This is a genomic window from Paenibacillus sp. J22P59 (assembly GCF_059383895.1).
This window is the reverse complement of sequence record NZ_JBXENX010000012.1, coordinates 57,672-115,342: the sequence shown is the minus strand read 5'-3', so window position 1 is coordinate 115,342 and position 57,671 is coordinate 57,672. Positions and strand designations below refer to the sequence as shown.

Genomic DNA, 57,671 nt, shown 5'->3' with positions numbered 1-57,671 from the left:
GCTTTAGAATCTATGTGACAGCTAAAGATCCCGTAGACGTGGCAAAGACCTATAAAGGCTATAAGGTTGAGCAGGGTGAATTCAAAAGCTTGGAGGAGAAGGCGAAGGAGAATCGCAATATTGAAAAGCTCTACGGAGCACCGCATGTGTATTTCTGGGACAGAACGGTCATTTCAGAGGAAAATATACAATGGGCAAAGCTGAAAAGCAGCATGCCAGACAAGCTGAGAGTATGGATACAGCAATTATTAAATACGAAGGTGGAGGACGGAGCAGAGCTTTCAGCCGCTTTTGATGATTTGAATCAATTGGATTATGTAGATCAATACACGAAGAACAGAATCATTAAAGCCTTTAGTACTGTCATGCAGCTAGAAGCATTTTATAATTCGGAAATATTCACAGCTATAGATGAAGAAACTCAAGCACTATTAAGTAAGGGAATAGAGCAGCTCAATCCAGTTGAGCGAATAGGCTTGAATAAGCGGCTTCTCAAAAGCGTGCTGGGCGATTCCGTCGATCCCGTAGAGAAGTGGGCAGATGCCAATACGGTAGATGTGATCAAGGCTATGAAAAAGTCGGGGCTAGAATACCTATGGATCGGCTTGGATGATTGGCAGGAGGGATTCATTAAACCGGAGCTGGTAAAAGAAGCAGAGGAGCAAGGCTATCTGATCGGCACCTATGACTCCTATCATTCGATTCATGAACCGGGTAAAGAGAAGTGGGAAACCGCCAAGTTCACGGATACTTCCTTGTATGAAGAGGCGACTGTAACGGATAAAGAGGGGAACAAGATCGAAGGCTTCCAAGGTGAAGGACGAAAGCTGAATCCAACTCTTGCCCTGCCTAGTGTTCAAGAAAGAGTAGCTTCGATCTTAGATACGGGCTTGGCCTTCAACTCCTGGTTCTTAGATACAGATGGCACTGGCGAGATTTATGATGATTATTCACCAGAGCATATCACTACAGAGAAAGAAGACATTCAGGCTCGAATCAAGAGAATGGAATACCTGCAACAAGAATGGGGCATGGTCGTCGGCACGGAGGGCGGGAATGATTTTGCCAATTCAACTATAGCCTTCGCGCATGGAATAGAGACACCAGCATTCTCTTGGATGGATGAAGATATGAGCAAGAACAAAGAAAGTGAGTATTATGTGGGGAGATATTATTCCAGTACCGGCGGAGTTCCTGAGCTGTTCGCTAAGCAGATTCCTGTGAAGGATAAGTACAAGAAGCTATTTGTGGATTCGAAGTACACGATCCCATTGTACAAGCTTGTTTATAATGACTCCGTCATTACGACTTATTGGTGGGGCTGGGGAAGCTTGAAGCTAGAGGATGAGATTGCGAATCGAATGCTGTACGAGATTTTATATAATGTACCTCCGTTGTATCATCTGGATAAACACGAGTGGGAAAAGCATAAAGAAACGATCGTACGCCATTCCAAGGTATGGTCCAAGTTCAGCCGCAAAGCGATAAAGGAAGAAATGACTAATTTCACGATGTTATCAGAAGATCGTTCCGTTCAAATGACGGAATATGGAGACGCATTAAGCGTAATAGCCAATTTCTCAGATAATAGTGTTAACGTGCAAGGTGAGACGATACCAGGAAAGTCCTTATTAATTATAGATGGGGATAGTAAAACGGTATATACGCCTAAGAAGTGATCGACTATATTAGGATGTACAAGTTGCCCAAAAGAAAACTAACCAAGGGATGGGTCTGTCTCAAAAGTAGCTCCGCTCAGTTGAAGAGACAGCTCGATGAATAGAAATTTGGTGAGAATGTAAGGAATGGCGATGCTAGGGAGGTTATCCCTGCACCGCCATTCCTACTGTTTGGTCTATTGCTGTCTTCTTGAGCAAATTGTTGGCAAGCAAAAGCCATCCGGCCTCAAGGCTCACTTTCGGCAATCCTCGAAGCAATCCCGGGAATCCCCGGTTGTTCTTGATTTGTCCGAACACGCACTTCGGTTCAATCCTTATTCATGAAAGGTGTGTTCCTAGAGGTGTTCCAATCGCCGCTCTGAAAAAAAGGAAGGTGATTGGCCCAAAAGGCAGGCTCCCAAGCTAGAGAAGGAATGTCATGTACAATTTAATGAATACATTTGCTCTATCTCACTGCTTAGACAGGTAAAAAGGAGTAACAGTGAAGCTGTGTTCCCTAGTGGAGAACAACGGTTTCCGACTACGGCATATAGCTGACGTTATCTCCGATACGTCCCCAGATTATGCCTATTATTACGAAAAACGCTTCATAAAATAGGGAAGCTCTTCATATACACCATCTGTAGCGTAGGGCTCCTAGAAGTTTTTGAGTTTTTGAGGTTTTGGCTCTTTTACCTTTCCTTCACTTGCCCCGCTCCCCTCAGTCAGCGAGAAGCAATGTATAAGGCTAGCCTCATCGTTCAGGAGGCTAGCTTCCTGAGCAGTGGGATTTACCTCATATATGCTAGCTAGCCCCAGTATTTACCGAAATTATAGGTGGTTCTCCTCACACTTGTATGATTAAGCCTCATAGCGAATGACTTTCCTCTAGATCCAGGCTAGGTTGGTTGTCATTAAGCATCGCGATTAATCCGAAGACATGCCACAGCAATCCACCGCCTGCTGCTCAACCATGGAACGGCTCGAATTCAGATGTAGACATGGATGTAAACAGGTAAACTTCACTCAATTCGCTCTGTACGATGAGTCCTTGCCAAGCTCGACTCTCTTACGATCAGCCTTGGCTCGAATTGTACCCGTTCATAGAGCCCTTTTTTCTGTTCATGGATACGCTGGAGCAGCAGCTCGGTCGCTACTTTGGCGACTTCCGTTCCCATAATGGAGACGGAGCTGATCTTCGGAGTTGTAATCGTACATAATAGATTATTATCAATGCCAACGATAGCAATATCCTCTGGCACGCGAACGCCTAATTCCTTGAAACGGTTCAGCAGGCCGATTGCGACCATATCATTTCCTGCATAGATGGCATCTGGCATATGAGTGAGGCTCACAAAATAATCCGCTGCTCTAGTCCCGGTCTGGAGGGAGAAGTCATCGCCGAAATAGACAAGCGACCGATCCATTTGTTCGAGCGCATCCTCATAGGCAAAAAACCGTTCTTCAATGATTTCCTTCGGAGCGCCGGCATAGCCAATTCTCGTTCTTCCAATGCTGATCAAATGCTCCATGACTAGCTTGCCCTCTTGGGTGGAGAGGCTAACCATATCGGCTTTCACATCGGTATCCAGCTTCTTGCCGTAGTTGATGATGGAGATGGGAAGGCTGGCTTTATTAATTAAATCCTTGAGTGTCTTGGGGTAAGCAAGCGGTAAAATAATTAGTCCATCGACATGCAACTTCTTCATGTCCCGCAGCAGCTCTAGCTCTGATCTAATATTGCCGAGTGTATTAATCTGAACGACACGATAGCCATAATGCATCGCAGTCTGCTCGACCGAATAGGCAATCTCGGGAATGAAAGCATTGCGAATATCAGGCACGGCCAACGCAATTTGCTTGGTTTGGCGCAGCTTCAGGTTTTGTGCGAAGGAATTCGGAATAAAGCCCAGCTCCTCGACCGCCTCCAGAACCTTTGCCTTCGTCTTCGGGCTAATCCCGTCCATATTATTAATCGCTCTAGATACGGTAGCGATGCCGACACCGGCTCTCGCAGCTACATCCTCTATCGTTACTTTATCTTTTCCCAATCCCGGCACTTCCCCTAACCTGTATGAAATTGTTTCCACAATAGTATGTATATACGCTAGGTTAATTATAACATAGCTAGATTTATGCTGAACATAGTCGAGACTTACAACGGTAATGATTTGACAATTTGTCGATACTGTGACATTATAGATTTTAGGAAACGTTTCCGAAAACAATAATTTATTTCCGTAATTCTCAACCATTTTTATTCGTATTTCTATACTTCTAGGGAGATGACACATATGAAAGCATTGAGATGGCATGGACTAAAGGATCTACGTGTAGATAATATTGAAGAACCAATCGCTCTGCCAGGCAAAGTGAAAATTAAAGTCGAGTGGTGCGGGATTTGCGGCAGCGACTTGCATGAATATACAGCAGGACCGATCTTCATTCCGGAGGGTGCTCCGCATCCAATCACTGGCGAGAAAGCACCTATTGTTATGGGCCATGAATTTTCCGGACAAGTCGTCGAGGTTGGCGAAGGTGTAACTAGAGTACAGGTTGGAGATCGGGTCGTCGTAGAGCCGATCTATTCCTGCGGCACTTGCGATGCTTGCAAGGCAGGCTATTACAATCTATGCTCCACAATGGGCTTCCTTGGCCTCGCTGGAGGCGGCGGAGGTTTCTCCGAATATGTGGCTGCTGAAGAATATATGGTTCACAAAATTCCTGAGACAATCTCCTATGAACAAGGGGCACTTGTAGAGCCAGCGGCAGTTGCGCTCCATGCTGTTCGTCAGAGCAAGCTGAAAGTGGGCGACAAAGCGGTCGTATTCGGTGCAGGTCCAATCGGCTTGCTCGTGATCGAAGCGCTGAAAGCATCGGGCGCAGCAGAGATCTATGCGGTTGAGCTGTCTCCTGAGCGTAAGCAGAAGGCGACTGAGCTTGGCGCCATAGTGATTGATCCGAAGCAATATGATGTTGTAGCCGAGATCCACAAACGCACGAACGGTGGAGCGGATGTCGCCTATGAAGTTACGGGTGTCCCTCCAGTTCTTACGCAGGCTCTTAATTCGACGAAGGTTGGCGGCGAATTGATGATTGTGAGCATTTTTGAGCAAGAGGCTCCTATCAAACCGAATCATATCGTAATGATGGAACGTTCCGTCAAAGGCATTATCGGCTATCGCAACGTCTTCCCAGCTGTGATTAGCTTGATGGCGCAAGGCTATTTCTCCGCTGAGAAGCTGGTAACGAAACGGATTAAGCTGGATGAGGTAGTGGAGCAAGGCTTTGAAGCACTCTTGAAAGAGAAGAATCATGTCAAAATTCTTGTTAAAGCAGAATAACAACGTTGCCAATAAAGATGATGCATAACAAAAGAGCGAGGCCAGATGATGGCTTCGCTCTTTTTCTACTTCTCTTTGTTAATGGGACGCTCAGGTCTGGATACCCAATTGTCTCTGTTCATTCGTTTGACGCTATTGACGCGATTAAGTCCTGCCGCCGCTTCTGGCGATATCTTTTCTACTGGCTCTTGCTGCTTGGCAGCATTAGCTTCGGACAAGCTCTTAGCTTTATTTGCTGTCTTTGCGCTAGTCCCGCCATTATGCTTTCCCTTATTCCAAACGCTTTTCTTACTCATTTCAACACTCCGTTTCTATACTTTTGAACATACCACAGTAAGGGAAGTAAAGAAAGTCTGGATTCTGATTTGAATAGCTCTACCTGCGGTATAATGGAAAGAGAACATAAAAGGGCTGCTCGCGGGAGGGTAATAGATGGACAAAACGGTATTGGTCGTCGAGGATGAACGCAAGATCGCTAGGCTTTTGCAGATTGAGCTGGAAAGTGAAGGCTATCGGGTCCATCTGGCTAAGGATGGCATGGAAGGCTGGACAGCCTTTCAAGAGCAGGAGACAGACCTTATTCTATTAGATGTGATGCTGCCGGGCATGAGCGGAATTGAGCTGCTCAGACGAATTCGCTCTATCGATCAGGATATTCCTATTCTGCTGTTAACGGCTAAAAATTCAGTGGAGGATAAGGTATCAGGACTCGATCTTGGCGCCAATGACTATATTACGAAGCCCTTCGAAATTGAAGAGCTGCTCGCCAGAATACGCACTTCTCTTCGATTGTCTGCAAGGGCAGCACAGGATGACCAAACAGGAGAATGGCTAATTGTAGCAGACCTCAAGCTGAATAAAAATACCAGAGAGGTGGAGCGGGCGAACAAGCCGCTTCAGCTTACCCAGCGAGAATTCGATCTGCTTGCTTATTTGATGCGCAACAAGAAGCTTGTAGTGAACCGTGATCAGATTCTATCCGAGGTATGGGGATATGATTATGACGGCAATACGAATGTGGTTGATGTCTATATTCGCTATGTGCGTAAAAAAGTGGACGAAGGCTTCGAGACGGAGCTTATTCATACCATTAGAGGAATTGGTTATGTTCTGAGGGATACACAATGAAGCTAAGGACGAAGATTCATCTTTATTCCTCAGTCTTGTTCGCCGTGCTTCTGCTCATGGCGAATATTACGGTTTATTTTATTTTTTATTCCCTGACCATTGAACGTGAGCTGGATCAGATGGTGGCAGAGACACAGCAGGCCTCCGCAGCCATGCGTGAAGCCAATCATCAGGCGACAACGGCGGAGCTCCTTCGTGCGTATGTACCGCTGAACGGGATGATCCGAATTGTAAAAGAGAGGCATTCAGATACAGATAATTCTAATGGGCCGCTCGTCACCTCCTCTTCCGAAACGGAGCTGAGCGAGCAGCCAGCGGTCTTCTATGCGAAGCGGCAGGCAGAGCGAATCGAGATTGAAGGGAAAAGCTATGGATTCGTGTCGATTCCATTCATCGGACCGGATGGAATGGTTGCGAATGTACAGGCGACAAAAAGCATGGAGGAATTAATGGCACTGCTGGGTATCCTGCGAATCGTGCTCATCAGTGTAGCGGCGGCAGTTATGGTTCCGGCACTGATCTCAAGTGGAATTCTAGGCAGTCTCATTATGCGCCCGATAGCGGCGATGACTAGGACGATGCAGGAAATTGCCCGGAGCGGCAAATTTGTGAAGCTGAAGCAAGAGGGGCGTTCGAAGGATGAGCTAGTGGATATGGGCGAAACGTTCAATGAAATGATCGGACTGCTGGAGATTAGCTTCAGCAAGCAGGAGCAATTTGTATCAAATGCTTCACATGAGCTGAAGACGCCGCTCACAATCATTGAAAGTTATGCCAGCCTCTTGAAGCGCAGAGGTCAGCAGCGTCCTGAGCTCTTCATGGAATCGATAGAGGCCATTCATTCGGAGGCTGTTCGTATGAAGGTGATGACCGAGCAGCTGTTGCTGCTCGCAAGGCCTCATCGGCAATGGAGGATTAAGCTCGATACGATCGAGCTGCTGCCCATAGTAGAACAGGCGGCCAACAGCTTTGGCGATACGTATGACAGGGAACTGACTGTAGTACCTATCGGAGACAAGCCGTTAGTGGCTGTTACGGATGCAGATATGCTGAAGCAGCTATTATTTATATTGCTCGATAATGCAAGGAAATATAGCAAGGCTGAGATCACCGTTAAGGTTGGCATCAGCCTCGGCAATAGTGTAATTGAAGTGATAGATCATGGGATTGGCATTCCTAAGGATGAGCTTCCTCATGTATTCAATCGTTTTTACCGTGTCGATAAGGCAAGAAGCAAAGATAGCGAGCAGGAGGGCGGTGCTGGTCTGGGATTGTCTCTGGCAAAAGAAATTACGGAGGTAATTAGGGGGAGGCTTGTGCTGGACAGCCAAGAAGGAGAAGGGACCACTGCGACACTGTATCTTCCCCTCCCGCATCAGGCAACTTCTCTCAGTAAATTATAATGATCATAAGCTACACTCGATAGCGAAAGGGGTGATCTTATCCAGTTTCAAGCAAGCCGTAAATGGTGGGGGATAGCCGCAGCTCTTTTTGTACTTATGCTGATATCGGCTGTCGCTATAGCTCTGGTATTACGGAAGGACAATGAGCCTAATCTTTCCCTTCAAGAAGCCAAGCAGGAAGTTCTGAATCAATATGAAGGCGAAATCATAAGCGCTGAGTCCCAAGGACGTTACTATCTGATTCGACTGCAATCGGAAGCAAAGCAGTATGAATTGAGCGTAGATAAGGAGCATGCCGGCATTATGGAGATCCATAGCATTAATGGCGGTGATCCGAATATGCCGGGCGGAACGGCAAGCCCTCGCCCAACACCTGAGCCTGAGAAAAGCCCGCTTCCACCAGTCTCAACGGGTTCTCCAGATCAAGAGGCTGCCCCGAATCCGGCTGTCCTATTGAGTAAAGATGAAGCTGCGAAGCTTGCTCTTGATAAGGTGCCTGGTGTGGTTACGGATATTGACAGGGATCAGGTTCAGGATAAATGGTATTACTTTGTTGAGATTGATACTCCTGACGGGCGAGAGGCAGATGTTCAATTAAATGCAGCCTCCGGTGCGATTCATTCTGTTACTTGGGATGATGATGACAAGGATGATTAACTTAGCTTCTTTTTAATACGGGAATCCATATCTCACTTCTAAAGGTCGGTGATGAGACGTCCTTGTGCTCGTTCCATAAAATTTCCGGGCCTTCTGCTTGTTCATAATTGGAGGATGGAAACCATTCGGAATAGATGCGTCCCCATACATTTTGAAGGGTATCTGGGAAAGGTCCAACCGCTTCAAAAACGGCCCATAACGATGCGCGAACATCAAGCTGTGTGAGATCAGCAGGACAATCCATAGTAGTTGCGACACCTATATAATGATCAAGCTCCCCCTTTTCCTCCATTCTGCCTTCGGAGAAATTGGTGGAGGCGCTAAGCAATCCTAATGGTTCCACATTGGAGAGCATCTTTAAAGTATGGATACGCTCAGCATTCAGGCTTTTCCACATAGAAGCAATCTCGGGATTTACCCCATTGAACAGGATAGGCACTCTTTTGCTGATGCCTATAATACGAAATGCTTCTTTTTCTTCGATGCGATAATTCATTTGATCTCCGCCTTTAATAGATAATTGAAAGGTCATGCGCGAATAAGCTTTAAGCATTTGACTGTTATGCCTAGCTTCTGAAGGTATCACACCATGCATACTCTGGAATGCTCTTGTGAAGGAGTCCGGAGAGTTATAACCGTACTTGATGGCAACATCAATGATCCTGATATTACTGTTAATCAGCTCGAATGCGGCAAGAGTAAGACGTCTACGGCGAACGTACTCCGATAGTGTTATACCAGCTAGAAAAGAAAACATTCTTTTAAAGTGATATTCTGAACAAAAAGCTCTCCTCGCTGCTTCTTTAAAGTCGATTTCATCCGTAAGGTTATCTTCAATGTAGCTTAGGGCATCATTCATGTTCTCAAGCAAATTCATGTGCACACCTCCTCTAGAAATTAGAATATCAGCTATTGCAGATTATCATCCGACATTTCGTGCACCAATACATCGGTGATCCTAATAGGCGGGGGAATTTTAATGCATGCTGCTCGTTTATTTTCTTCAGACGTTAGGATTGATCCTGCTTCTCATCAAATTCTAATGAAGCTGTAATGTTGCTCACAGTTTACTGGGTTAGAGTATAAGTAAGCTCAGGCAAGCAGCTAATCAAAGGAGGAAGATAACGATGAACAAAAAAACATGGATGATGACGATTGCCATTGCGACAGCTATAGCGATTCCCGGATCGGCCTTCGCCGCCAATGCAATGGCGCCAAGCATTAGCAAGGAGAAAGCGAAGACGATTGCACTGGCTAAGGTGCCGAACAGCAAAGTTACGGATATTGAACTGGACCGCAAACATGGGAAGCTTGTCTATGAAGTAGAAGTAACGAAAAAGGGCAGCTTCGAAGAGACTGATGTATATATTGCCGCAGATTCGGGCAAAGTATTGTACACAGTAAATGACGATGCAGACGACAGAGATGATGACGATAACGAGCGGTTGCATAACGCATCCTCATCGACTGCTGCGGGCGCGAAGAAAGCAATTACGGAAGAACAGGCCGTTAAGCTTGCTTTGGCAGCAGTGAAAGGTCAACTGCTGAAGGTAGAGAGTGAAAAGGATGACGGCGTGCTTCAATACGAAGTGAAAATCAAGACAAGCGAGGGGACAGCCGAGGTAGAGCTTGCAGCGGCAGATGGCCGAATCCTCTCCATTGATTATGACGATAATGACAATGACTAGAATACAAAAGTAAGTATTAGATAGGGTGTAAAAGGCTTCCCGATTGCGGGGAGTCTTTTTTTGTGTGGAAAATAATATGAATAAAGGTTATTTTGCCCTGTATGTGGAATGAGTCTAGAGAACTAGGAAACGAAAACTATGACAAAGGATTGGAGCATTACTATGAATAAAAGATGCATGAAATGCAACGATGAGCTTATTCAAGTGGGCATTAAACTCGTGTGTATAGGTCATTACTGCGATTATGTGGAGATAGGCTCCGATAAAGCCTGGTTTGAACAGCTCGGTACAGATCTAGCTTTATGGAATCAATCCATTATTCATAAGGCTCCGCACATTATCGCTTATGAATATGACAAGCTGTATAAGCTTCTTCTATCGGGCTCAACTTATGGCGCACAGTTTCAAATAAAGGATATGTTTGAGGTTATTTTGAAATTTCCGATATTGCTCATTTTATCCGAAGTGTTAGCAACGAAAAAAAAGAAAAACCAATATAATGATCTTTTAGTTTTCTTAACGGGAAAACCGCTAAGCTTGGGTGATTGGCAGCAAGCAGCACAAGATATTCTTGCAAAGGAAAAGGACCGCAGCGATACGATTATAGAAATATTATTGGATATTTACAGCATTTATAATACCCATCAGATCGTCTTGTGGAGAAATGATCGAATAGGTCACGGTGCTTTGCAATTAAACGATAATCTTAAGTTTCAAAAAGATATTCGAGAGATGCTTCAATTGATCGCCAACCATTTTGATAAATGTGAGGCACACTATTTAGAAATAAGCTTGGCGCTTAAAAATGCGGGGAAGTATGAACCTATGATCGGAGCGGCCTATCTTCCTGCTTCTAATAGCGGCATACCTTATCTTAATAGGAGCAGCGCCTATATTTCATTAGCTCCATTCATTCAATTCATCGAACAAGGGGTTTACTTTTTCGATTCCTACAATAGCAAGAAACAGATGGCTGCTCTGCTTAATTATCCTGCTGGCGATAAACGCAAGCAAAAGCCAACTGCTTTTCGCGAGATTTATAATAGTGTCCAAAAGAAACAACAAGCCGCACATACCGAACAATCTGCGGAAGATAATCTATACCTTCGCTCAACTTCGGCAATGGTTAATCAATTGTTGGATTCAGAGAATCTTGAGCCCTTCGAATTTCTGGTACAGCAAGTTGAGGGAGTGATGAAGAAGCATGATAGAGGCATAATGTTCCTCCAGATGGAGGATGGGATGGGGAAGACCACATTTGCCAAAATGCTCGATCCTTTCGGCTTTGGTCGCAAGCTTCCAGATGCGATATGCAGATCGTATTATGTGAATGATACTTTTTCCTACCTGCCTTCGACATTTGTTGTAAAAGTATCAGATCTATTAAGACAGTTGGATCAGAATGGAGCTATGCTCGATGGACAAATCCCGGCTGTCGATATTCACTCAAGCTCGGTGAAGCAGCAATTTTCTCGATTACTAAATGAGCTTTGCTCGAAGCATCGCCAGTACTACTCCAAGCCCAAAACACTCCTTATTATTGATGGAATTGATGAGATCCCGAATCATGGCGGTGTTACTCTATTTGATCTGATTCCAACAGCGGAAATGCTCGATCAAGGAATCTATCTGCTGATTACTTGTCGTATGACGGACCAGCTATCTTATTTCACCAGACAGAAGATTGAGGCGATAGCATGGGATGAGCAAATTATAATAAGAAGAACAGATGAAAGCTATCAGGCGCTGTTGTCGAAATTTATAAGGTCCAGAATAAAGCCGACTCCTGCTGAGGAGGCAAGGCTAATAGATATTTGTGGAGGCAAATTGATTTATCTCCATATTCTTATTAAAGCTTATTTGGAATACGGATTTGCTGAGATTGATAAGATGCCGGTAATGGCGGAGCAGCATTTTCTAGCTATTCTGAATAAGCTTTACGGGGATAAATACTTCGCTCAATTGCTTAGGATGCTTATAGCTATAACCCTCTCGCCTATGAGCCTGCCGATTAAGCTGCTATCGCGGATGTGCGGAGAAGAGAAGATTAGCTTTAAGTTTCTCTGTTTCCTGAATGAGTTAAGGCCTGTTATAGATTTTGAACGATCTGCCAAGGGAAATCAGGTAAGCGTCCACCGCATTGAAGTCACACAGTTCATCTCGGAGCATTATAAGGAGCCCTCGGATGAGCTGATCTCTGCTTGGCTGGAGGAGATAAAGAGCCTTTCCGCGGATAGGAAAGGACAAGCTTATGAAGAAGAGGATCTTTTGTATATCCTTACGCTATTGAATGTTGTAGTCGAATGTGCTCCGAGCAGGGTGGCGGAGGAGCTTCGCATATCCTATTCAGGGATTATCGAAAGCTTAATGGATAGCTTGGCTCAATATGATGGCTATTTAGATGAAGAGCTGCATCAGCGGTTCTATCTGCTCTACCGAAAAATAAATCCTGTAACAGAGAGGATATTGGAGGCGAAGGCTCCTTTTAATGCGGATATCTATTTAAGGCTAATGATTCTTATTAGTGATGGGCTGCTGAAAAATAATCTTTTGCAAGAGGCCATAGAGCATCTGGAAGAGGCAACGGATCTGCTAAATGCGCATAAGAAGAAGGTCAGTGCACTTACGAATTCCAATAGCTTGAACAGCTTGGCTGCTCTTTATTCCAAGACTGGCAATAAAGAAAAAGCAGAAAATTGCTTCCAACTATTAAACGAAGCCAATGAGCAGTTGGAGAAGGGGCTGCCCAAGGATAGAAGAGGAAAAATTGTTTCCTTTAAATCGAAGGCAGCGAATATATTACAACAGGTGGTTCATAACAAGAATAGGAATCGGCCAGACACTGCAAAAAGACTGCTGGACAGTTTATTGGATATGATTGCTGACTTAGAAAAGCAAGGCTATGACCCACATCTTTACTTTTCTGAGAAAATAACCGCTTATAAAAATTATGGTAATCTTCTCAAACGGACCCATCCAGAGGAAGCATTGGCCTATATGAACAAAGCGATAGCCTTGCTCCCTGCTATGTATGCTTATAATAAAAGAATGGCAAAACGTGCAGACAGTGATTTGCAAATGAACCTAGGGCAGGTTTACAGGCAGCTTGAGGGATGTGCAACAGAAGCAATGGCATGTTATGACCGTGCAATTGCAATTAATCTGGAAACGTTGGAGTCCGGTGGAGCGATTGAGCCTGAGGAACTGGTCAGCCTGTATAACAGCAAAGGGAATATTGAACGTGGTCGGAAGAATAATCTGAAGGCTATCGAGTATTATAGTCAAGCGATAGCGCATTATGAAGCTTATATGAAAAAGGGCATGCAGTTAAATAATATTCTATATGTCATTGCTTTAAGCTGCCGTCGTGATGCTTATCGAGCTATTGGTGAATTCGAGAAAGCAGAGGAGGATTTTTTCAAGGCAGGGAGAATCAGGTATGATAAGGAGATGGCCGCTCATATACTGAAGGGGAAGCTATAATTCATATAATGGCAAGGTCTATAACTATGCGAGTAGCGATAGATTAGAGTAATGCTTTTTTTCTTTTCTCAAAAAAAGAAAACTTTAACAAGACAAAAAATGATATAGTAAGTAAAGACATCAGGAAAACTGAATAGCGATGAGAAACAGGTGCCAATTATGCGATCGTAATTTTACATAACGCATAGATTGGTTAAAAGGGAAGTGGGTGACAATCCCACGCGGTCCCGCCGCTGTATAAGAGGAGTTCTTGCAAGATGCCACTGGGAAACTGGGAAGGCTGCGAGGATGATGATACTTGAGCCAGAATACCTGCCTGTTTTGAGACACCGGTAATTCTACGAAGGATAGGAGGGTGTTTTTTTAGTATGCTAATTTTAGCTGTACTTGCTAAGGAAACCTCTTAACTTTTCTAAGTTGAGAGGTTTTTTTGTGCGAATTTCTTTGCAAGTCCCTGCTTTTACATTTTGATGGAGAGAAAGGAAGATGATTAATATGAAGAAGATTAAAGTTATGACATGCCTGCTTATTGTAAGTTTGTTCTTATCTGTATTCTCGACTGCAGCCTATGCTACACCGACAGGCTATGTAACGATTACAGTAGAGAAATTCACTTTGGGTCAGGGTTATAGTACAGAGCCAATTCAAGTTCCTCTTTATTCTGGCGATAATGTGGCTGATCTATTGACACGCTTATTGGGAAGCGGCAATTATGATTATTCCGGAAGCACAAGCAGTGGCTTCTACTTATCGTTCATCAAAGACAATGATACAAGCAGCGTGAGCATTCCAGCTTATATTCTGACTCCGCTTATTAATGACTTTGGGGCTGTAGGAACAAAAGGCGATGCGGCATGGCTGGGCGAATTCGATTATAGCCCGATGGCAGGCTGGATGTATGCAGTCAATAATGTATTCCCAGCATACGGCATGTCCGATTATTTCCCGGTTGACGGTGACGTTATTCGTACACAATTCACTCTATATGGCTATGGTGCTGATCTTGGTGACGGCTACGGCGGAAGCTTGATTACTCCTGCCAACAAGGATGCATTGACCGCGGCAATTGGCGCGATTAACAGTGATCCAGCCAAGTCAACTATTCTTGCCGATACAGCAGTATTAGCGGCCTATAATGCTGCTTATACCGTGCTTAGCAACATGGAAAGCACACAATTAAGCGTGAATACTGCTTTGGCAGACCTGAATGATGCACTCGCCAATGCCATTGTATTGCGAGCGGCATAGGCGTCTGTTATTCGAGTATTACCCTGTTTAGATAGAGAAGCGATTAGCTTTACGATGGATAGAAAGATGTTTTATTAGTTTAGCTGTACATTCTATTAAAACCTCTTAGCTATTAAGTTGAGAGGTCTTTTTTTGTGGTTTTTTCATATTTTCATTTTTTTTATATTTGAGTAGCATTGAAAGGAAGATGAACAACATGAGAACGAATAAGTTTATAGCATGGCTGCTTATCGTTAGCATATTCCTATCCACCTTCTCGACCAGCATTTATGCACAGGGTTCGGATTCTACAACGACAGGCATTATTGTTAATGAGAATGAGGCTAATCATGCTGATACCGTACTTGCCGATACGAAGGGTGCACAAGAAAGCAGCAGTAATGAGCCTGATAATCTGGATGAAGCTATAGAGCATGTGAATGATACAGAGCCGCCGATGCTGAGCGTCAATGGCCTTGTGAACAACCAAGATGTAACGGTAAGTGAGCTTAGCTTCGAGGTTACCGTAACCGACAATGTCTATCGTGACATAACGCCAGAGGTTAAGCTCAACGGCGTACTTGTACCAGCAAACAACAGCCAATATCACGTATCGCTCAAAATTGGCGATAATACGATTACCATAACTGCTAAAGATCCTGCAGGAAATGTAGCGGAGAGCTCCTTCGTTATTACATATAAAGTAAGTTTTCATACTCTAGTTGAGCAACAAATAAAGGATAATCTCGCTTATATTTTGAAGATGGTTAAGAACCCGTCATTCGGAACAAGTGATGGAGAATGGTCAATCCTCTCATTAGCCAGAGGGAACTACCTTGTTCCAGATGGCTACTACAATACTTATCATGATAATGTTGTTAAGATTGTTCAAAATAAAAAGAACCAGTTAGATAGAACGAAATGGACAGAGCATTCTAGATTAATTATTGGCTTTACCTCGATAGGTGAAGATGTAACGAATGTCGGCGGTTATAATCAGCTTGAGAAGCTTGCTGATTTCAATAGTGTAATTAAGCAAGGTACTAATGGGTCAATTTTTGCTTTGATTGCACTGGATAGCAATAACTATGCGATCCCTGTAGTAAAAGGGGTAGCTGTACAATCGACTAGAGAAAATCTGGTTCGACATATTTTGGATAGAGAAGTTAAGAAGGGTACACCTGATGCAGGAGGTTGGGAACTAGGCACCACCACAGCAGATGTTGATATAACTGCAATGGCCATTCAAGGGTTGGCGCAGTATTATGAAACGAACTCGGAGGTTAAGGCTGCTGTAGATCGGGCTATTGTCTGGTTGTCCAATACGCAGGATAACTTGGGAAGCTTCACAAGCGGGAAAGGTACACCGTGGGAAAGTAAAAGCAGTGAAAGCATTTCACAAGTCATTGTCGCTTTAACTGCAGTAGGTATTGACCCTCATACCGATCTAAGGTTTGTGAAAAACGGAAATTCATTAGTAGATGCTTTGCTGACCTTTGCAGTACCTGGGGGCGGTATGAAGCATATTCTAACTGGTGAAGTAAACAATATGGCTACTGACCAGGGGTCTTATGCTCTTGTTGCATATGACAGGTTCATTAAGGGAGACAACCGTCTCTATGATATGACGGATGTACACGGAGCAGCGCCAAACTCGCCAAAGGAAATAGAAGTGGTATGGCCAGGTGGAGATAAGCCAACAGTAGTCATCCCACAGGATTACGTCGATTATAGAATTCCTGTTACAACAGGCCATAGCAACAAAGAATTAAGCGTAGAGATTGCTAGCGATAAGATAACCAAGGTATTGGTTCAATTGCCTTTCAACAGCAGTCTGCCGCAAATAACAGCCGTTAAAGGAAATGTGTCAGTCGCTATTCCAAAGGGTGCAATGGTTACAAGCGGCGATGCATCTGAGATTCAATTGATTACCTCATTGGATACTGCCAATTCGACCTTAAAAGCGAGCGTGACTCAGTTTGTTCCTGCTGGCAACAAACTGGATACGATCGTTCAGGCATTTGCTATGGGGAACGCTGCGAGCGTACAATTCAGCGAGTTCGTAACGCTGACTTTTACGGGGATGAGCGGGAAAGAGGCTGCTTACCTCCAGGGCGGGCTGCCTTATTCTATCCAGAAATTTGCAAGTGATGCTGAGGGCTTGGCTAGCGGCAAGAAGGAATATGCTTATGACAATGAAGGTGACTTAATTGTAAAAACAAAGCACTTTACTGATTTTGCAGCTTACTCGTACAGCTTAATTCCTAAGCCGCTGCCTGAAAAGCAATATGCGACGATATCAGTAGATAAGCAAACCATTAATAAGGGAACCGTCCTTTCAACGACGAAAGTCGAATTGCAGCCTGGAGACACAGCGTGGACGGTCTTGCAAAGAGTGCTCGACAATAGCGGCATTCGCTACGAATATGAATGGACAGAGAAATATGGAAGCGTCTATGTTCAGTCTATAGCAGGTGATGGTGAATTCGACCATGGCAGCGGCAGCGGTTGGATGTACAATGTCAACGGCTGGTATGCGAATTTTGGAGCAAGTAAATATGTGCTCGGCGATGGAGATCGTCTCCAATGGCGTTATACGACTAATCTGGGTGCAGATTTAGGGGTAGACCTGAGCCAATGGGAGGATGCAGCTGCCGAAGGTCAAGAGCTTGTCGTGGATGCTAACGACAAATCACCGGTTGTACAAGTACCTAAGGATATTGTATCGGATTATATACTGAAGCTGACGAAGAAGCTGAGCAGTACGGATAATATTACGATTACGATACCGGAAGTAAAGCCTAAAGTAATCCTTAACTTAAAGGATGTCAAAGACAGCATTCCGATGCTGACAGCGCTCAAAGGGAATGTCGCGATCGTTATTGACAAAGGCACGCAGCTCCAGGCGGGCGATACCAAGTTTGAGCTTCTTACAGCGATGGATACAGCGAATCCGAAGCTGCAAGAGCTGATCAAAGGTCTCGTAGGTGAAGGAGATAAGCTGGAACAGCTTAATCATGCTTTTGTTATTGGCGGCACAACGAATCCAGCCGTTCTCGATAAGCCATATACCTTGACTATTAAAGGCGGCAAAGGCCAGATTCCGGGCTTTGTAGACAATAACAAATTTACGCCTATTGTCATTTATGAGTCGGAGGAAGCGGGAATTCAAGCTGCCCAAGGAAGCAGCAAGAAGACTTATGCTTTTGTTAAGGGCAATGAGCTTATTGTAAAAGCAAATCATGCCATGAGCTTCGTGTCCTATACGACAAGCAAAGCAGCTACAAGCGTAGATTTGAAGCAGCTTTATAAAGATGCAGATGCGATCTCTGCTTGGGCTTATGAAGCAATCGGCAAGGCTACACAAAAAGGCTTTGTTCAAGGCAGTAACGGCAAATTCAATCCAAAAGCTACGGTTACACGAGCAGAGTTTACAAAAATGCTCGTAGCAGTGTTAAATCTAAGTGTAGAGACAAGTGACGGTATTAGCTTCACTGACGTTGCGAAGAGCGATTGGTTCTACCCTTATGTGAATGCTGCTTATAAAGAAGGAATAATGACCGGCTTTAATAATAAGTTCAATCCGAACGCCAAGATTACGCGTGAGGAAATGGCAGTGACGATTGCAAGGGCATTGGGCATCAAGCCTGTGACAATGCCAACTATGATCAAGGATATAGATAAAGTATCGGCTTGGGCGAAGGCAGATGTTCGGACTATCGTGGCCTTGGAATTGATGCTGGGCAGCAATAATCAGTTCAAGCCAAAAGATCCCGTAACAAGAGAGATGGCAGCTGTTGTAGCCATGAGAGCTTACGACTACAAGAATGATGCTGTGAAGGAAGATCCAGCCAATAAGGTAGTCAAGCCGTATATTCAAGCAACTGGCGCTTTTCTCCAAAACGCGATTACAGATCCGGTTGTAGCTAGTGTCGGCGGAGAGTGGACGGTATTCGGACTGGCTCGTTCCGGCATTAAGGTGCCTGATGCGTATTACGCCAAATACTACGCTAATCTTGAAAAAACGCTGATAGAAAAATCGGGCAAGCTGCATGCTGTGAAATATACGGAATATGATAGAGTCATATTGGCGTTAACCGCCATTGGGAAAAACGTTGATAACGTAGCAGGCTATGATTTGAGAGCGCCTCTGGCAGATTTCGATACGGTTATTAAACAGGGGATTAACGGTCCCGTCTTTGCCCTGATTGCGCTCGACAGCAATAACTACGATATTCCTGTCGTTAAGGGAGTCAAGACACAGACAACAAGAGAGCTGCTAGTTGAATTCATTCTCAAAAGAGAAATTAGTGGAGGAGGATGGGCTTTGGGAACTGATGCTGCCAAAGCCGATCCCGATATTACGGCAATGGTTCTTCAAGGTCTGACCCCGTACTATAAAACGAACCAACAGGTAAAAGCAGCGGTGGACCGCGCAATAGCCTGGCTGTCCCAAACGCAGTCAGCAGACGGAGGCTATTCAAGCTGGGATTCGAGCAACTCCGAGAGCATTGCTCAGGTTGTTGTCGCACTTGCCAGCCTTGGCATAGATCCGCATCGTGATGCCAGATTCATTAAGAACGGGCATTCGACAGTCGATGCCTTGCTCAGCTTCGCTGCCCAGGATGGGGGCTTCTATCATGTGAAGTCTGGCGGAGTAGGCAATGGCGGCGCAAAGCCGGGGGAAGTAGACCTGATGGCTACTGATCAAGCGATGTATGCGCTGGTTGCTTATGACCGATTCGTTAATGGACAAGCTCGTTTGTATGATATGAGCGATGTGAAGAAGTAAAATTACAGATTAAGCAAGGGTAGAAGATGCCCTTGCTTCATTTTTTTAAGGTGGGATAGACAAATGAGGAACAAAAAATGGTGGGCTGGTATCGTCATCATCGCTCTGTTAGCGGTGGCATTCTTCTGGGGAGGCGATTATCAGAAAAATCCAGGTAAGCATACCGACAGCAGCATAGAAACGTCAATTGCAGATAATACGGTGTCACCTGAGGAGCCCGTGCAAGGGCAACCAAGCGAACTAGACGGCGATGGAGCTAGCGCTACCACTAGTCCTGATGCGATAGTTGAGACGGAGGAGCCTTCGCAGTCCGAGCAACCGGCCGCAACGGATAAGCCGGTACAGCCAGAGAAGACAGAGGATAACGAGGCACCGGCAGAAACCGTTAAACCAACGGATAAAGAGAAGGAACCGGCGGAAGAGGCAACCTCTAAGCCGCAGGACAAAGCTCCTAAACCAACAGCAAGTGCGAAACCAACTCCTTCACCAAAGCCAAGCCAACCGGATAATAAGGCGCCTGATAAGAACGGAACGGATAAAAAAGATAAATACCAGACCGATCCTGTGCCTGAGGGCAAACCGAAGCCTGTGGAATGGCAGGATGTCACGGTAGATAAAAGTGAGAAATTGACTATTACATTGTCCGTAACGGCGGCGACGATTTTAGATAATATGGATATTTTTAATCAGGATAAGCTTGAGGTATTGCCTAAGGACGGTATTATTTATAAAAAGCAAAAGGTAACCTTCTATGCTGGAGAGTCTGTGTTCGATGTATTGCTAAGAGAAATGAAAAAGAACAAGATTCATATGGAATTTGAGATGACTCCCATCTATAACAGCAATTATATAGAAGGCATTAACAATCTCTATGAGTTTGACTGCGGCGAACTGAGCGGCTGGATGTACAAGGTGAATGGCTGGTTCCCTAATTACGGCAGCAGCCGTTATGTCCTCAAAGACGGTGACGTCGTGGAGTGGATGTATACCTGCGATTTGGGACGGGATATAGGCGGCGACATGGCTGCAACAGGAGATAAGAAGTAATGGGTTTTTCTACTTTTCATCCGATTGTTAATTTCAGTTATTTCGTTGCGGTGCTGCTGTTCAGCATGCTGTTCATGCATCCGATTTTTCAAGCCATTGCGCTCATAAGCAGCGTTATCTATTCGATTCTGCTAAAAGGAAAAAGCGCCATCACCTTTAATATTCTCTATATGATCCCGCTTCTGCTTCTAATGGCGGCTATGAATCCCGTATTCAATCATGCGGGCGTTACGATTCTATTCTATTTGGACAATGGAAACCCGATTACGCTGGAGTCGATTCTGTATGGTGTGGCGGCTGCCTGCATGTTCGTGACGGTTATTATATGGTTCTCCTGTTATAACGTTGTGATGACTTCGGATAAGTTCATCTACTTGTTCGGGCGAGCAGTGCCTGCGCTATCATTAATTTTCTCGATGGTGCTGCGGTTCGTGCCTAGATATCTAGCGCAAATCAAGGTGATTTCGAATGCTCAGAAATGCATTGGCAGAGATATTACACAAGGGAGCCTTCTAGCAAGGGCGCGGAATGGTTTAACGATTCTCTCGATTATGACGACCTGGGCATTAGAAAATGCGATTGAAACCGCGGACTCGATGAAAGCACGGGGCTATGGCTTGCCGAAACGGACGAGCTTCTCGATCTTTCGGCTTGATCGTCGGGACAAGCTTATCCTTCTCATGATGCTCGGGTTAATACTGGTCGTCTTAGCAGGTGCCGCAACGGGAGAGAATACGCTCCGTTTCTTCCCGTCGATTAAGGCAGCAACGATAACCCCGTTTAGTATGGTCGTATATGCGGCTTATCTTTTATTATGTATGATGCCTGTAATCATTAACTGGGTGGAGGCGTTGAAATGGAAATCTATCGAATCGAAGATGTAGTCTTCACTTTTCCCAATAAGGAGCAAGAGGCTCTCTCTCATATTAACCTTACGGTCACTAGCGGCGAGTTCGTTACGATTGCCGGCAAGTCAGGCAGTGGCAAAAGCACGTTGCTGAGGCATTTGAAGCCCATACTTACTCCCCATGGGAATCGCAGCGGCGAGATTCTCTTCCGCGGTCAACCGATAGGGGAGTTGGAGCAGCGTACGCAAGCCTCGGAGATAGGATTCGTGCTTCAGAACCCGGACAATCAGATCGTGACGGATAAGGTGTGGCATGAGCTCGCCTTTGGGCTGGAGAGCTTGGGCTATAAGAACAGCATTATTCGCTTGCGTGTAGCGGAGATGGCTAGTTTTTTTGGCATCCAGACCTGGTTTCACAAATCGGTGACAGAGCTGTCAGGGGGGCAGAAGCAGCTGCTCAATCTGGCATCCATTATGGCTATGCATCCATCCGTTCTCATTCTGGATGAGCCAACCTCTCAGCTAGACCCTATTGCAGCGGCAGACTTTATGGAAACGGTGAAAAAAATCAATCGAGAGCTTGGAACAACGATCATTATGACTGAGCATCGCCTGGAGGATATTCTCCCTATGTCCGATCGTCTTATCGTGATGGATAAGGGAATGATCCTTGCCGATGATACCCCTCAAAAGGTAGGGGAAACGCTGCATAGTCTTAATCATCCGATGTTTGCTTCAATGCCTTCACCAATGCAGATTTTCGCAGGAGTCGATAATCGCTTGTCCTGTCCAGTAACAGTGAAGGATGGGCGGCAATGGTTGAATGCGTACCTTAGCGACAAGACAGCGGCGGCCCTGACCGAACAGAAGGAGAGTCCTGCGATATCGAGTCAGGTTGCTATATCGTTCAAAGATGTCTGGTTCAAATATGATAAACATGGTCCTGATATTATTAGAGACCTGTCGTTTGAAGTAAGGGAAGGGCAGTTCTACAGTATTGTGGGCGGCAATGGTACGGGGAAGACCTCGACACTGTCACTCATTAGCGGCATCCTTCAACCTTACAGGGGGAAGGTAAGCATAATCGGCAAGAACCCTGCGGTAATGAAAGCCAAAGAGCTATTCACCAACAATCTGGGAGTGCTCCCGCAAAATCCGCAAGCGTTATTTGTGAAAAAAACAGTAGAGCAGGATTTATACGAAATGCTCGCTTCTTTAAATATAACGAAGGAAGAAAAGGCGGAGAAGGTGCAAGCGATTGTAGAGTTTGCAGAGCTAGAGCCGCTGCTCTCCATGCACCCGTATGATCTTAGCGGCGGGGAGCAGCAGCGTGCGGCACTTGCCAAGGTGCTGCTTCTGGAGCCGACCATATTGTTGCTTGATGAGCCCACCAAAGGGCTAGATGGATTTTTCAAGGAAAAGCTGGCTGCCTTCCTTCAAAAGCTGAATGCGAAAGGCGTTACAATCGTGATGGTCTCGCATGACATTGAGTTCTGCGCCAAATATTCGGAGGTCTGTGCGATGTTCTTCGATGGAAGTATCATTACGACGAATAAGGCCAAGGCTTTTTTTGCAGGAAACAGTTTCTATACAACGGCAGCCAATCGAATGGTGCGCCATGTATGGAGCGAGGGAGTAACGGTAGAGGATGTGATTGAGCTTTGTCAGAGAAGCAGCTAGCAGACAAGCGTTTGAGCAGGCGGACCTTATTATCAGCCGTGCTTATTCTCGTCGTAATCCCAGCAACGATTATGCTTGGCGTATTCGTATTAGACGATCGGAAGTATTACTTCATTAGCCTGTTAATTATATTGTATACGATGATTCCCTTTGCAATGGTATTCGAGAAGCGCAAGCCTCAGGCACGCGAGTTAATCGTCATTGCAGTAATGGCCTCTATTGCAGTAGCTGGACGAGCTGCGTTTTTCATGCTGCCGCAATTTAAGCCAGTTGTAGCGATAGTTATTATTGCAGGAGTCAGCTTTGGTGCAGAGGCTGGTTTTCTGGTAGGAGCAACAGCGGGATTTGTATCGAACTTCTTCTTTGGGCAAGGGCCATGGACACCGTGGCAAATGTTCTGTTTTGGAATCATCGGTTTTCTAGCTGGGATTCTGTTCAAGAAGGGCTTGCTCAAAAAGACGAAGCTGGCTCTATGTATATTCGGCGGGCTATCCACCTTCGTTGTCTACGGAGGCATTATTAATATAGGCTCTCTAATGATGTTCACTTCTCAGTTCTCATGGAAGGCTCTACTCGCGACCTACGTCTCGGGCTTCTGGTTCGATATGGTGCATGCGATTGCGACTGTGTTCTTCCTCTACATTTTATCAAGGCCTATGCTGGAGAAGCTGGATCGAATTAAATCGAAGTATGGGTTGATTGAGCCTTAGAGGAAATAGAATAGGTTGTGTTGTACTCGTATGATCAGAGGTTAGCGGAAGCTGGTTCCTTTATAGCGTGAGAGTTGATCGATTTGAGGGGAATTACGGAACACAGATCCGTTATTAGTATGAAAATAGCTCGATTAAGCTTTTTCTAGAAAGATAGCGGAACGCAGGTCCGCAATTAGGTCTGAACCGTAGATTCATCCGCGAATAGCGGAAGCGGTGTCCGCTATTTTTTGAGACATAGGATTGTAAAAGCCCTCATCTTTATGTACATAAGGATGAGGGCTTTTTGTATTAGTCATGTTTTTCTTTGGACAGATGCTGCTGTAACTCGGCCTTCTTTTGAACCAACTGCTTCGTTAATAGAGCTTGTTTTTTGATGCTCTCTTCAGACTCAGTCTTTAATTTGTTGATGCGGCTCAATTTATTGCTTAAATCGCTTGGTAAATGGCTCTTTTTGCTATCTTTCTCTAATTGTTTTACTTTAGCTTGTGCTTTATCCTTCTTCTTTCTTTCATCTACAAGCTGTTTCTCCATCTGTTCTATATCTCTTGTTAACCGGCTTACGATTGATGTAGTAAAGCTAATGGACATTCGGACACCTCTTAATCATTGGTTGCCCTATTTTACTACAAATCCCTTCTTTAAGCGAGGAGGGACTTCTTTCTTCTTGTGCTACATAATAATATCCTCCTTTATTTTTCATAGTCTTAAAGAACTATATCAGCATAAATAAAAATTACTTTATTCGGCAAATAGTTAGCATAAATTAGATTTTTTGTTGAATGGTAGAATTTATTATGATAGAATTATCCTGTTTGTGCAATTGATAGTAGTTCTTTAGATGTGTAATTTGAAGGAGGGCGTCTTTTTGTTCTGTTCAAAATGTGGTACCCCTGCCTCGGTTGATGCGGGGTTTTGTGGTGCTTGTGGAAATAAACTTATTCGTCCAGAAAAACTGGAGACCATTACCCCAACAGAGACCGCAGCAAACACAGCTGCACCAGAGGTACCGATAAAATTAGAAAAGACGGAGCCTCCTGCAACACCAGTAGCACCAGTAGTACCAGCAGCACCAGCAGCACCAGTAACACCAGCCACATCAGCAGCACCAGTGACACCAGCAACACCAGCAACACCTGTAACACCAGTAACACCAGTAACACCAGCAACGCCAGCAACACCAGCAACACCAGTAGCCCCAGTAGCCCCAGTAGCCCCAGTACCACCAGTAACACCTGTAAACCCGGAGGTTGCTGCAGCTGGCGAGACTATTATTAAGCCATTTTCTGTACAAGCGAAAAAGCCGCAGACAGCAACTACGCTGCAGCTTTTGAATAAATATAAGATTGTTATCGGCAGCGCGGTACTCGGAGTAGTCCTTCTTGCGCTTGCTTTGTTCTTGATCGTCATTCCTATGTTATCCCAAGAGAAAGAGAGTCCGCTTTTCTTCCTCGGAGATAACGAGCTATTGATGCAGACAACTGGCCAGAAGGAACCGATAGAGCTCAGCGGACGTCTGGTTGAAGGAGATCAAGAGGAGTATATGGGCACGGAAGTAGCGGAATGGGAGTATCGTTTCTTGATGGGTACGATCCTACAGCTCAATACCGATAAGAATAAGCTATTCTTCATTAATCGAATCAAAGAGGATGGCACAGGAAATTTATTTTATCGGGATCTGAAGAAGAAGGCTTCAAGCTGGGATGATGACCAAGGCGTGAAGCTGGCGACAGGGGTTACCAGTGTAGGGTATAAGTTATATTCGATTAGCAGCAGCGGCAAAGAGGTTCTGTATGTAAAAGGGTTCGAAGAGGGTCAAGGCGGCAAGCTCTATTTGCATAACTTGGAAGAAGAGACCGTTATTGATACTCGTGTGACGGATTATTGGTACTCTGATTCCAAATCGGTGATCTATTATACGACAATAGATGAAGAGGAAGAAACAAGCCTGTATGTCGTTCACACTAATAAGCTGGACGATAAGGAGAAAATTGATACGAATATTGCCTATATTGATCAGTTTGATTATAAGGAAGGCAATATTTATTACAGTAAGAAAGATTCCGACAAAACGGTTAATGCTGCAGCACTTTATAGCAAAGCATTGAATAAAGAAAAAGAAAAGCTAGTATCAGGTTTTGATAGTGTCGTATCGAATATTGGGAATAATGAATTTTATTATACAATAGCAGCAGAGGATGATGCTTCCCTCTCCGCATTCGTCGAAGATGATATGGCTGAGAGTGATGCGAAGCTCAAAGAACCATTAATTACAGACTTTCAATCGGTTGTAAAAACACCTTATACCGACTGGTGGACAGGAGAAGTCTATTATGAGGATACAACAGAAACCGACTATGATGCCTATAGCAAAGCCTCTGATGACTATTATGAGAAGCAGAAAAGAGACAATCTGCGGGAAAGCTTGAAAGAAGAGAAGCTTACAGATCTTGCTTATTCGTTATACTTGTTCAGCAATGGCGAATCGACTAAAGTAACAGATGATTATGACTCCAGCCTCTTCCATGATATTGATGCAAAAATTATTTTTTATAATAAAAATGATCGCGGGACGATGAAGAAAATGCTTCTCTCCGAAATTGATTATGCAGAGGATGTTCGCTCAGCTTATCAGGATTTGGTGAAGAAATCGGGCATTACTTATATGTCCAGCAATCAAGCTCATGATACGGAGTTCCTGGAGGAAGGCAGCAGCTTGGTCTCAACGGCGATTTCCTCGGATGGCAGCCTGCTGTTTGCCCTTGAATCGACAGAGTCGAAGAAAGAGCTTGTCTCTTATGAACTGGTTAAAGGTAAAGCAACGAATCGCAAGAGCATAGATGAGGAAGTTGAATCCTTCAAGTATCTGGCTGGTGGTTCCCTGCTATACTATTATAAAGATGTGCAGGATGGCGTTGGCGAATTATATCAGTATGCGAAGGGGAAAAGCAACCGAATTGCGATTGATGTCAAGGTGGGCTATTCGACTTACTTCGAAGAGAACGAAACATTGCTATACATGACCGATTATGATAATGAGAATGAAATCGGCTCGTTATATGGCTATAAAGGGAAAGAGTCTTTCAAAATAGCGAGCGAAGCTGGTGCCTATTACTATAATTATTCGATGGACTTGTTCTATCTGGACAACTACAAGAAGGACCGAGGCTACGGAGAATTAATGAAGTATGCTAATAAAGGAAAAGCCGTTTCGATCTCCGAGCGGGTCTATACGATGTACCCAACATTGTATGGATATGAATTTTAAACGAGCTTGAATAGAAGGAAAAGGCTTGTCCACCGTGTTGTAACGGTAGACAAGCCTTTTTTATTGAGGAGAGAATTCATGCTGATGATAGAGTGCCATCGCCCTATGGAATCGATGAAAGGGAATGGATAATATCTTAATTTTTCTTCTTATTCGAAATTGTTTTTTTGGATCATGCCGGCATTCCACAAAGCGATCTATATTTTTTTCTATTTTGTCCCGCAGCTTAATAATATATCCGATTCTGTGATGGGCTTTGGACAGCTCTTGAAGGTCTGCGGCCAGAGCAGCGCTTAACTCTTGGAGATTCGGAATAGAAAGGGAGTTCTCTACGAAAAAAACTTCAGGTGTATAATCCTCACGATAATCCTGCCCCGGAACCTGTTCCCAGAATTCATTCCAATGCTGCAGAAGCTCCGCTTCATACATGAGGTATTTGAGAAATCCGCACAGCCACGCTGTACAGCTCGTATTCCGCTGTTGGCAGCCTATCCCATTGATGAGATGCTCACAGCCGATGCAGCATGAGCCTCCATTCGTAATGCATACTTTACAAATATGATCTGCGCCAACCTGTTGCAAGGCATTCACGCCTAGATCAATGACCTGCAGCCTGCTTATTTCTTGCCTTAGCGAATCCGCTCTGTGAGGATCACTGACCTTTAAGCCTGACATTCGTATTCGCCCCTTGCCTGCTTATTCGTATGATGGGAATGTACAGGGTATTATACGTGAGTTGCATGGAAATAACAAACAGCCCCTATCATTTGGAGAACAGTAGGAGCTTCTCTCAATGGTTCTTACTGTGCGCCGTAAACACTGATCTGATGTAAGGAAAATCCCCAGCTTTTGCTTCTCTCTATACAGTTAACTCTCAGATACCGGCCCTTGCCCTTCGTTTGAATGGTCGTTAGGCCGCTCGTTCCTTCATAGGTGGAGTAGATATCGTTCCAGTTCACCTGATCATCCGATAGTTGAATGGAATAAGCCTTCGCATAATCATTTTCCCAGTCCAATTGAACAGAGGAAATATCCGTAGGCTTGCCCAGATCAATGCATATCCACTGGGAATCGGCGGGGATGCTGTACCATCTTGTTGCTTTGTTGCCATCAACGGCATTGCCGGGACAATAATTGGAATCTACGCTATCATCAGCTTGTGAAGAGGCCGTAGCGGGCTGGAATAGAGCGAGATCCTTCGTGATCTCCTCGGCTTGTGTTGTAGCGGACACTTCACTTGCTGCTGACCTATAGCCGATCGCATTTATGGATTTGACCGAGATATGATAGGTTGTGTCCGGCTGCAAATAATTGAGCTTATGCCATTTGCTCTTAGTGATGAAGGACTCCTGATTTATTGTGAGTTCGAATGATGTGATATAGTCGGGGAAGGTAGCGGATTCCCAAGACAACATAATGCTTCGGCTCGTTGTCTCTAGAATCTTCAACTCGCTGGGAGAAGCTATTGCTGTATTGCGCAGCACATCATCCTCTATTTGCCCAGCAGGGGACAGCTCATTTTTCAGAAGCCTCAAGGTTAATTTCTCGAATTCAAATAGGGTGTGGCACATATGGATGAAATCATCCATATTGGCGGATGTGCTCGCTTTTAATTTCCATTCCTTTTTAATTAACACATTTTTGATCCCCTCGGCCAAGTCTGAGCAATACAATAGGAGATCGTAAAAATAAGAGGAATACCCTATTGCTCTGGTGAATCTGGCAAAGGAATATCGCGAACCCGCAATAATGATAAAAGCATGCTGAAGGGCGTGAATGGAATCGACGACTTGCTCTGTAGTTTGATTGGGATAATTCTGAACGATCTCTATACATCGTTGGTAGAAAGTAAATGTATCCTGATTATTAGCAATGGATTGCCTTGCAAGTTGGTCAAAGGTCGCTGCTAGCTCAGGTCCAATGCTCATATTGTTGAAATTAAGAGCAAATAGGTGGAACCCAGTCTGCTGCAGCGCATTCATCACCTGCTCTGCTTCATACCATTGGCCTTTAATATACAGAACGTCATTCAGCTTGTATGTCATGTCCGATTTATTGGCTTCTTCGATCATCAAGTAATGGACGCCATCCGGTGCGAGATTATCCAGACCCTTAATATATTTGGCTCGAATATTGATAATAATTCGATTGTCCTCATTCAGATAACGATCAATGAATTGCTCTGCCTCTGCAACGCTATGAATGCTCTCCTCATGAATCTCTATTCCAATCCGCTTCAAATCCTGCATTTCCAAGCAATCGGCATAGAACATCCAGAAGCCCTGCTGAGGAATGATGATTTCATCATAGATGCGATTCGTATCTTCATAACAGCAATAGAATAAATAGTCTAGTAGATTGCTGCGCTGCTGCAGTTCATGTGCAACTTCGATTTTTAAGCAATCCATATAGTTTTTCCTCAAAAATAGGGGGTAACTCAATGGTTAACACGCTCCCTTAATAATGAAATGATTACGATTATGGTCAGATGAGATGGATGGATTCAGAGTATATTCTCCAGCAAAGCTTCTTTTCCTTCGATAATACGACTATGAATTGTTATTTTTTTGAACTGGAATCATTATTTACAAAAAATTCATTCTGAGTTGAGTTGCCCTTTACAATGCAACGTTATGCTAGTCCTTGTAGTTAAATAAGCTATGAGGAGTGGGCTCGTTGAATAAGAATATGGATCGCAAGACTTTTCTTTCTTTTCTTGGAACTGGGGCGGCCGCATTAGCAGCAGCATCCGCGGGACTAGGCGTGTTGGACGGAAAGGCGTCCGCCAGATCGGCGACTGCTGACCACTTGTTCGGATTCCATACGAATAAAGTGAGCGGTTATTTCGAGCCTATTCGTCCTACCAAGGAAGATCAATTAGTCCTCCCCAAAAACTTCAAATATGATGTTGTCGCGGCGTTCGACGATGTCATTAATCCGGCTGGAGAAAAGTTCGGCCAAGGCGCTGACTATAATGCTTATTTTCCGCTCAATGGGTCAACGACAAGAGGCTTGCTTGCGACTAATCATGAATATACGAATATTTTTTTGTTAGGTCCTATCGTAGATGGTAAAATGTCCGCGGAACAGGTAAGGAAGGATCTGTATTATCAAGGGATGTCTGTTATAGAAGTCTATCGTGACGAAAAAGGCGCCTGGAGGATGGACAAGACGTCCAAATATGCACGCCGAATTAATGGGATGACCGAATTCGAGTTTACTGGTCCGGCAAAGGGCTCTGCTGCGCTTGGCAATAAAGCCAAAGCAATAGGCACATTCGCTAATTGCTCAGGCGGCGTCACTCTATGGAATACGGTTCTCTCCTGCGAAGAGAACTTCTCGGAGACGGCTGCGAATGCGAAGCTTCCGGAGACACACTATGGCTGGGTAATTGAGATTGACCCTTTCGATCCAGCGTATCGGAAGAAGCACACGGCGCTTGGACGCTTCAATCATGAGAATACAGCAATGGGACTAGCATCTGACGGTCGAGTAGTCGTCTATATGGGAGACGATAAGAAAGATGCATGTGTCTACAAATTTGTGAGCAAAGGCAAATATGTTAAGCAAAGTGGCCGTTCTAATGCTGCGTTGCTAGAGGATGGCACCTTATATGTCGCCAATCTGAAGTCGGGCAAGTGGCTGCCGGTGACGATAGAAGCGGTGAGTAAAGTGCTTGCAAATGAGAAGTACAAAAATCCATATGGTGTATCAGGCACAAAAGAAGAGCTGCTTAAAAAGTTCAAATCGCAAGCGGATGTCGTGACCAATTGCCATGAGGCGGCCCTGCTTGTTGGCGGTACACCTACAGATCGTCCAGAGGATATTGAAATCTCTCCTTTTGACAATACGGTGTTCATCTGCCATACGAATAATGATACTCATGGCAATATCCATGGTCACATTACACGGATCTTTGAAGCGGGCAATGATCTGGGGGCACAGGAATTCGACTTTGAGATTTTTGCTGCGGGAGGCAGGCAATCAGGGTTCAGCTCACCAGACAATCTGGCGTTCGATTCGAACGGTCATTTATGGGTCGTGACCGATATTTCCAGTAGCAGTCAAAACAAAGGAGTCCATCAATCGTTCATGAACAATGGATTGTTCGTTATTCCAACAAGTGGGCCGGATCAGGCGAAGGCTCTGCAGTTCGCTTCCGGCCCGGTTGAAAGCGAGCTGACAGGTCCCTTTTTTACGCCAGACGAACAGACGCTGTTTCTCTCTGTCCAGCACCCAGGGGAGATGACAACGGATCTGAATCAACCGACTAGCACTTGGCCCCATCGTTCAGGCGACCGAATTGCCCGCTGCGGAGTTGTGGCGATTAGCGGCTTCAAATTAAGCTAACAAAGGAGAAGTGATCGTATGCCCTTCGGTAATATTGGGATTGGCGGATTAGTCCTCATTCTGATTATTGCTTTAATTATTTTCGGTCCCTCTAAGCTTCCTGAGCTTGGAAGAGCGTTTGGACGCACACTAAGTGAATTCAAGGGAGCTACACGCGGCCTTGTCCAAGGCGAGGATGAGGAGATGGGACAGAAGGAAGTGCCGGAGACGGATTCCGGCAGCATTGTCCAAGGCAAGTAGCATGAAGCATTCCAAAGAGCAGGATTTGGTCGGGCATCTGGAGGAGATGAGAACACGAATTATTCGGACACTCATCGCTTTTCTAGTGGCAATGGCGGCGGCTTTTATCTATGTGCGGGATATTTATCAATGGCTAGTAAGAGGGATAGATCAGAAGCTCGTTGTGCTTGGCCCGTCGGATGTTATGTGGGTTTACTTCATGATTGCCGGTGTTGTCGCTATCGCAGTAACGTTGCCAGTTGCGGCTTACCAGATCTGGAGATTCGTAGAGCCAGCGCTGCCAGAGCCAGCGCAGAGAGCTGCATTGATCTACATACCGGGCTTATCTGTTTTGTTCTTGATCGGTATTTTTTTCGGTTATTTCATCCTATTTCCGATGGTGCTGCATTTCATGGAGGAGCTCGCGGCAGCTGACTTTGCCGCCATGTATACAGCGCAGAATTATTTCACCTTCATGATTCATATGACGGTTCCGTTCGGCCTGCTGTTCGAAATGCCGGCTGTCGTTATGTTCCTCACAAAGCTGGGCATTCTGAATCCGCATCGCTTGGCGAAGGCACGTAAGCTGGCTTACTTCGTTCTTGTAATTGTTGCAGTAACGATTACTCCGCCTGATATTTTATCGGATATTATCGTTATTGTACCGTTATTCCTGCTATACGAGATTAGTATTGGCCTATCCAAATTCGTCTATCGCAATCAACTGCGAATGCAGGAGCAAGTAAACGGCGGCAGCTTGATATAGAAGGTTGCCAAGCGATTGATGATCCATGTACAATGGCATATACATCAATCGTTAGGAGCTGTGCGGCATGTTCACAGATGAACTATATACAGGATCAAGGGAAGATAATTATGCCTTGTTGATCAAGCAGTTAGTGAGCTTAGTGGAGGACGAGAGCAGCAGGATAGCTAATTTGGCTAATGCCGCTTCGTTACTGCAGCAATTTTTGCAGGATATCAACTGGGTAGGCTTTTATTTGCTGGAAGGAGAGGAGCTTGTGCTTGGGCCGTTCCAAGGCAAGCCGGCATGTACACGCATCCCTGTTGGCAAAGGGGTATGCGGTACTTCTGTCAGCCGCAACGAAGCGCTGCTGGTGGAGGATGTGCACCAATTCCCCGGTCACATTGCTTGTGATGCAGCATCCAATTCGGAGCTGGTCATCCCACTTTATAGCAAGGACGAGATTATTGGCGTGCTTGATATCGACAGCCCGCTATTCGGGCGTTTTGATCAAACGGATCTCCGTTATTTGTCGGAATTCATACAACGATTAGGGGAGCATGTGTAATGAATTGCCATGCGTACTGAGTAGAGGCTGTCCCGAACGGGCTTGGGAGCCTCGAAATGATAAGAACCATCGAATCTACTGTACCTGTGGATTGGATGGTTCTTTTTTTCCTTAAATCCATATCTTGATTTCGGCTGATTACTCCCAATGGCTGTTGGGTTGCTTTTTACCACTTGGTGGGCAAAGCAGTGAGGGAATATAGCTAGTTAACGTGCTGCTCATGCTCGATGACCCTCTAGTGAAGCATTTTCTCTATTTAGTGAGGCTATTGTAACTAAAATAAGTACTTTATAAGCTAGATCGAGAATTTGCGTCACTAAGGTCCCTAGTCGAGAAGCTTGGTTTCCCACTAGTGAGCCCAGGTTCACTGTTTTAATTTTTTATCGGTACATAGTGTGGAACAATGTAATATGCTTCACTAATTTAGCGAAACATGTTCCTTGATGAACAAAAATGCTAATTTTTCATTCGTATGATATCGAATTTGTGAAAGTAAACAGTAAATAAGCATAGCAAGAGTGGAATCAAAGCGAAGCATGTTCCTTCTTAGAATCAAACTGCTTCATTCCCCCAGTTCAGTGATATCGAATTTATGCATTCGACCAACAATTAGCATCTCAACAGCAGACGAAAAAAACTTCCATTTGTGAAAATGGAAGTTTTTCAGATAGGTCTCAAAGAATCACTATTCGGCGATGAGATAAGAGCATAATTTCACGGGGCTACAAGTAAAACTTGTCCATTTCTTTGGGCACGCCATTGCGTTGAAGCAGATCTCCAATGGATTCGGAGAGTTCTAGACGATCGCCTGCAGTCAGCAGCCGTACAGCGAATTTATTCGCTTGCCGTTCATACTTTCCCACGTTGAAATAAGATTGCTCATCAAGCCAGAATCGGTTGAACCCTGGATGAAGGCGATCATGTCCCAACTCATGTGCGCAGACAAATCTCATCCAATTTTCCGGCAGCCGCTCATGGATAACGATGAAACGGCGCCGGAGCTTCTTATAATAGAGCCCCTTGGTCTCTTCTCCCAAATCGGCATAGCGAATATGAATACCCAATCCACTAGCAATAACGAAGGGATCATTAGTTTGATATTTGCGAATGAGTCTACGTATTAGTTTGTCCATGGCATCACCTACCTGTCATCGGTATGTTTTGTAGATTGGTCCTCCGCAGGCTTGACTCGTTTGTTCATTTGCTTAGCTTCCCAGAAAAGTCCCGTCAAAACATCCATAACACGCTGGCGATCATTGGAGCTCATCGGTACACCGTCGAACATGATGTCGCCGTCTTCCTCCAGCATTTTTTTGAAATCACGTTTGTCCTTCCAAGTTGCCCATTCCGGAACGTTGTCTCCACTTAGCTCTCGGCCGAGCAGAAAGTCGGTCGTTGTTTGCAAGATGTCAGCAATTTTTTGCAAATCCTCGCTTGATGGAATGACACGGTCATTCTCGATGTGGCCGAAGTTTGATCTCCCCATGCCGATCTGTGCGGCAATATCCTGCTGTGTAAGGCCTTTGTTCGTTCTTAAGCCTTTGATCCGTGATCCTATAGACATAATCGTACTCTCCATTCCATAATGGTATTTAAAATACTTGACGGTATTTATATTACCACATATAATGAAATTCACAAGCAGTTAGCTTCTCAATAAAACAAGAGTGTAATTCGTGAATCCGACAACAGATAAGCTGAAAATAGCTTGATTATCCGGTTATCGTAATTTCAATACTCCATTATTAGTTTATTGCTTGTGAATGGTAATGTCAATACCGATGGAACAGCTATATTTTTTTGATTACAAGGGTATTTATAATACCTATTAATAGAAGGAGGCTATTCTAATGAACATGGAGCAGACAGCAGTTGATCAGCTAAAAGCCTATAAGAGAATGGTTGCTAGAAAAAAGTTAATTGAAAGACAGCCGGTAGGAAGCGGGTTAACGATTAGTACCGTTTATGAGGATGACAAGCTGCAGGAGCTGCATCGCCAGCTGCGGGCTATGCCTTCTTATATGTACTTGAACAAACGTGAGCAGCAGCTTGAGCAAGTCGCGCAAGCTTATCTAGTTCAGTATCCAGCTGGCACGAAATCACAATTGAAACAGGTTCAACAGGCTCAAGGCGCTACGGCAGAGGATGAGAAGCTGCTTCGCGAGCTCAGCAAGAAGATTGAGAAGGTCATTGAAGCAAGGGCTGGGGCGGAGGCAGAGGGGTATGAAGGCGTCATTAATCGTCTCAGTGAGCTGCAGGATTTGGAGAGACAGCTGAAATCCATTGATAGGGCGATGGAAGCCCTTGAATCCTGCTTCCCTGATTATGAGCGTCTGCTCCGGCTTCGTTATATAGAAGGAAAGCCTGCGGAATATGTAGCTTCGGAGCTCGGAGTTGTAGATCGCACCTTCAGAAGGTGGCGGCAAAAGGCTTCCGTTGAACTTGTCCGGTTCTTGTCCGAATAGTGTCCGCTGCTTGTCCGATATCGTCCAAAAAACCGTGCTACTATGATATTGTGCAATAGATCATAAGCGGGGACGAGCGGTGGATACTACCGATCGTCCTTTTCTATTCATTAGGAGGGGGTGAGGACATGTAAAGGGCGATAGTCGAAAAGCTGATGGGCGATTAGAGGCTGGTATTCACACAATTGGAGGTAATGGAGATGAACATGCACGAGGAACCGCAAGACAAGGGCAAGGAAGTCAAATACAGGACGGCTCAACTGCTGGAAGCCAAGCGCTATTCGGCAGTGGAAAAGGACATTTTGTCTGCTGTGCTGGAAACGAACGCAACATACACCCATACAGAGGCGCAATTGAAGCTTGCAGCCTACTTGCAAAAGGAGGTCATGTAGATCATGGCTGGAGGAACTTGGACAACTCAAAATAAGGTAAGACCAGGTGTTTATATTAATTTCGTTGGGGAAAGAAAATCAGCGGCAGCCATTGGCGACCGCGGCATTGTATCGGTGCCGCTCGTACTGAACTGGGGGGCAGCAGGTAAGGTGCTTACTATTGAAGCAGGCACTAATGTATCAAGCTTGCTCGGTTATGATCTAAGCGCTCCTGAGCTGCTGCTTGTAAGAGAAGCCTTGAAGCGAGCGAAGACTGTGCTGCTCTATCGTTTGAATACGGGGACAAAAGCAACAGCCTCAATTGGCGGCTTGTCCGTATCAGCGAAATACGGCGGTATTCGCGGCAATGATATTACAGTTAGCGTGCAAGAAAACGTTGATAATGAGGCATTATTCGACGTAACCACTTATCTCGCAGATCATGCGGTTGACGTTCAGACAGTAGCGAATATCGCTGGGCTCAAATCGAACGATTATGTTGATTTCAGCGGTTCGGCTGCTCTAACAGCAGCGGCTGGCGTTCCGCTTGCAGGCGGTACGAATGGCTCGGCAACGAATCAGAATTATATTGACTACTTGGTGGACATTGAACTATACGATTGGAATACGATTGGATTGGTGTCTGATGATGCAACCTTGAAATCTATTTATGCTGCATTTGCCCGCCGCCTTCGTGAGGAGGAAGGACGTAAAGTACAAGTGGTCCTTTCTAACTATGCTTCTGCTGATCATGAAGGAATCATTAGCGTTAAGAATGGCGTAAAGCTTGCCGATGGCACTATCCTGAATGCTCAGCAAGCAGCCGTATGGGTGGCAGGTGCGACAGCGGGTGCTTCCCTTAACGAATCGCTTACTTATTCTGCTTATGAGGATGCTGTTGATGTAGATGTACGTTACTCACATGCACAGATTGAAGCTGCGCTTCTCGCAGGAGAGTTCGTTTTTACTGCCAATGGCGGCCGGGCGATTGTGGAGCAGGACATTAATACCTTAACCAGCTACGAGCCAAGCAAGAATCCGTCCTTCTCCAAGAACAGGGTGATTCGTGTACTTGATGGGATTGCGAATGATTTGAAGGAGCTGTTCGAGTCGGCTTATATCGGCAAAATCAATAATAATGCAGATGGACGCGGCCTATTCCGTGCGGAGTGCGTGAAATATTTGAGCCTGCTGCAAGCTAACAATTCGATTCAGAACTTCGATCCTAAGCTCGATTTGAGCGTTGCTCAGGGAGAGTCTGCAGATGCGATTATTATTGAAGTGAATATTCAGCCAGTAGACAGCATTGAAAAAGTATATATGAAAGTGACGGTGAAGTAAGATGGGATTTTTGAACGCAGGGGATACCATTTCCGGCCAAGAGGGCCGCGCATATGCGAATATTAATGGGCAATACGAAGAGATGTTCTACATTAAGACACTAGAGGCGAGCATTGAGAAGCAAAAAGCGGAGATTAAGACGCTTGGGCACCGCGGCTTGCAGCACAAGGCGACAGGCTGGTCCGGTACGGGCACTATGACGCTGTATTATGTAACCTCTAAGTTCCGTGAAATTATGATGGATTACGTGAGCAATGGCGTCGATAGAAGCTTTGATATCCAGATTATTAACCAAGACCCGACTTCAACAATTGGCACTCAGAAGGTAACGTTATATAACGTGAATCTTAATAAGGTCATTCTAGGCAAGCTCGACACGGAGAGCGAAGCGCTTGAAGAGGAATTGGAATTCACCTTTACCAACGTCTTTTATGAAGACTATTTCACTGCGCCAGCAGGCTTTTAATTTATAAAAATCAACTTACGGAGGTACACATTCATGAGCGATTTGAGTTTGTTTTATGCGCAAAATACAGGATCGGAGACAACGGAGAAATTCGTTGTCTCCGAAAGATTTAAGGATAAGGCAGGAAACGCGGTGCCTTGGGAGCTTAGCAGCATGACGGAAGCAGAGAACGAGGAATGCCGCAAGTCCGCTACCCGCAAGGTTAAAGGCAAGAACGGCGTATACACCCCGGAGACCAATACGGATGAATACTTGGCTAAGCTGGTCGTGAACAGCATTCAATATCCGAACCTGAAGGATGCCGAGCTGCAAAAGTCCTATGGCATTATGGGAGCGGAGAATCTGCTTCGCAAAATGCTGCGCCCTGGCGAGTATGCCTCGCTGGTTCAACGTGTACAGGAAATCAACGGCTTCAATCAGAGCCTGAACGACTTGGCGGATGACGTAAAAAACTAATTAAAGAGGGCGACGGCGAAGCGAATTACGCTTACTACGCCCTCCATGAGCTTCATATTCTGCCTCATGAATTAATACAAATGTCGCGCCGGGAGCGCGCTGCGATCTACGCGATGATCGACATCCGTGTCGAGAGCGAGAAGAAGCAGCGTGCCAAGGCGAAAAGAAAATAGACCGCGAACACGCCCTTTATGGGCGTTTTTGTTTGTGGTTAAGGAGGTGGGGGAATGGCAGCAGGAAACGGGAATAGTCCGATCATTGTACAGCAACGTATTACTACTGCGTCGAATGCATTAATCGTAATGGTCGGCATTCAAGCAAGGCTAATGACGCAAACCAACCAGACGCAAATTGTTTTAAGTGGATTTCGCACTGCAACACAGGAAATTATTCGAACGCAAACTGAAATTAATACATTAGCCGAGTCGATGAAAAATTTTCGAGAAGAGGTTCAGAAGCTTGGCGAGGAATTAAATAATATTCGCAGCTCGAACCCGCCGGGAGGGCCACCAGGCGGTCCACCAGGAGACCCGCCCGATGGAGGAGAGCCAACTGGTTTCTTCAATAAATTCGGAGCGGCATTTTCTAAAATTAGTGAACCTATAAGCAAAGCAATGAAGCAGATGACGAATATGGCTATTCAGGGTGCCATGGCAGAGCAGGAAATGAAGGATATGTTGATTGCGAGAACTGGCAGCAAGGAGATGGGTAGCGGTCTTTTTGAAAGTATAAGGCAGAGCTCTTTACGTTCAGGCTCAGGGGTTAAAGATGGAGTTAGCAGCGCCTTAACGCTTCTTCCGATGGCTCAAAATTCTGGGCAATTAATGCAGATGAATGATATGGCTCTTCGCATGGCCACGCTCGATCCGAAAGGCGGTGGAGTGCAAGAGGCATCGTTAGCGATCAAAGCGGCAATAGAAGGTGATACAGGATCGTTAGCAGAGCAATTCAATATTGCGCCAGCTCTTATTGAGCAGTTTAGTGAAGCAGCAGCAGAATTCTCCGATGCTGGTGATATGACAGGGTTCCTGAATGCTTTTGATACTATGCTAGAGAAGGCGAACATGGGAGAAGAAGCTATGGCAACGATGCTGGATAGTCCAATGAGGCAACTCACAACTTTAAAGCAATATATGCAGTCTTCCTTTGCTTCAGCAGGAGAAGGCGCTATTGCTTCCCTATCTCCATTGCTTACCTTGTTGATAGATTCGTTCGAGTCAGGGAGATTCCAGACCTTTTTTGATGTATTTAATGTTGGGCTGGGAATTGCTGCAGAACTCCTGAAAATGCTTGGAGAAGCTGCGTTATGGTTGTTAGATCCGCTGCTTAATTATTGGCCTGTTATTGCTGCTATGATGTTGGTTGGTCTATGGGCGATGGTTGCCCCTGTGGTAGCTCAGGCCGCGGCATGGCTGGTTACTCTGTGGCCGATCTTCCTGATTATGGCTGCAGTAGGTTTATTAATCGGTATTTTTATGGCATTTGGGGCAACAGCAGAACAAATCGTTGGTTATGTAGCAGGTTACTTTTCTGCACTGTTTGCAGGATTAAAAAATCAGTTCGCCTTTTTATGGAATATTATTTTAGCTTTTGCTGAATTTCTAGTCAATATTTTTATAGATCCCGTATATGCAGTGAAAAAGCTGTTCTATGATTTACTTACGAATGTCTCTGGCTTTTTCGAAGGAATGGTTAATACCTTTTTGAAAGGATTAAATTGGCTTCTTGAAAAAGTAAATGCGATTACTGGTTCGAAGTTTGAAATGATTGGCGAGTATAAAATTGCTGATCTTGAAGGGCTTAAGCCGGAGAGCAATAAAGATGTTATCGATTTGTCTAAATATAAAATTGATTATACTGATCCTGTAGATGCCTTTAAAAAAGGAAGCGACAAAGGCAAAGATATGGTGAGCGGTCTAAAAGATAAGGCAGCTAATTTCGGCGGCGATCTTAACGGCGGCAAGGGAGGATTTCCTTCTGGTGGAGGTGCTGGTAGTGGTGCAGGTGCAGGAGTTGGAGCTGGTGCCAGCCAAGCGAATAGCATTCCGAACGTTGGGAAAGTAGGCGAGGTCGGCCAGATCAACGACACCGTTGATATCGCCAGCGAGGATCTCAAGACGATGCGGGAGCTTGCGGAGATGAAGAACATTCAGAACTTCGTTTCGCTGCAGCCTTCGGTTAATGTTCAGACGGGTGATATTAATAACGGCTATGACGTGGATACGATTATTAATCGAATTGAGCGTTCGCTCAATGATCAGATCGCTTCGTCTGCAGAAGGGGTGTATGCTTAGTGATTACGAGCAGTTCAGGAGATGAATATAGAATATCGCTTAGCTACGACAACCAGAAGCAGTCTATCGTCCTTCCCGTCAATCCACCGGATATCCAGATTAGTGAATCTGGACAAAGCAGCAGCTATGAGGTGTCTGGCTTAGGGGAGATTAATGTGATTAAAAGCCCTAAGCTGACGGAGATCTCTTTCGATAGTTTTTTCCCTGCTATTCCGTATTCCTTCGTCAACCATCCAGAATGGATGAGGGCACCTGTTTATTATGTACGGATGATTAGAGAATGGATGCAAAAAAAACGCCCGATTCGATTCGTCTTTACGGGCGCTACGTTTAACCTGTCGCTTGCCGTAAGCATTGAGAAGTTCGAATGGCGAGAGGTAGCAGGCTCTGGGGATATTGAATACAGTATTTCCTTCAAAAAGTATGCTTTCTATAAAGCGAGACCCGTTATTATAGCGAAGGATAAAGGGACTGCGACGGCTAAGAAGGATCGTCCATCAGACAAGCAGCCTCCTGAGACCTACAAGCTCGTTGCCGGAGATTCGTTAATTAAAGTAGCCAGGAAGCAGCTTGGCAAAGAGTCGCGCTGGCCCGAAATTCAGAAGCTGAACGGTATTACCGAAGCGCAGCTCAAGAAGCTGCCAATCGGCATGATACTGAAGCTGCCGAGGTGAGACTGTAATGTTGGAGCTATTTCTTGATAATCGGGATGGGAAGGTATGGGATATTACGAGCCTCGTTCCTTCTCTAACCTATAAAACAAAACGGATCGGGGCTGCATCCAGCCTTGATCTGACCTTGCTTAAGGGGGCGCTTTATCAGCACAGCGGCTTCAAAGTGAATAATGGCGATGTTATTCGGTTCCGTAAGGACAAGGTCGGCGTATTCTATGGCTATGTCTTCGAAGTTGATATGAGCAAGGATGAGAGCATTTCAATTAAAGCTTATGATCAGATTCGCTACTTGCTCGGTAACGACACGTATGTTTTTAAAAATATGACTGCTACTGAGGTTGTGAAAAAAATAGCAGAGGATTGCGAGCTCGTTACAGGAACGCTTGCAGATACGAAATACAATATCCCCGCCATGGTTGAAGATAATAAGAAGCTGCTTGATATTATGTGCAAAGCGCTCGATTTGACGCTGATCAACGGCTATGGCAATTTCATGCTGCTGGATGATTTCGGCAAGCTGACAATTCGTAACATAGCGCAGATGAAGCATGATTATGTGATTGGCGATTGGAGCTTAATGCACGGATATAGCTATAAGCGCTCAATTGATAGTGACACCTTCAACCGCGTGAAGATCGTCAAGGACAACAAGGAGACGGGAAAACGTGAAGCTTATATAGCACAGGACAGCGCTAATATCGCCAAGTGGGGAAGGCTGCAATATTATCATAAAGCGGATGAGAATATGAACAGCGCTCAAATTGATGAAATGCTGAACCAGTTAACCCTATTGAAGAATCGGGAGACGAGAAGCCTAAGCATCGAAGCGCTTGGTGATATTCGTGTGAGGGCAGGAAGCTATGTTCCTATCGTAATCAAGGATCAGGAGATTCAAGAGTATTTTCTAGTAGATGCTTGTACGCATAAGTTCGATGCGGATGTGCATACGATGAATCTGGAATTGAGGGTGATTTAATGGCACTATTGGAGACAATCAAAAAAGCAGGGGCAGCCGCTTATGCTTCTGGCAACCCTATGGCCGTTATGGTTGGGAAAGTAACCGCAACGAATCCTTTGGCAGTAAACGTGGACCAGCGTTTTACTTTGCCAGAGGATTTTTTAATTATACCGGAAAGCTTGACGAGCTTTGAAGTAGACCTCGCACATACCCATGCGATAGGTTCAAGCCAGACGGATGAGGCCTTGACGGAGAAGCTTGTTATTCGGCGCGGGCTCGAAGCGGGCGATGTGGTATTGCTCTTGCGTGTGCAAGGCGGACAGCAGTTCGTCGTCTTGGACAGGGTGACTCGATGATACCTCAGGGAGCCATAATTGGAGATTTGCTGGTCGATGAGACATCGCAGACGAGTCGAACCTATCGACTTGATTTTGCAAGCAAGCAGGTAACAGGCATGACAGATGGACTCGAGGCTGTTAAGCAGGCGGTCTATAAAATACTGCAGACGCAAAGGTACGAGCACTTCATATACAGCTTCGACTATGGGTCAGAGCTGCAAGGCCTAAGCGGAGATATTCAGGTGCTGCTGCGTTCGGAGCTGGAACGCCGTATTCAGGAAGCGTTGCTGCAGGATGATCGAATTGAGGAAGTGATTGATTTCAACACGGAGATGAACGGAGATACAGCAGTTTCTACCTTCACGGTCGTCTCTATCTTTGGAAGCTTTAACGAGGAGGTGAGCAGAGATGTATGAACAGATGACCTTTAGTTTTATTTTGGAACGAATGCTGGATCGAATTGAGGATACGATTGATAAACGGGAGGGCAGCGTGATCTATGATGCGCTTGCCCCGGCAGCAGCCGAATTATCAGAGCTGTATGCGGAGCTGGATGTGAATCGTGTGCTTTCTTTTGCCGATACGGCAAGCGGGGAATGGCTGAGTCGGCGTACATCGGAGTTCGGCGTGAATCGCAAGCGGGCTACCTTTGCTGTAAGACAGGGGAGATTCTTGGATAACAAGGATGCGCTTGTCGATGTGCCCGTAGGCAGTCGATTCGCCATTGAAGAGATCAGGTATGTGGTAATCAGCAAGCTTTCAACAGGATTATTTGCTTTGCAATGCGAGACGGCGGGCTCGATTGGCAACAGAGCTTTTGGAGCGATGCTCCCTCTAGTGTATACGAATGGGCTTGCGCATGCTGAGCTGATGGATATTCTCATTCCTGGTGAGGATGAGGAAGAGGATGAAGCGCTGAGGGCCCGTTACTACGAGATTGTGAATGAACCGGCTTTCGGCGGTAATATTGCAGATTACAAGCAGACGCTTAATGCAATGGACGGCATCGGCGCCTCCAAAGTCATTCCGGCATGGAATGGGGGAGGTACCGTTAAGTGCGTCCTTATTGCCGCAGATTGGACGGTACCGTCATCTTCTCTAATTGATGAGGTACAGACGAAAATTGATCCGACTATGAACAGCGGGGAGGGTGCCGGTCTCGCGCCAATTGGGCATCAGGTCACCGTTGTTGGGGTGCAGAGCGGGACTGTCGACTTTAGTACGACGGTGACGCTGGCCTCGGGCAAGACGATTGGACAAGTGAAATCTGAGATTGAAGAGGTTATCGCTTCTTATTTGTACGAGCTGCGCAAGGATTGGGCGAATCAAGTTCAGCTTACGATTAGGATCGCTCAGATCGAGGCGAGAATTCTTACAGTAGCTGGAGTTGACGACGTCTCAGGAACGATGATTAATGGCTTAGCTGCCAATGTAACACTTGGAACGGAACAAATACCGCTCTTAGGGACGGTGAGCATCCATGGCTAATCGCATTCGGCAGCATTGGCCTGCTTATTATGAGGAGATAGCTGATTTCCTGAAGCTGGCGCACACGGAAGAGGAGGAGCTGAACCTGCTCCTTCAAGCCATTGACGAGCTGGAGGATAATCAGTTCGTTCTTACTTCGGATTACTCCGCTATCAAGCGTCGAGAAAATATGCTTCAGATTCAAGCAGATCCGAATACAGAGTCATTGGATTTTCGCAAGCGCCGCATTTTGAACAGATACCAGACGAAGCCGCCGTTTACACTGCGTTATTTGCAGGAGCGGCTTGATTTTCTTGTCGGGGCTGGAAGAGGAACAGCTTCTATGAACTATGAGCGCTTCCTTTTGACAGTAACAAGCTCAATTGATAATGCAAATATATTCAAAGAAGTCGAACGAACGGTGTTCGCGGTCAAGCCCGCTAACATCGTCTATCAGCAGCGGACGGCGCTGAATTCCAGTATTCTTCTTGAAGAGCAAATCTTCATGTATCCCTTAGTGCGTGGAACGAGGTTGGGCAGCTGGCAGCTCGGCCATACGCCGTTCGCAGAATTAGGACCGGAGGTGATCGTGGGATGATAACATCAGCTTTTAAACATCAGGTAGCAGAGTATGTAAATGAGAATATCACCAAGGTTGTGCTCAATAGCGGTGATTATGAGATAACGGAATTTAAGGTGAAGTCGGTAACGGATCAGACACTCGCTCTGAATTATATGATTCCAAGCGGCTCCGTGGAGCTCGTAACAAAGATAGAGCTGCAAGGCGTGGACAATGTAATCAGCGTTAATGAGGTCAACATTCCGATTGCATCGGATACGGTCATGGTCCAGACGATATCAGTGAAGGAGGCATAGGGAAATATGGCAAAGACGAATTGGCAGTACGATGAAATTGTTACTGAGGCGGATATGAACCAGATAGGGCAAGAGATTAATGAAAACCATGCAGCTATTGGCGATATATCGAGTGTGCCAACAATAGAAAAAAATGTTACTGGAGCAATAACAGAGCTTTTTACAAATGTCGTTAATGGGAAGAACAAGATTGTCGGGGCCATTATCGACATGGAGGGTAGTGCAGATCCTGACAACACATTCCAAGAGTTAGCCGATCATATTCGAGCGATTAAAACGGGTATAGACACTAGCGATGCAACAGCGGTTGCTGCTGATCTGCTTAGCGGAAAGATTGCGTATGGCGAAAATGGGCAATTGGTAGGTACAATGCCTAATCGTGCGGCCGCTTTATTGAATCCAAGCGGGTTAGTATCTGTTCCAATTCCAGCTGGGTACCACAACGGAAACGGCAAAATTGCAAAGGTTGAGGTGCCAGCTGCAGGCGTGTTGTCTGGGTATACAATTGCAGGAGTACCCGGCACGATGCCTAATTGGTCAGGGGTACAACCGCCAAGGGGACCGAGTGCGAGATGGGCTAATGGTGACTTGGCTGTCTACCTCAATCCAGGCTATTACGACACAGAGATACGTGTCCCTAAAAGTCAACTAACGGCAACAGGAAATTATAGTTCTGGCGATAATATACCAGCTGACAAATTTAATGCTGCTATTATGGGATATATCCCCGTCACATCTGGCAACCCATATCCGTTATGGGCAGCGGGATCGGAAATTATAGTACGTACTAACTACATTCCAGGGGCTATACGTAAGCACGCTGCATCAGGCGCAGAGACAGCATCTTCCCCCGTATATGAGTTGCGAGGTTATGTGCATGACCACATAAATAACGTAGTCTATGCACTTAATTATAACAATCCAAATTACAGTCTGGTTAAGTTTAACGCTAGCACACTTGCTTTGATTTATAGCGTCAACTTAGGTACGAGTTATTATTGTATTGGCTCGTATGGGGATTTCGTCTTTTTGGGCGGTACTAATAAAATCGAAAAGCGCAACGCTAGCAACGGCAGTTTAATCTGGTCACGGGTCCCACCGACTATGTATCCTTATAATATTTGCGCTAACTCTGACGGGGGAGCGTCGTACATTGATCTTAGCAACTATGTGGGCAAGGTATCCCCTGACGGCAATGCGTTTACAATCTCTGCAGCAGCCATGGAGGGAGCGGAATATCGTGCACAAAGTTACTATGTGTCAAACTATCGTTTTTTAAATAACGGGCGTATATTCGACACATCAGGGGGAACCCCCTATTTGGTTTCTTATACTGGTAGCACAGAAGCCGTTCCGTCAAATGACGGAAATTTTGTTTTTCACAATACTACAGATGTAGTTAAGGTTAACGGATCGGGTGCATTGATAAAAAAACTAGCATACGCGCCTGGCGGCGATAGTGCCATTATGGACCGTCATACAGGTGATGTCTACTTCCGCTTAAAACGTGAGTCAACTAGCTATCTGATAATTAAGGTGCTAAGCGGCATGACACTTATATAAGGTCGTTAAGGTTAGGGCTTTGCTTAGGTGAAGTTTTATTTTGGAGGAGGTATAGGAGTGGGTACACCAGAGGTACAAATGATGAGTGGGATCGCTGTTAAAGTAGGAAAACTAGAGACAATGCAGGAGGCTAACACCAGAGCAATAGGAGACATGGCAATCGGTATTAATCGGTTGATTGAAAGGTTTGACAAGTCAGATGATATTGCAAAAGAAGCACATATGAGCGCAAGATCCGCTCATCATCGGTTGAATGAGATGCAGGACAATCAGAAGTGGCTCTGGCGTACCGTTGTCGGCGGAATAATCGTTGGAGCTATTTCATTTCTATGGAAAGGAATAGGGCTATAAGCAAATGAATGAACAGCTGTTTAGTTGGGAAGCTCTCTCTGCGATGGGGGGAGCTTCTTTGTTGACTTTTTTCATCGTGCAATATTCCAAAAGCTTGTTGGATCGCTTCGCCGGCAGCTGGCTGCCGACCGATGTGTATGCGGTGATCGTAGCTTTCACGATTCTTACCCTAGCGCAGCTTGCATTGGGAGCAGACGGGCGAGATTGGCGTTTGTATGGCCTGACCTTTGCCAATGCTTTTCTGGTGGCAGCAGCTGCCGGGCAAATCCAGTACAAGTCGGTCAGCCCTCCGGGCAAGGTGGACAAAGAAGGAGGGACATTATCTGCGCCTGACAGTAGAACAGATTAAATTTAAATCCGCTCCAAGGTGGGAAGGCTTGCTTATGCCCGTGCGAGCTGCGGCGGAACGATTAGTTGAACGCTGCTATGATCGAGGTGTGCCAATCCTCATTACACAAGGCTTGCGTTCCATTGCAGAGCAAGAGGCTTTATATGCGCAAGGGCGGAGTAAGCCAGGTCCAATTGTGACGAATGCGCGCGGCGGCTACAGCTATCATAATTTTGGAGTAGCGATTGATTTTGCTTTGCTGTCGCCAGATGGCAGGCAGGTGTACTGGGATACGAAGCGTGATGCTGATTGCGATAAGATTGCAGACTGGGCGGAGGTTGTGGAGGAAGCGAAGCTGCTCGGGTTCGAGTGGGGCGGGGACTTCCGCTCGTTCAAAGATTATCCCCATCTCGAAATGCCGTTCGGACTGACAATTGCTCAATACCGGGCAGGCCAGCGGCCTACAAACTTTCAGCTTGCAATGGCGATGGATCGAATTGCGAAAGGGGATAAGTATATAATGAACGCCCAGGATGCTAATGAAATCATTAAGCTATTCCTAGCTCCGATGTGGGCTGCTGCTAAGAAAAAAGGCGATTCAGCAGGCATGAAGGAAGCTAATCGTCTCGCCAACGAACTGCGCAAGGCGAGCAGACAAGCACCGCAATAAATATACTAAAATCCGGGGATGCAGTAGTTCTGCGTTCCCGCCTACATAATGCCGAGTGTGACAATTCGGCTAAAAAATGAGCAAGAGCACAATTTTATCATTCGCCTATACGACTTGGGTTTTTTGACATAGGATACTGTACATTAATTAAAAGGAGATGAACAAATGAGCTACGGAGTAGGAAACGTTGGTGGTGCAGGATATGGCGGTTGCGGCGGTTACGGTGGTTTTTCAAGCCTCGGTATAATTCTTGTCCTCTTCATTCTGCTGGTTATTATCAGCCGTTCGATCTTGTTCTAAATAACACTCCATTAATTGCTGTAACTGCGCGCACACGAAATAGTCCTCATAGGTAATCAAAAACCCCCGAACGCTCATTGCTGAGAGGTTCGGGGGTTTTTGTCTATTTATATTTTACAGCAATTCGCGGCGAAGCTCTTCAGCTGATTTCGGAGACAAGCTGCCGTAAGGAATATCGAATACTGTTTTGGCGCCTGTTTGTCCATCATTGCTTAAGCGGTAAGCCGCTCTTGCATAAGCGACAAGTACGCTTGCTGTAAATTCTGGATTGCTCTCAAGCTTCAAGCCGAAGTCGATAATTTGCTTCGTGCCTTCACCAGTTACACCGCTGCGAATAACGAAGCCGCCATGCGGCATGCCAGCATGCTCTGTGCGAAGCTGTTCTTCTGTAATGAATGTAACCGTCGTGTTGTAATCGGAGAAGTAGTTTGGCATGGAGACAATCGTCTCACGAATTTGCTCTTGATCAGCGCCATCTTCTGCTACCACATAGCATTCGCGAAGATGCTTCTCACGAGTTTCCAGCTCAGGCGTTTCGCCAGAACGGATACGATCGATTACTTCTTGAACAGGAACGGTGTATTGTACGCCGCCTTTAACGCCAGGTACACGGCGAATTGCATCGGAGTGGCCTTGGCTGACGCCTTTGCCCCAGAACGTATAATCTTTGCCTTGTGGAAGAATAGCTTCTGCCAGCAAGCGGTTAAGGGAGAATAGGCCTGGATCCCAGCCAGTAGAGATAACGCTTAGTGTACCGCTCTCTTTAGCTGCTTTGTTAACCGCATCGAAGAATTCAGGGATCTTCGCGTGTGTATCGAAGCTGTCTACTGTATTGAACATGCTTGCGATGAAAGGAGTTTGCTCAGGAAGGTCAGTAGCGGAACCGCCGCAAAGAATCATTACATCCACTTTGCCCTTATATTGTTCTGCCGAGGAAATATGCTCGAAACGGGCGCCATTTGCACCGGACGCCAGTTGATCAGGTTGTCTGCGAGTGAATATGGCTACAAGCTCCATATCCGGATTTTGGGAGATTGCTTTTTCAACGCCTTTACCAAGATTACCGTAACCTACGATACCAATACGAATAGTTTTATTGCTCATTTTAGTTCCTCCTCAAATAGATGGCACTTCATGTACATAACATTAGTATATAGATGTCACATAAAATGTAAACGAAAAACATGCTAAATACACAATTTTGGCGAATTTCGGCAGGATTGATTTCTTTTAAAGCCGTAACTATTACGATATAATGTTAGTAAACGTGTCATTTAATGACTTAAGATGAAAAGAAGGTATGGAGCGAAATGAATAATAACAACACAATTATTCCTGTTCATTTGTTATCAGGTTTTCTCGGCAGCGGCAAAACGACCTTGCTGACTCAGTGGCTGGCACACTATCAAGCACAAGGCTTGCGGGCAGCTGTCATTATGAATGAGCTTGGCGATATTAACTTGGATGGGCAAATGGTAGGGGACGAGGTTCCGATGTCGGAAATGCTGAGCGGCTGCATTTGCTGCACGATTCGCGGCGACCTGAGCATGGAGATCAAAGCACTGGTCGACGAGCACCAACCCGACGTTATTCTCATTGAATCAACTGGGGCCGCTAATCCTATAGAAATTCTCGATGGAATAACGGAAGCAGCGATGTATTGCCGGATCGAGCTTCGATCTGTTGTGACCGTCGTCGATGGGCCGGAGCTGCTAGTGCGCAGCCGCAATGGAAAAGGGCGTACGTTCAAGTTAATGCAGGAGCAGATACGCTGCGCTACCCGCTTATTGTTGAATAAAGTGGATAAGCTCGGTCCAGAAGAGCTGGTTGAGGCGCAGCAGCTGCTGCGGGAGCTCAATGCACATGCCCCTTTAATTGCGACTATTCGTTGCAGTATAGATGAATGGAGCTGGATTGAAGCAGGAGAGCATGCTGCACAAGTGGAGCGAGCAGCGGTGTCCTGTGTTGAGGATCATCAACATACGGAAGCTTGTCGGCATGAAGCTGTCGGAAATTCCGATGATCGGCATCATTCGCATGATCATGTCATGGTCAGTACGCATTATTTGACAGGGCCGGTTAATAGCGAGCAATTCGAAGCGATGCTGAAAGGCTTGCCCAGCAGCATTTACCGGGCCAAAGGAATCGTAACCTTCTCAGATACTGCGAGCAGATTTCTATTCCAATATGCTTATGGCGAGACCGACTTTATGCGGATTACGCCTCAAGGCGATGTGAATGACGTAGCCGTCTTTATTGGGGAGCATTTTTCCAAAGCTTTACTTCTGGAGGAGCTTAACAAGCTGGACGGATATACGGCCATACAAGAATAGTGTCTTCCATGATTATTCAATCGGATGCTTGGGAAAAATAACCGATAAGGAGCTTGCCGAGCTCTTGGCATCACGAGATGAATAGAAGGGAAGGCACATCAATGAAAGCAAAATGGTTCGTTACACTAGTAGCTGCAGGCTTGCTGTTGTCAGCTGTCCCAGCGTATGCGGCTCATCCACAGGAGCATTCACCGGAAGCGAAGGATCATCATCATAAGTCGCATATGTCTGGAAAGGCCTTCGAGGAGCATCAGCTTGCTAGGCTTCGTTACATGGCTAATTATTTTGGAATCGCTACAGAAGGCAAGACAGCAGAGCAGCTGAAAAGTGAGCTTGAAGTAGTGAAGAATAAGGATAAAGCGAAGTGGGAAGCTTTCAAGACGGAGCATCAAGCGAAGATTCTAGAGCATCTTCGTAAAAAAGCGGCCGAGCGGGGCATTGCTACAGAAGGCAAGTCCATCCGGCAGCTCCGTGAAGAGCTTTATCCGAGACCTCACTCTGATCATCATCACAAAGAGGATGGCAAGCAGCAGAAGACTGGCGTCCAATAAAATGATGTGAGTAAGCAGTTCTGCTCACTTTATGGGAATATGGTAAATACTCAAGAAATGGCGATGCAAAGGAGATTATCCCTCGCACCGCCATATTTGTTTGGCAGTCTTTTCGAACAAGTTAGGGGCGAGCGCAAGCCGCCTGAGTCTCAACGTTTCTTTGCCGCAGGCCTCGAAGCACCAGAACATCGGAATCCCCAGTTGTTTCTGATTTATCCGAATCTACGCCCCGCCTAATTCTTTTTCACACGCCAGCTTGAATCTTTGACTTCGACCCTGTCGTTTCCTTGCTGCCAGAACAGCTATTGTCGCCCAGTCGCAGCCATACACGTCGATGTTTCTGCGGCTTCCTCTCATATCCTCCATTTAATAGGGCAATATGGTTATCTTTCAAACGCATGAGAAGGAATGTCAGGCTCCTGCAGCTGTACCAAACGCCGCCCTGAACAAAGAAAGGGCTTATCTGCAAGGCAGCCCTCCACATTAAAGAAGGAAGGGCATGCACAAATTCTTGAACACTTTTACTCTATCTCCCTGCTTATACAGGTAAAAAGGAGCAATAGCGAAGGGAGGTTCATTAGTGGAGCAGCTCTGTTCCCGACTAGGGCATCCAACTGACCTTATCTCCCATAGTCCCTTGTATGAAGCCTATCTTTACGAAAAACGCTTCATACAATTGCGTAAGCTCTTCTTATATTCCATCTGTAGCCTGCTTGAAGGATATAGCTCAGCTCCTAGAGGTTCTCTAGGTTTCAGCCCTACTAAAAATAATGAATAAGCAAAAAGGCAATCCCAAAATTATGGAGATGATTTTGGGATTGCCTCTCTTTCATTGATGAGTACTAGTCGCGAATCTCAGCAATTAGTTCAATCTCAACTGGCGTGTGGAACGGAAGATCGCTCGTGCCGATAGCAGAACGTGCATGGCGGCCATTTTCTCCGAATACTTCGATAAGCAGCTCAGATGCGCCATTAATAACATAAGGCTGATCGCCAAAACCTGGTGCGCTGTTAACGAAAGCAAGAATTTTTACGATTTTGACAACGCGATCCAAGTCACCAAGGTGAGCTTTCATTGCACCGAGCAGGTTGATAACAACTTGACGAGCCGCAGCTTGGCCTTGCTCGATTGTCAGGTCTGATCCTACTTTTCCTTCGTGCATAAGCACGCCATCAATACGGCAGTCGAAGCCCGAAGTGTAGATCAGGTTGCCTGTTTGATTAACAGGAACGTACAGAAATTTGGGAGCGGTTTGCTCCGGAAGTGTAATACCTAGCTCAGCAAGACGTTTTTCGATTTTAGACATAAAATAATTCCTCCTAATAGTGGTTTGGGTTCGTTATCATTCTTAAAATTAATGCGTGCAACAGCGATGAGCTCGAATAAGCTGACCATCGCGTCTATGCGTGTGCACCCCGTTTTGCAAGGTTAGCTGTCCAGCCACGACGACATGCGAGATGCCGGTTGGATATTGGCGCGGATCTTCGAAAGTCGCTGTATCCTGAATGGTATGAGGATCGAATACAGTAAGATCAGCCGCATAGCCCGGAACGATAAGGCCGCGTTTGCCCAGCTTGAAGCGCTGCACAGGGAAAGAAGTAAGCTTGCGAACCGCTTGCTCAAGCGATAACGTCTTCTCTTCGCGTACGTATTTGGCAAATACACGAGGGAAGGTACCGAATGTGCGTGGATGCGGCTTGCCCGTCTCACAGTTCAGACTATCAGAAGCAATGAGTGATTTCTCATAGCCAATGACTTGCTTCACATCATCATCCGACATATGGAAGTAGACGATCGCAATTTGTCCGTTCTCCTCAAGCAGCAAATCCATCATGCAATCAACAGGATGCAGCCCGCGCAGCTCGGCTACCTCTGCAATTGATTTGCCTTCCAGAGGAAGATTAGCTTCTGTCTGCATGGACGAAATAATAACGCTCTGCCAGCCAGTTGAGCAGATCAGGTTATCCCAAGAATCTTGCTCATGGCTTAGTTCTTCCTTGATCTTAGCCCGCATCTTGGCATCCCGGAAGAGTGCCAGCGTGGATTCGATCCCGCCTTCAAGTGTCCAAGGAGGAAGTACAGTAGTCAGAGTAGTTGAGCCTGCAGCATAAGGATAGACGTCAACCGTCACATCCATGCCGCGTGCCCGGGCATCCTCAATCAGCTCAAGAGCTTGCAAGGCTTTTCCCCAGTTGGCGCGTCCCGCTGCCTTCAAATGGCTGATATGAAGCGAGATGCCTGCACGCTCAGCAATCCAGATCACTTCCGCTACAGAAGGGAGCAGATTATTACCCTCACCACGAATGTGGGTGGACAGCAGCCCATCATATTTCGGAAGTACGCTGCACAACTCAACGAGCTCCTCGCGGGAAGTGTAGCTGCCTGGTGCATAGAGCAGACCAATGGACAGGCCAATCGCGCCAGCTCGCATGCCTTCTTCAAGAAGCATTTTCATCCGGCGAATCTCATCGGCAGTTGCCGGGCGATTCTCAAAGCCCATGACTGCGATTCGCAGAGCGCCATGTGCGACATAAGTAGCGACATGCTCAGAAGGATTGGAGCGGCTGAGGAAATCCATATATTGACCAACTGTCTCCCATGGCCATTCCCAGCTTGTGTTGCCTAGTACAGGCTGAACATAAGTTTGCAGCAGCTCCGCCTTGTCGCGAATGAATGGAGCGGGAGCTAATCCACAGTTGCCGACTACCTCAGTCGTAACCCCTTGCTGCATTTTGATTTCACTGTAGGGGTGATCAATAATCATTAAGTCTGAGTGGCAGTGTCCGTCTATAAATCCTGGAGAAATGACCTTACGGCCCACATCAATAACTTTCTGTGCTTCTTGGTCAATGCTTCCTACTGCAACGATGATGCCGTCTTTGACGCCTACGTCGCCGCCGTACCAGGGATTGCCGCTGCCATCAACAATTCGTCCGTTTTTTAATATAAGATCCAGCATAATGAGCTGCTCCTCTCTGAAGTCCTGCTATTATTCCAGCATGCCGCGAGCAGCGACGGGAACCTTGCGAAGCTCGCCGCTTGCGTCTGCGATATAGACGGAATTATGCAAATTGACTGTACTGCAAATATGATTAGGAACAATGCGGATAACATCCCCGACTTGATAAGGATGCTTGGCAGTCACACGGATCATGCCATGCTCTTCGTTCATGCGTTCCAGTACAGCATCGGGAGCCCCGATGACGTGCCCGAAGCCTTGAAGATGAATCGGAGGCTTATCCGGCTGGACATCGGTTGCGAATGTCTTGCTGCCGCCGTCTACGATGATGAGATTATCCGATGGGCGGCTCACGACCGTTACCCATACGGCTCCGGCGCATTCCTCAATCGCACATACCCCTAGTCCTACCTGCATCTGATCTTGATAGATGTAGGTACCTGGGCGAACCTCAGTTACTCCCTCTACTTCTGCGGCATAAGGAGCTGTTGGCGTAGAGCCGACGCTGACTTCCCGAATAGCTAGTCCCGCGCTGCGCAGCTTGGTTGCAGCTTGCACCATCAGGCGGCCTTCTTCAAGGCCGGCGGCGCGCAGATCCATCGTTGCCTTGCCGCTTAGCATAGCTCCTCGATACGTAAAGATTCCGCTTAGAAGGATACCCTCTAGCGCATCAATCTGCTTCGCCAGCTCTACAGCACGATCTTCTGTTACGCCGGTACGGTTCAGGCCAGTATCAATCTCCAGCCTGAGCTCCAGAGTAGCTCCTTCTCTTATTGCAATCTCGGATATCCGCCTTGCCCCTTCCAAACTATCGACGCCGACGATCAAGCGCACGCCCGAGAGATTCAGGCGAACGGCCCGTTCGATCTTGGAAGCGCTCACTAGAGGATACGCAACGAATATATCCTTAATGCCGCCGGCTGCCATGACCTCGGCTTCGGAAATTTTTGCTACAGTTATGCCAGTTGCGCCAGCAGCTAGTTGGCGCAAGGCCATTTCGGGCAGCTTGTGGGTTTTGGCATGCGGACGAAGCTGAACTCCGCAGCGCTTGGCGATGACCGCCATTGCAGCAATATTCGCATCAACGAGAGCGCTGTTGATGACAAGGCAAGGCGTTTCTGGTCCGGCTGCTTGTGATACTGGATGTTCTGAATTGCTCATTCTGACGCTCCTCCTTCATCTTCCAATGATTTGGATTCTTCTAAATAGTTATATAGGGTATATTTGGAAATGCTTAAGTAACTGCATACTTTATCGCCGGATTTCTTAATGAGAAAGGCACCTTTCTGATCAAGCAATTGGATCAGCTTTATTTTATCTTCCTTCGTCATTAACGCGGGTGGCTTGCCGATAGCTTCCTGGGATTCTTGCATAAGAGTATCCAGCAAATCATTCACGTTGCTGACAAAGGATTCCCGGATAGGCTGAAGCCCGCTGGCTGTTAAGGATTGCAAGGTTTTCTCCGCAACCATCAGATCGGTAATGTCGAAATTAATGCATACAGCCCCAATAATCGTGCCGGCGTTATTCTTCACATACATCGAGGTTGAACGCAAAATGCGTCCTTCCTTCGTCTGGGTAACATAATTATGCCGATTATCGCCTTCCTTCGCTCCCCGCATAATCTCCAGTCCCAGATTCGTCCCCGGATTGCCGATGGTGCGTCCCGTCACATGCCCATTCTCAATCGCGACGATTGTGCTGTCGTAGGGCTGTGACCAGTCATGCACGACCACCTCGCAATTGTCTCCGAACTGTGCAGAGATCCCCTTGGCGAGCTCCGTCAAAAAAATCAGTTCCTGTGAAATGGATTCCATTAAACTCCTGCTTTCTTTACTAACCTTAATGCCAAAATCGTACACCTGTCCGATCGAAAAATCAAACAAAAAATTTGTTGGACTAAAAAAAAGTATGGTAGGATAATGTCGGAAATACTGTATTCTTAGTAGAAAGAACGGCGTTTGCCGTTCAAGCTTGAGGAGGAGGATGGGAATGCGTTGGATCAGCAGCTCCTTAAAACGCAAGTTGTCGTTTTTATTGCTATTATCAGTATTAATTCCATTACTCGCACTGGGATTGTTCTCTTATAATATGGCGGCAACAGCAACAGAGCAAAAGGCTAAGCAGTCAGGGATGAGCATACTGCGGCAGACGAGCAAGAATCTCGAATTTATTGTTCAAGACATTGAGAATATGTCGATATTTCTAATCGGGCAAAAGGATCTTCAGCAATATTTGAGCACATCAGGTGATGATGCGGTCAAACAAACGCAAATGATTGAGTTTTTATCCAACCTCGTTTTTTCGAAGTCGTACATATCCGACATTACGATTTACCCAATTAATAAATCGAATCCGATATCCAATACCACAATATTCGAGACCGGGCTCTATGAGCTGACTGGTCAAGACGAACAGAATTATCAAGCTACGGATAAATGGTGGACACCCCGCTATGAGAGTGACACGGCTGCGGGAGTGAAGCAGGTGATCTCGCTAGTGCGTCCCATTCGCAGCATGAATTCCTTCAAGCAAATTGGAACCGTTGTCATTAGCCTTGATGAGAAGGCGGTCTCTCAACTGCTGATGCAGGCGGGGATGCCATCAGGCGGGTATGTCGTGTTGTCCAATAAAGAGGGCGTTATTTTGTCAGGCAGCAAAAAGGTGGGGCTGGAGAATTCTCTAAGCAAGCAACTGCCGGGTCTTAAGCTGCAAGGGGATAGCGGAGCTATCAATTATGGCAAGGGTGAGCAGCGGCAGACGATTCTATATGATTCGGTAGCCGGAGTAGGATGGAAGCTTACTGGAAGCATGCCATTCTCGGAATACAAAGCGGAGAATAATTATGTGATCCAACTGATGGCGATCGTTATCGTCATGGCGGTGCTCATCGTTGCCGCTCTCGTGCTTTATTTCGTCCAGCGGGTTACGAATCCCTTGATCATGCTGACTAAGTTCTTGAAGCATTCGAATCTCGAAGAGCCTATGCAGACCTACCCGGTGGAGACGATGGACGAGGTCGGCCAGCTCGTTAGAAGCTACAACAAATTAAGTGATCGGATTGAACAATTAACGGAGCAGGTTAAGCTGGAGGAATCCTATAAGAAGGAAGCGGATATGCAGGCGCTGCAAGCGCAGATCAACCCGCACTTTTTATATAATACGCTCTCTTCTATTCATTGGATGGCACTGATGAATCAAGATGAGAAGACGGCTGATATGGTTGGCAGCTTGAGTGATTTTCTAAGGTTCAGTCTTAATAAAGGCGAAGAATATTGCTCAGTTGAGCAGGAAGCCGCACATGCTGGTCATTATGCCAACATTCAATCCATCCGATTTCCAGACAAGTTTCAGCTGGTTATGGAGATTGACCCTACACTCCGAGAGAGGACGATTCTCAAGCTGGTGCTGCAGCCGTTGATTGAGAATGCGCTGATCCATGGTATTCTGAAACAAGCGAAGCCTGGTGAAATTAGGGTTGTGGCGGAGCTGCAAAGCCATTCTATGAGCTTTTCTGTGGAAGATAACGGCATAGGGATAGATGCGCTCAAGCTGGCAGAGATTGATAAAGTGCTGCATGGCATGGAAGATCGCGTGAAGGATCGTGAGCGCTTCGATTTCGGGAGCTATGGGTTACGCAATGTCCACAGAAGGCTGCAGCTTCATTATGGGGTTGAAGCGGGTCTGCGCATTTCGAGCGTAGAGGGCATAGGAACGCGGGTTTCTTTTGCTATACCATTGTACGAGGGGGAAAAGACAGAGTGAAGCTGTTGATCGTAGACGATGAAGTTATTATTCGTACAGGACTGAGCACCGTTATTCCATGGCGAGAGAGTGGTTATGAGCTGCTAGAGCCTGCTGCTTCGGCAGAGGAGGCCTTGCTTCGCATTCCCGTAGAGAAGCCGGATATCGTATTGACGGATATTCAGATGACGGGCAAGACCGGGCTTGAATTGGCAGGGGAAGTCAAACGGATGCTGCCAGACAGCGAGATTATTATTCTTACAGGGTATGATCAATTCCATTATGCACAGCAGGCTATTCGTGAGGGCGTGAGTGATTATTTGCTGAAATCAAGCAGGCCAGAGGAGATCA

55 protein-coding genes, 1 pseudogene and 1 riboswitch (2 of these 57 cut by a window edge) are annotated in these 57,671 nt (G+C 45.9%); of the genes and pseudogenes, 41 read left to right on the top strand and 15 right to left on the bottom strand.

All coding sequences use genetic code 11. From position 1 onward, the window contains the following. A protein-coding gene (locus AC50YO_RS20110; protein WP_494849958.1) for a glycoside hydrolase crosses the window boundary here: on the top strand, positions 1–1,679 show its 3' portion. 628 nt of this gene lie to the left of the window's left edge; only the last 1,679 of its 2,307 coding nucleotides appear in the window; its start codon lies off the left edge, out of view; its stop codon occupies positions 1,677–1,679. A 144-nt stretch (positions 1,680–1,823) separates the two neighbouring features. Here AC50YO_RS20110 and AC50YO_RS20105 read toward each other — a convergent pair. Further along, positions 1,824–1,988 (bottom strand): annotated as a pseudogene (locus AC50YO_RS20105) (IS1182 family transposase); the annotation flags it as partial. Positions 1,989–2,680: 692 nt separating this feature from the next. After that, positions 2,681–3,709, bottom strand: coding sequence for a LacI family DNA-binding transcriptional regulator (locus AC50YO_RS20100; RefSeq protein ID WP_494849957.1), 1,029 nt, complete (start codon positions 3,707–3,709; stop codon positions 2,681–2,683). Between the two features lie 243 nt (positions 3,710–3,952). Between AC50YO_RS20100 and AC50YO_RS20095 the strand changes: the two genes are divergently transcribed. Beyond that, positions 3,953–5,002 (top strand): 2,3-butanediol dehydrogenase, encoded by a 1,050-nt coding sequence (locus AC50YO_RS20095; RefSeq protein ID WP_494849956.1) that lies wholly within the window; start codon positions 3,953–3,955, stop codon positions 5,000–5,002. Between the two features lie 65 nt (positions 5,003–5,067). Here AC50YO_RS20095 and AC50YO_RS20090 read toward each other — a convergent pair whose 3' ends face one another. Continuing rightward, complete coding sequence (locus tag AC50YO_RS20090; protein WP_494849955.1) at positions 5,068–5,298, bottom strand: hypothetical protein; 231 nt, start codon at positions 5,296–5,298, stop codon at positions 5,068–5,070. A gap of 136 nt (positions 5,299–5,434) precedes the next feature. Here AC50YO_RS20090 and AC50YO_RS20085 point away from each other — a divergent pair, with 136 nt between their 5' ends. The 3 genes from AC50YO_RS20085 to AC50YO_RS20075 all read left to right on the top strand — a co-directional run bounded on the left by AC50YO_RS20085 (position 5,435) and on the right by AC50YO_RS20075 (position 8,190). Beyond that, complete coding sequence (locus AC50YO_RS20085) at positions 5,435–6,130, top strand: response regulator transcription factor (protein WP_494849954.1); 696 nt, start codon at positions 5,435–5,437, stop codon at positions 6,128–6,130. After that, the gene (locus tag AC50YO_RS20080) at positions 6,127–7,533 is read left to right on the top strand and encodes a sensor histidine kinase (protein WP_494849953.1); all 1,407 of its coding nucleotides are present in this window, start codon (positions 6,127–6,129) and stop codon (positions 7,531–7,533) included. Before AC50YO_RS20085 ends, AC50YO_RS20080 begins: the two co-directional genes overlap by 4 nt. 96 nt (positions 7,534–7,629) lie before the next feature. Beyond that, positions 7,630–8,190 carry a PepSY domain-containing protein gene (locus AC50YO_RS20075; protein WP_494849952.1) on the top strand — a complete coding sequence of 187 codons (561 nt, stop codon included), beginning with the start codon at positions 7,630–7,632 and terminating at the stop codon, positions 8,188–8,190. 1 nt (position 8,191) lies between these two features. Here AC50YO_RS20075 and AC50YO_RS20070 read toward each other — a convergent pair whose 3' ends face one another. Then, a complete protein-coding gene (locus AC50YO_RS20070; RefSeq protein ID WP_494849951.1) occupies positions 8,192–9,067 on the bottom strand; it encodes an AraC family transcriptional regulator in 876 nt (291 codons plus the stop codon). A gap of 250 nt (positions 9,068–9,317) precedes the next feature. Between AC50YO_RS20070 and AC50YO_RS20065 the strand changes: the two genes are divergently transcribed. The 8 genes from AC50YO_RS20065 to AC50YO_RS20030 all read left to right on the top strand — a co-directional run bounded on the left by AC50YO_RS20065 (position 9,318) and on the right by AC50YO_RS20030 (position 23,664). Continuing rightward, complete coding sequence (locus AC50YO_RS20065; protein ID WP_494849950.1) at positions 9,318–9,878, top strand: PepSY domain-containing protein; 561 nt, start codon at positions 9,318–9,320, stop codon at positions 9,876–9,878. 162 nt (positions 9,879–10,040) lie between these two features. After that, a complete protein-coding gene (locus AC50YO_RS20060; RefSeq protein WP_494849949.1) occupies positions 10,041–13,361 on the top strand; it encodes a tetratricopeptide repeat protein in 3,321 nt (1,106 codons plus the stop codon). Between the two features lie 131 nt (positions 13,362–13,492). After that, positions 13,493–13,695: riboswitch (cobalamin riboswitch) on the top strand. A gap of 161 nt (positions 13,696–13,856) precedes the next feature. Then, complete coding sequence (locus tag AC50YO_RS20055; RefSeq protein ID WP_494849948.1) at positions 13,857–14,609, top strand: DUF4430 domain-containing protein; 753 nt, start codon at positions 13,857–13,859, stop codon at positions 14,607–14,609. A gap of 196 nt (positions 14,610–14,805) precedes the next feature. Next, complete coding sequence (locus AC50YO_RS20050; protein ID WP_494849947.1) at positions 14,806–19,380, top strand: S-layer homology domain-containing protein; 4,575 nt, start codon at positions 14,806–14,808, stop codon at positions 19,378–19,380. A 63-nt stretch (positions 19,381–19,443) separates the two neighbouring features. Beyond that, on the top strand, positions 19,444–20,427 hold the full coding sequence (locus AC50YO_RS20045) for a DUF4430 domain-containing protein (RefSeq protein WP_494849946.1): 984 nt from the start codon (positions 19,444–19,446) through the stop codon (positions 20,425–20,427). Continuing rightward, on the top strand, positions 20,427–21,311 hold the full coding sequence (locus tag AC50YO_RS20040) for an energy-coupling factor transporter transmembrane component T (RefSeq protein ID WP_494849945.1): 885 nt from the start codon (positions 20,427–20,429) through the stop codon (positions 21,309–21,311). Before AC50YO_RS20045 ends, AC50YO_RS20040 begins: the two co-directional genes overlap by 1 nt. Next, positions 21,284–22,954: an ABC transporter ATP-binding protein gene (locus AC50YO_RS20035; protein WP_494849944.1), complete on the top strand. Its 1,671-nt coding sequence runs from the start codon at positions 21,284–21,286 to the stop codon at positions 22,952–22,954. The genes AC50YO_RS20040 and AC50YO_RS20035 overlap by 28 nt, the downstream gene beginning before the upstream one ends. Further along, positions 22,936–23,664 (top strand): ECF transporter S component, encoded by a 729-nt coding sequence (locus tag AC50YO_RS20030; protein WP_494849943.1) that lies wholly within the window; start codon positions 22,936–22,938, stop codon positions 23,662–23,664. Before AC50YO_RS20035 ends, AC50YO_RS20030 begins: the two co-directional genes overlap by 19 nt. Before the next feature lie 291 nt (positions 23,665–23,955). Here AC50YO_RS20030 and AC50YO_RS20025 read toward each other — a convergent pair whose 3' ends face one another. Further along, on the bottom strand, positions 23,956–24,198 hold the full coding sequence (locus AC50YO_RS20025; protein WP_494849942.1) for a hypothetical protein: 243 nt from the start codon (positions 24,196–24,198) through the stop codon (positions 23,956–23,958). Positions 24,199–24,532: 334 nt separating this feature from the next. Between AC50YO_RS20025 and AC50YO_RS20020 the strand changes: the two genes are divergently transcribed. Next, positions 24,533–26,932: a hypothetical protein gene (locus tag AC50YO_RS20020; protein WP_494849941.1), complete on the top strand. Its 2,400-nt coding sequence runs from the start codon at positions 24,533–24,535 to the stop codon at positions 26,930–26,932. 60 nt (positions 26,933–26,992) lie between these two features. Here AC50YO_RS20020 and AC50YO_RS20015 read toward each other — a convergent pair whose 3' ends face one another. Continuing rightward, the gene (locus tag AC50YO_RS20015) at positions 26,993–27,607 is read right to left on the bottom strand and encodes a hypothetical protein (RefSeq protein WP_494849940.1); all 615 of its coding nucleotides are present in this window, start codon (positions 27,605–27,607) and stop codon (positions 26,993–26,995) included. 125 nt (positions 27,608–27,732) lie between these two features. Further along, on the bottom strand, positions 27,733–29,340 hold the full coding sequence (locus tag AC50YO_RS20010; protein ID WP_494849939.1) for a discoidin domain-containing protein: 1,608 nt from the start codon (positions 29,338–29,340) through the stop codon (positions 27,733–27,735). A gap of 280 nt (positions 29,341–29,620) precedes the next feature. Here AC50YO_RS20010 and AC50YO_RS20005 point away from each other — a divergent pair, with 280 nt between their 5' ends. The 4 genes from AC50YO_RS20005 (at position 29,621) to AC50YO_RS19990 (ending at position 32,814) form a co-directional block, all read left to right on the top strand. Beyond that, on the top strand, positions 29,621–31,282 hold the full coding sequence (locus AC50YO_RS20005) for a PhoX family protein (protein ID WP_494850007.1): 1,662 nt from the start codon (positions 29,621–29,623) through the stop codon (positions 31,280–31,282). An 18-nt stretch (positions 31,283–31,300) separates the two neighbouring features. Then, positions 31,301–31,522 (top strand): twin-arginine translocase TatA/TatE family subunit, encoded by a 222-nt coding sequence (tatA, locus tag AC50YO_RS20000; RefSeq protein WP_494849938.1) that lies wholly within the window; start codon positions 31,301–31,303, stop codon positions 31,520–31,522. A gap of 1 nt (position 31,523) precedes the next feature. Continuing rightward, entirely contained in the window at positions 31,524–32,267 is a 744-nt protein-coding gene (tatC, locus tag AC50YO_RS19995; RefSeq protein WP_494849937.1) for a twin-arginine translocase subunit TatC, read from the top strand. Positions 32,268–32,334: 67 nt separating this feature from the next. Next, on the top strand, positions 32,335–32,814 hold the full coding sequence (locus AC50YO_RS19990; protein WP_494849936.1) for a GAF domain-containing protein: 480 nt from the start codon (positions 32,335–32,337) through the stop codon (positions 32,812–32,814). A gap of 722 nt (positions 32,815–33,536) precedes the next feature. Here the strand turns inward: AC50YO_RS19990 and AC50YO_RS19985 are convergent. After that, positions 33,537–33,947, bottom strand: a complete 411-nt coding sequence (locus AC50YO_RS19985) for an ImmA/IrrE family metallo-endopeptidase (protein WP_494849935.1) — start codon at positions 33,945–33,947, stop codon at positions 33,537–33,539. An 8-nt stretch (positions 33,948–33,955) separates the two neighbouring features. Continuing rightward, a complete protein-coding gene (locus AC50YO_RS19980) occupies positions 33,956–34,378 on the bottom strand; it encodes a helix-turn-helix domain-containing protein (protein ID WP_494849934.1) in 423 nt (140 codons plus the stop codon). A 286-nt stretch (positions 34,379–34,664) separates the two neighbouring features. Here AC50YO_RS19980 and AC50YO_RS19975 point away from each other — a divergent pair, with 286 nt between their 5' ends. From AC50YO_RS19975 to AC50YO_RS19890, 18 genes are all read left to right on the top strand, one after another. Further along, on the top strand, positions 34,665–35,279 hold the full coding sequence (locus AC50YO_RS19975) for an RNA polymerase subunit sigma-24 (protein ID WP_494849933.1): 615 nt from the start codon (positions 34,665–34,667) through the stop codon (positions 35,277–35,279). 200 nt (positions 35,280–35,479) lie between these two features. Next, positions 35,480–35,671, top strand: a complete 192-nt coding sequence (locus tag AC50YO_RS19970) for a hypothetical protein (protein ID WP_494849932.1) — start codon at positions 35,480–35,482, stop codon at positions 35,669–35,671. Positions 35,672–35,674: 3 nt separating this feature from the next. Then, positions 35,675–36,991 (top strand): phage tail sheath family protein, encoded by a 1,317-nt coding sequence (locus AC50YO_RS19965; RefSeq protein ID WP_494849931.1) that lies wholly within the window; start codon positions 35,675–35,677, stop codon positions 36,989–36,991. Between the two features lies 1 nt (position 36,992). Then, complete coding sequence (locus AC50YO_RS19960) at positions 36,993–37,457, top strand: phage tail tube protein (protein WP_494849930.1); 465 nt, start codon at positions 36,993–36,995, stop codon at positions 37,455–37,457. 33 nt (positions 37,458–37,490) lie between these two features. After that, on the top strand, positions 37,491–37,913 hold the full coding sequence (locus tag AC50YO_RS19955) for a phage tail assembly chaperone (protein WP_494849929.1): 423 nt from the start codon (positions 37,491–37,493) through the stop codon (positions 37,911–37,913). Between the two features lie 227 nt (positions 37,914–38,140). Further along, positions 38,141–40,207: a hypothetical protein gene (locus AC50YO_RS19950; RefSeq protein WP_494849928.1), complete on the top strand. Its 2,067-nt coding sequence runs from the start codon at positions 38,141–38,143 to the stop codon at positions 40,205–40,207. Beyond that, positions 40,207–40,881 carry a LysM peptidoglycan-binding domain-containing protein gene (locus AC50YO_RS19945; RefSeq protein WP_494849927.1) on the top strand — a complete coding sequence of 225 codons (675 nt, stop codon included), beginning with the start codon at positions 40,207–40,209 and terminating at the stop codon, positions 40,879–40,881. Before AC50YO_RS19950 ends, AC50YO_RS19945 begins: the two co-directional genes overlap by 1 nt. Before the next feature lie 7 nt (positions 40,882–40,888). Beyond that, a complete protein-coding gene (locus AC50YO_RS19940) occupies positions 40,889–41,857 on the top strand; it encodes an XkdQ/YqbQ family protein (protein ID WP_494849926.1) in 969 nt (322 codons plus the stop codon). Further along, positions 41,857–42,195 (top strand): DUF2577 domain-containing protein, encoded by a 339-nt coding sequence (locus AC50YO_RS19935; RefSeq protein WP_494849925.1) that lies wholly within the window; start codon positions 41,857–41,859, stop codon positions 42,193–42,195. Before AC50YO_RS19940 ends, AC50YO_RS19935 begins: the two co-directional genes overlap by 1 nt. Then, on the top strand, positions 42,192–42,593 hold the full coding sequence (locus AC50YO_RS19930; protein ID WP_494849924.1) for a DUF2634 domain-containing protein: 402 nt from the start codon (positions 42,192–42,194) through the stop codon (positions 42,591–42,593). The genes AC50YO_RS19935 and AC50YO_RS19930 overlap by 4 nt, the downstream gene beginning before the upstream one ends. Continuing rightward, a complete protein-coding gene (locus tag AC50YO_RS19925; RefSeq protein ID WP_494849923.1) occupies positions 42,586–43,665 on the top strand; it encodes a baseplate J/gp47 family protein in 1,080 nt (359 codons plus the stop codon). Before AC50YO_RS19930 ends, AC50YO_RS19925 begins: the two co-directional genes overlap by 8 nt. Continuing rightward, positions 43,658–44,242, top strand: coding sequence for a putative phage tail protein (locus tag AC50YO_RS19920; protein ID WP_494849922.1), 585 nt, complete (start codon positions 43,658–43,660; stop codon positions 44,240–44,242). The genes AC50YO_RS19925 and AC50YO_RS19920 overlap by 8 nt, the downstream gene beginning before the upstream one ends. Further along, complete coding sequence (locus AC50YO_RS19915) at positions 44,239–44,520, top strand: ketopantoate hydroxymethyltransferase (RefSeq protein ID WP_494849921.1); 282 nt, start codon at positions 44,239–44,241, stop codon at positions 44,518–44,520. The genes AC50YO_RS19920 and AC50YO_RS19915 overlap by 4 nt, the downstream gene beginning before the upstream one ends. 6 nt (positions 44,521–44,526) lie before the next feature. Next, on the top strand, positions 44,527–46,083 hold the full coding sequence (locus AC50YO_RS19910; RefSeq protein WP_494849920.1) for a hypothetical protein: 1,557 nt from the start codon (positions 44,527–44,529) through the stop codon (positions 46,081–46,083). 57 nt (positions 46,084–46,140) lie between these two features. After that, positions 46,141–46,434: a hemolysin XhlA family protein gene (locus AC50YO_RS19905; protein WP_494849919.1), complete on the top strand. Its 294-nt coding sequence runs from the start codon at positions 46,141–46,143 to the stop codon at positions 46,432–46,434. Positions 46,435–46,438: 4 nt separating this feature from the next. Continuing rightward, complete coding sequence (locus AC50YO_RS19900; RefSeq protein WP_494849918.1) at positions 46,439–46,783, top strand: hypothetical protein; 345 nt, start codon at positions 46,439–46,441, stop codon at positions 46,781–46,783. A 34-nt stretch (positions 46,784–46,817) separates the two neighbouring features. Beyond that, positions 46,818–47,432, top strand: a complete 615-nt coding sequence (locus AC50YO_RS19895; RefSeq protein WP_494849917.1) for a M15 family metallopeptidase — start codon at positions 46,818–46,820, stop codon at positions 47,430–47,432. A 165-nt stretch (positions 47,433–47,597) separates the two neighbouring features. Further along, positions 47,598–47,732: a sporulation protein YjcZ gene (locus tag AC50YO_RS19890; RefSeq protein ID WP_494849916.1), complete on the top strand. Its 135-nt coding sequence runs from the start codon at positions 47,598–47,600 to the stop codon at positions 47,730–47,732. A gap of 114 nt (positions 47,733–47,846) precedes the next feature. On the opposite strand, the gene AC50YO_RS19885 is transcribed toward AC50YO_RS19890, so the two are convergent. Continuing rightward, positions 47,847–48,836 (bottom strand): diaminopimelate dehydrogenase, encoded by a 990-nt coding sequence (locus AC50YO_RS19885; protein WP_494849915.1) that lies wholly within the window; start codon positions 48,834–48,836, stop codon positions 47,847–47,849. A gap of 206 nt (positions 48,837–49,042) precedes the next feature. Here AC50YO_RS19885 and AC50YO_RS19880 point away from each other — a divergent pair, with 206 nt between their 5' ends. From AC50YO_RS19880 to AC50YO_RS19870, 3 genes are all read left to right on the top strand, one after another. Beyond that, complete coding sequence (locus tag AC50YO_RS19880) at positions 49,043–50,065, top strand: CobW family GTP-binding protein (protein ID WP_494849914.1); 1,023 nt, start codon at positions 49,043–49,045, stop codon at positions 50,063–50,065. Positions 50,066–50,166: 101 nt separating this feature from the next. Then, positions 50,167–50,616: a hypothetical protein gene (locus AC50YO_RS19875; RefSeq protein WP_494849913.1), complete on the top strand. Its 450-nt coding sequence runs from the start codon at positions 50,167–50,169 to the stop codon at positions 50,614–50,616. A 6-nt stretch (positions 50,617–50,622) separates the two neighbouring features. Next, positions 50,623–50,853 (top strand): hypothetical protein, encoded by a 231-nt coding sequence (locus AC50YO_RS19870; protein ID WP_494849912.1) that lies wholly within the window; start codon positions 50,623–50,625, stop codon positions 50,851–50,853. A gap of 7 nt (positions 50,854–50,860) precedes the next feature. On the opposite strand, the gene AC50YO_RS19865 is transcribed toward AC50YO_RS19870, so the two are convergent. The 5 genes from AC50YO_RS19865 to AC50YO_RS19845 all read right to left on the bottom strand — a co-directional run bounded on the left by AC50YO_RS19865 (position 50,861) and on the right by AC50YO_RS19845 (position 55,393). Beyond that, positions 50,861–51,016 (bottom strand): hypothetical protein, encoded by a 156-nt coding sequence (locus AC50YO_RS19865; RefSeq protein ID WP_494849911.1) that lies wholly within the window; start codon positions 51,014–51,016, stop codon positions 50,861–50,863. 442 nt (positions 51,017–51,458) lie between these two features. Then, positions 51,459–51,923: a RidA family protein gene (locus AC50YO_RS19860; RefSeq protein ID WP_494849910.1), complete on the bottom strand. Its 465-nt coding sequence runs from the start codon at positions 51,921–51,923 to the stop codon at positions 51,459–51,461. A gap of 48 nt (positions 51,924–51,971) precedes the next feature. Beyond that, positions 51,972–53,576, bottom strand: a complete 1,605-nt coding sequence (locus tag AC50YO_RS19855) for an N-acyl-D-amino-acid deacylase family protein (RefSeq protein ID WP_494849909.1) — start codon at positions 53,574–53,576, stop codon at positions 51,972–51,974. A 30-nt stretch (positions 53,577–53,606) separates the two neighbouring features. Continuing rightward, the gene (locus AC50YO_RS19850) at positions 53,607–54,737 is read right to left on the bottom strand and encodes an alanine racemase (RefSeq protein ID WP_494849908.1); all 1,131 of its coding nucleotides are present in this window, start codon (positions 54,735–54,737) and stop codon (positions 53,607–53,609) included. Continuing rightward, a complete protein-coding gene (locus tag AC50YO_RS19845) occupies positions 54,734–55,393 on the bottom strand; it encodes a helix-turn-helix transcriptional regulator (protein ID WP_494849907.1) in 660 nt (219 codons plus the stop codon). The genes AC50YO_RS19850 and AC50YO_RS19845 overlap by 4 nt, the downstream gene beginning before the upstream one ends. 175 nt (positions 55,394–55,568) lie before the next feature. Between AC50YO_RS19845 and AC50YO_RS19840 the strand changes: the two genes are divergently transcribed. Further along, positions 55,569–57,341: a cache domain-containing sensor histidine kinase gene (locus AC50YO_RS19840; RefSeq protein WP_494849906.1), complete on the top strand. Its 1,773-nt coding sequence runs from the start codon at positions 55,569–55,571 to the stop codon at positions 57,339–57,341. After that, positions 57,338–57,671, top strand: partial view of a response regulator gene (locus AC50YO_RS19835; RefSeq protein WP_494849905.1) — the start only. 1,202 nt of this gene lie beyond the right edge of the window; only the first 334 of its 1,536 coding nucleotides appear in the window; the start codon lies at positions 57,338–57,340; its stop codon lies off the right edge, out of view. Before AC50YO_RS19840 ends, AC50YO_RS19835 begins: the two co-directional genes overlap by 4 nt.

What these genes read in the sequence shown, in the direction of transcription:
- AC50YO_RS20065 (WP_494849950.1), top strand. Translation starts at nt 9,318, where the DNA reads ATGAACAAAAAAACATGGATGATGACGATTGCCATTGCGACAGCTATA.
- AC50YO_RS20010 (WP_494849939.1), bottom strand. Translation starts at nt 29,340, where the DNA reads ATGGATTGCTTAAAAATCGAAGTTGCACATGAACTGCAGCAGCGCAGC.
- AC50YO_RS19880 (WP_494849914.1), top strand. Translation starts at nt 49,043, where the DNA reads ATGAATAATAACAACACAATTATTCCTGTTCATTTGTTATCAGGTTTT.
- AC50YO_RS19960 (WP_494849930.1), top strand. Translation starts at nt 36,993, where the DNA reads ATGGGATTTTTGAACGCAGGGGATACCATTTCCGGCCAAGAGGGCCGC.
- AC50YO_RS20050 (WP_494849947.1), top strand. Translation starts at nt 14,806, where the DNA reads ATGAGAACGAATAAGTTTATAGCATGGCTGCTTATCGTTAGCATATTC.
- AC50YO_RS20095 (WP_494849956.1), top strand. Translation starts at nt 3,953, where the DNA reads ATGAAAGCATTGAGATGGCATGGACTAAAGGATCTACGTGTAGATAAT.
- tatA (WP_494849938.1), top strand. Translation starts at nt 31,301, where the DNA reads ATGCCCTTCGGTAATATTGGGATTGGCGGATTAGTCCTCATTCTGATT.
- AC50YO_RS20085 (WP_494849954.1), top strand. Translation starts at nt 5,435, where the DNA reads ATGGACAAAACGGTATTGGTCGTCGAGGATGAACGCAAGATCGCTAGG.
- AC50YO_RS19940 (WP_494849926.1), top strand. Translation starts at nt 40,889, where the DNA reads ATGTTGGAGCTATTTCTTGATAATCGGGATGGGAAGGTATGGGATATT.
- AC50YO_RS20025 (WP_494849942.1), bottom strand. Translation starts at nt 24,198, where the DNA reads ATGGAGAAACAGCTTGTAGATGAAAGAAAGAAGAAGGATAAAGCACAA.
- AC50YO_RS19950 (WP_494849928.1), top strand. Translation starts at nt 38,141, where the DNA reads ATGGCAGCAGGAAACGGGAATAGTCCGATCATTGTACAGCAACGTATT.
- AC50YO_RS20080 (WP_494849953.1), top strand. Translation starts at nt 6,127, where the DNA reads ATGAAGCTAAGGACGAAGATTCATCTTTATTCCTCAGTCTTGTTCGCC.
- AC50YO_RS19840 (WP_494849906.1), top strand. Translation starts at nt 55,569, where the DNA reads ATGCGTTGGATCAGCAGCTCCTTAAAACGCAAGTTGTCGTTTTTATTG.
- AC50YO_RS19885 (WP_494849915.1), bottom strand. Translation starts at nt 48,836, where the DNA reads ATGAGCAATAAAACTATTCGTATTGGTATCGTAGGTTACGGTAATCTT.
- AC50YO_RS19930 (WP_494849924.1), top strand. Translation starts at nt 42,192, where the DNA reads ATGATACCTCAGGGAGCCATAATTGGAGATTTGCTGGTCGATGAGACA.
- AC50YO_RS19845 (WP_494849907.1), bottom strand. Translation starts at nt 55,393, where the DNA reads ATGGAATCCATTTCACAGGAACTGATTTTTTTGACGGAGCTCGCCAAG.
- AC50YO_RS20040 (WP_494849945.1), top strand. Translation starts at nt 20,427, where the DNA reads ATGGGTTTTTCTACTTTTCATCCGATTGTTAATTTCAGTTATTTCGTT.
- AC50YO_RS19985 (WP_494849935.1), bottom strand. Translation starts at nt 33,947, where the DNA reads ATGGACAAACTAATACGTAGACTCATTCGCAAATATCAAACTAATGAT.
- AC50YO_RS20015 (WP_494849940.1), bottom strand. Translation starts at nt 27,607, where the DNA reads ATGTCAGGCTTAAAGGTCAGTGATCCTCACAGAGCGGATTCGCTAAGG.
- AC50YO_RS20045 (WP_494849946.1), top strand. Translation starts at nt 19,444, where the DNA reads ATGAGGAACAAAAAATGGTGGGCTGGTATCGTCATCATCGCTCTGTTA.
- AC50YO_RS19970 (WP_494849932.1), top strand. Translation starts at nt 35,480, where the DNA reads ATGAACATGCACGAGGAACCGCAAGACAAGGGCAAGGAAGTCAAATAC.
- AC50YO_RS20005 (WP_494850007.1), top strand. Translation starts at nt 29,621, where the DNA reads ATGGATCGCAAGACTTTTCTTTCTTTTCTTGGAACTGGGGCGGCCGCA.
- AC50YO_RS19890 (WP_494849916.1), top strand. Translation starts at nt 47,598, where the DNA reads ATGAGCTACGGAGTAGGAAACGTTGGTGGTGCAGGATATGGCGGTTGC.
- AC50YO_RS19935 (WP_494849925.1), top strand. Translation starts at nt 41,857, where the DNA reads ATGGCACTATTGGAGACAATCAAAAAAGCAGGGGCAGCCGCTTATGCT.
- AC50YO_RS20055 (WP_494849948.1), top strand. Translation starts at nt 13,857, where the DNA reads ATGAAGAAGATTAAAGTTATGACATGCCTGCTTATTGTAAGTTTGTTC.
- AC50YO_RS19900 (WP_494849918.1), top strand. Translation starts at nt 46,439, where the DNA reads ATGAATGAACAGCTGTTTAGTTGGGAAGCTCTCTCTGCGATGGGGGGA.
- AC50YO_RS19980 (WP_494849934.1), bottom strand. Translation starts at nt 34,378, where the DNA reads ATGTCTATAGGATCACGGATCAAAGGCTTAAGAACGAACAAAGGCCTT.
- AC50YO_RS19975 (WP_494849933.1), top strand. Translation starts at nt 34,665, where the DNA reads ATGAACATGGAGCAGACAGCAGTTGATCAGCTAAAAGCCTATAAGAGA.
- AC50YO_RS19860 (WP_494849910.1), bottom strand. Translation starts at nt 51,923, where the DNA reads ATGTCTAAAATCGAAAAACGTCTTGCTGAGCTAGGTATTACACTTCCG.
- AC50YO_RS19865 (WP_494849911.1), bottom strand. Translation starts at nt 51,016, where the DNA reads ATGCGTTTGAAAGATAACCATATTGCCCTATTAAATGGAGGATATGAG.
- AC50YO_RS20035 (WP_494849944.1), top strand. Translation starts at nt 21,284, where the DNA reads ATGGAAATCTATCGAATCGAAGATGTAGTCTTCACTTTTCCCAATAAG.
- AC50YO_RS19895 (WP_494849917.1), top strand. Translation starts at nt 46,818, where the DNA reads ATGCCCGTGCGAGCTGCGGCGGAACGATTAGTTGAACGCTGCTATGAT.
- AC50YO_RS19920 (WP_494849922.1), top strand. Translation starts at nt 43,658, where the DNA reads ATGGCTAATCGCATTCGGCAGCATTGGCCTGCTTATTATGAGGAGATA.
- AC50YO_RS19910 (WP_494849920.1), top strand. Translation starts at nt 44,527, where the DNA reads ATGGCAAAGACGAATTGGCAGTACGATGAAATTGTTACTGAGGCGGAT.
- AC50YO_RS19965 (WP_494849931.1), top strand. Translation starts at nt 35,675, where the DNA reads ATGGCTGGAGGAACTTGGACAACTCAAAATAAGGTAAGACCAGGTGTT.
- AC50YO_RS20060 (WP_494849949.1), top strand. Translation starts at nt 10,041, where the DNA reads ATGAATAAAAGATGCATGAAATGCAACGATGAGCTTATTCAAGTGGGC.
- AC50YO_RS19915 (WP_494849921.1), top strand. Translation starts at nt 44,239, where the DNA reads ATGATAACATCAGCTTTTAAACATCAGGTAGCAGAGTATGTAAATGAG.
- AC50YO_RS20075 (WP_494849952.1), top strand. Translation starts at nt 7,630, where the DNA reads ATGCTGATATCGGCTGTCGCTATAGCTCTGGTATTACGGAAGGACAAT.
- AC50YO_RS20090 (WP_494849955.1), bottom strand. Translation starts at nt 5,298, where the DNA reads ATGAGTAAGAAAAGCGTTTGGAATAAGGGAAAGCATAATGGCGGGACT.
- AC50YO_RS19925 (WP_494849923.1), top strand. Translation starts at nt 42,586, where the DNA reads ATGTATGAACAGATGACCTTTAGTTTTATTTTGGAACGAATGCTGGAT.
- AC50YO_RS19850 (WP_494849908.1), bottom strand. Translation starts at nt 54,737, where the DNA reads ATGAGCAATTCAGAACATCCAGTATCACAAGCAGCCGGACCAGAAACG.
- AC50YO_RS20070 (WP_494849951.1), bottom strand. Translation starts at nt 9,067, where the DNA reads ATGAATTTGCTTGAGAACATGAATGATGCCCTAAGCTACATTGAAGAT.
- AC50YO_RS19875 (WP_494849913.1), top strand. Translation starts at nt 50,167, where the DNA reads ATGAAAGCAAAATGGTTCGTTACACTAGTAGCTGCAGGCTTGCTGTTG.
- AC50YO_RS19855 (WP_494849909.1), bottom strand. Translation starts at nt 53,576, where the DNA reads ATGCTGGATCTTATATTAAAAAACGGACGAATTGTTGATGGCAGCGGC.
- tatC (WP_494849937.1), top strand. Translation starts at nt 31,524, where the DNA reads ATGAAGCATTCCAAAGAGCAGGATTTGGTCGGGCATCTGGAGGAGATG.
- AC50YO_RS19990 (WP_494849936.1), top strand. Translation starts at nt 32,335, where the DNA reads ATGTTCACAGATGAACTATATACAGGATCAAGGGAAGATAATTATGCC.
- AC50YO_RS19955 (WP_494849929.1), top strand. Translation starts at nt 37,491, where the DNA reads ATGAGCGATTTGAGTTTGTTTTATGCGCAAAATACAGGATCGGAGACA.